Source organism: Streptomyces sp. 63XJN7_1_ISO-PGPR-S23-121 (assembly GCF_056173025.1).
On sequence record NZ_CM149653.1, the window covers coordinates 1,014,339 to 1,070,536 of the forward strand.

Annotated in this window: 51 protein-coding genes and 3 pseudogenes (2 of these 54 cut by a window edge); 26 read left to right on the top strand and 28 right to left on the bottom strand. The window is 70.7% G+C overall.

Annotation, left to right across the window (positions count from 1 at the left end; genetic code table 11):
* Positions 1–454: the 3' portion of an OmpA family protein gene (locus AC0VYN_RS04770; RefSeq protein ID WP_475534916.1), read on the top strand. Its footprint begins 173 nt before the window's first position; the window shows 454 of its 627 coding nt (coding positions 174–627); the start codon falls outside the window, past its left edge; the stop codon is at positions 452–454.
* Between the two features lie 55 nt (positions 455–509).
* On the opposite strand, the gene AC0VYN_RS04775 is transcribed toward AC0VYN_RS04770, so the two are convergent.
* The gene (locus AC0VYN_RS04775; RefSeq protein WP_475534917.1) at positions 510–899 is read right to left on the bottom strand and encodes a DUF192 domain-containing protein; all 390 of its coding nucleotides are present in this window, start codon (positions 897–899) and stop codon (positions 510–512) included.
* A gap of 91 nt (positions 900–990) precedes the next feature.
* Here AC0VYN_RS04775 and AC0VYN_RS04780 point away from each other — a divergent pair, with 91 nt between their 5' ends.
* The 5 genes from AC0VYN_RS04780 (at position 991) to AC0VYN_RS04800 (ending at position 7,820) form a co-directional block, all read left to right on the top strand.
* Entirely contained in the window at positions 991–1,863 is an 873-nt protein-coding gene (locus tag AC0VYN_RS04780) for an LLM class flavin-dependent oxidoreductase (protein ID WP_475534918.1), read from the top strand.
* Positions 1,864–1,921: 58 nt separating this feature from the next.
* Positions 1,922–2,713 carry a class I SAM-dependent methyltransferase gene (locus AC0VYN_RS04785; RefSeq protein ID WP_475534919.1) on the top strand — a complete coding sequence of 264 codons (792 nt, stop codon included), beginning with the start codon at positions 1,922–1,924 and terminating at the stop codon, positions 2,711–2,713.
* A 1,130-nt stretch (positions 2,714–3,843) separates the two neighbouring features.
* The gene (locus tag AC0VYN_RS04790) at positions 3,844–5,169 is read left to right on the top strand and encodes a PhoH family protein (protein ID WP_385471857.1); all 1,326 of its coding nucleotides are present in this window, start codon (positions 3,844–3,846) and stop codon (positions 5,167–5,169) included.
* A gap of 419 nt (positions 5,170–5,588) precedes the next feature.
* Positions 5,589–6,284 carry an aggregation-promoting factor C-terminal-like domain-containing protein gene (locus tag AC0VYN_RS04795; RefSeq protein ID WP_475534920.1) on the top strand — a complete coding sequence of 232 codons (696 nt, stop codon included), beginning with the start codon at positions 5,589–5,591 and terminating at the stop codon, positions 6,282–6,284.
* Positions 6,285–6,428: 144 nt separating this feature from the next.
* Positions 6,429–7,820: an AI-2E family transporter gene (locus AC0VYN_RS04800; protein WP_475534921.1), complete on the top strand. Its 1,392-nt coding sequence runs from the start codon at positions 6,429–6,431 to the stop codon at positions 7,818–7,820.
* Positions 7,821–7,886: 66 nt separating this feature from the next.
* On the opposite strand, the gene AC0VYN_RS04805 is transcribed toward AC0VYN_RS04800, so the two are convergent.
* Both AC0VYN_RS04805 and AC0VYN_RS04810 read right to left on the bottom strand, forming a co-directional pair.
* Positions 7,887–8,420, bottom strand: coding sequence for an alkyl hydroperoxide reductase (locus AC0VYN_RS04805; RefSeq protein ID WP_385473160.1), 534 nt, complete (start codon positions 8,418–8,420; stop codon positions 7,887–7,889).
* Between the two features lie 5 nt (positions 8,421–8,425).
* Entirely contained in the window at positions 8,426–8,980 is a 555-nt protein-coding gene (locus AC0VYN_RS04810; protein WP_385473157.1) for a peroxiredoxin, read from the bottom strand.
* Between the two features lie 137 nt (positions 8,981–9,117).
* On the opposite strand from AC0VYN_RS04810, the gene AC0VYN_RS04815 reads away from it, so the two are divergent.
* Entirely contained in the window at positions 9,118–10,056 is a 939-nt protein-coding gene (locus AC0VYN_RS04815) for a LysR substrate-binding domain-containing protein (protein ID WP_475534922.1), read from the top strand.
* A gap of 96 nt (positions 10,057–10,152) precedes the next feature.
* On the opposite strand, the gene AC0VYN_RS04820 is transcribed toward AC0VYN_RS04815, so the two are convergent.
* From AC0VYN_RS04820 to AC0VYN_RS04840, 5 genes are all read right to left on the bottom strand, one after another.
* On the bottom strand, positions 10,153–12,498 hold the full coding sequence (locus AC0VYN_RS04820) for an ABC transporter permease (protein ID WP_475534923.1): 2,346 nt from the start codon (positions 12,496–12,498) through the stop codon (positions 10,153–10,155).
* A complete protein-coding gene (locus AC0VYN_RS04825) occupies positions 12,495–13,184 on the bottom strand; it encodes an ABC transporter ATP-binding protein (protein WP_475534924.1) in 690 nt (229 codons plus the stop codon). Before AC0VYN_RS04825 ends, AC0VYN_RS04820 begins: the two co-directional genes overlap by 4 nt.
* On the bottom strand, positions 13,181–13,705 hold the full coding sequence (locus AC0VYN_RS04830; protein ID WP_385473146.1) for a PadR family transcriptional regulator: 525 nt from the start codon (positions 13,703–13,705) through the stop codon (positions 13,181–13,183). The genes AC0VYN_RS04825 and AC0VYN_RS04830 overlap by 4 nt, the downstream gene beginning before the upstream one ends.
* A 161-nt stretch (positions 13,706–13,866) precedes the next feature.
* Positions 13,867–14,124 carry a type II toxin-antitoxin system antitoxin gene (locus tag AC0VYN_RS04835; RefSeq protein WP_475534925.1) on the bottom strand — a complete coding sequence of 86 codons (258 nt, stop codon included), beginning with the start codon at positions 14,122–14,124 and terminating at the stop codon, positions 13,867–13,869.
* A complete protein-coding gene (locus AC0VYN_RS04840; RefSeq protein ID WP_475534926.1) occupies positions 14,121–15,059 on the bottom strand; it encodes an SPFH domain-containing protein in 939 nt (312 codons plus the stop codon). The genes AC0VYN_RS04835 and AC0VYN_RS04840 overlap by 4 nt, the downstream gene beginning before the upstream one ends.
* A 270-nt stretch (positions 15,060–15,329) precedes the next feature.
* On the opposite strand from AC0VYN_RS04840, the gene AC0VYN_RS04845 reads away from it, so the two are divergent.
* Positions 15,330–17,627 (top strand): transglycosylase domain-containing protein, encoded by a 2,298-nt coding sequence (locus AC0VYN_RS04845; RefSeq protein WP_475534927.1) that lies wholly within the window; start codon positions 15,330–15,332, stop codon positions 17,625–17,627.
* A 77-nt stretch (positions 17,628–17,704) separates the two neighbouring features.
* Here AC0VYN_RS04845 and AC0VYN_RS04850 read toward each other — a convergent pair whose 3' ends face one another.
* From AC0VYN_RS04850 to AC0VYN_RS04860, 3 genes are all read right to left on the bottom strand, one after another.
* Entirely contained in the window at positions 17,705–19,771 is a 2,067-nt protein-coding gene (locus AC0VYN_RS04850) for a SpoIIE family protein phosphatase (RefSeq protein WP_475534928.1), read from the bottom strand.
* A 279-nt stretch (positions 19,772–20,050) separates the two neighbouring features.
* Positions 20,051–20,755, bottom strand: coding sequence for a cytidylyl-2-hydroxypropylphosphonate hydrolase (fomD, locus tag AC0VYN_RS04855; protein ID WP_475534929.1), 705 nt, complete (start codon positions 20,753–20,755; stop codon positions 20,051–20,053).
* A gap of 77 nt (positions 20,756–20,832) precedes the next feature.
* Positions 20,833–22,236 (bottom strand): class II fumarate hydratase, encoded by a 1,404-nt coding sequence (locus AC0VYN_RS04860; protein WP_475534930.1) that lies wholly within the window; start codon positions 22,234–22,236, stop codon positions 20,833–20,835.
* On the opposite strand from AC0VYN_RS04860, the pseudogene AC0VYN_RS04865 reads away from it, so the two are divergent.
* Both AC0VYN_RS04865 and AC0VYN_RS04870 read left to right on the top strand, forming a co-directional pair.
* Positions 22,187–23,488: pseudogene (locus AC0VYN_RS04865) on the top strand (recombinase family protein); the annotation flags it as partial. The gene AC0VYN_RS04860 and the pseudogene AC0VYN_RS04865 overlap by 50 nt on opposite strands.
* Before the next feature lie 771 nt (positions 23,489–24,259).
* A complete protein-coding gene (locus AC0VYN_RS04870; protein WP_475534931.1) occupies positions 24,260–24,697 on the top strand; it encodes a hypothetical protein in 438 nt (145 codons plus the stop codon).
* A 317-nt stretch (positions 24,698–25,014) separates the two neighbouring features.
* On the opposite strand, the gene AC0VYN_RS04875 is transcribed toward AC0VYN_RS04870, so the two are convergent.
* Positions 25,015–26,685 carry a fumarate hydratase gene (locus tag AC0VYN_RS04875; protein ID WP_475534932.1) on the bottom strand — a complete coding sequence of 557 codons (1,671 nt, stop codon included), beginning with the start codon at positions 26,683–26,685 and terminating at the stop codon, positions 25,015–25,017.
* A gap of 193 nt (positions 26,686–26,878) precedes the next feature.
* On the opposite strand from AC0VYN_RS04875, the gene AC0VYN_RS04880 reads away from it, so the two are divergent.
* Positions 26,879–27,574, top strand: a complete 696-nt coding sequence (locus AC0VYN_RS04880) for a DUF1707 SHOCT-like domain-containing protein (RefSeq protein WP_475534933.1) — start codon at positions 26,879–26,881, stop codon at positions 27,572–27,574.
* Between the two features lie 104 nt (positions 27,575–27,678).
* Positions 27,679–28,059, top strand: a complete 381-nt coding sequence (locus AC0VYN_RS04885) for a WhiB family transcriptional regulator (RefSeq protein ID WP_475534934.1) — start codon at positions 27,679–27,681, stop codon at positions 28,057–28,059.
* Between the two features lie 192 nt (positions 28,060–28,251).
* Here the strand turns inward: AC0VYN_RS04885 and glpX are convergent, their stop codons facing one another.
* Positions 28,252–29,286: a class II fructose-bisphosphatase gene (gene glpX / locus AC0VYN_RS04890; RefSeq protein WP_385469343.1), complete on the bottom strand. Its 1,035-nt coding sequence runs from the start codon at positions 29,284–29,286 to the stop codon at positions 28,252–28,254.
* Positions 29,287–29,411: 125 nt separating this feature from the next.
* Between glpX and AC0VYN_RS04895 the strand changes: the two genes are divergently transcribed.
* A complete protein-coding gene (locus tag AC0VYN_RS04895) occupies positions 29,412–29,945 on the top strand; it encodes a DUF4245 domain-containing protein (protein WP_451693671.1) in 534 nt (177 codons plus the stop codon).
* Between the two features lie 90 nt (positions 29,946–30,035).
* On the opposite strand, the gene AC0VYN_RS04900 is transcribed toward AC0VYN_RS04895, so the two are convergent.
* Positions 30,036–30,626 carry a malonic semialdehyde reductase gene (locus tag AC0VYN_RS04900; protein WP_475534935.1) on the bottom strand — a complete coding sequence of 197 codons (591 nt, stop codon included), beginning with the start codon at positions 30,624–30,626 and terminating at the stop codon, positions 30,036–30,038.
* 228 nt (positions 30,627–30,854) lie between these two features.
* Here AC0VYN_RS04900 and AC0VYN_RS04905 point away from each other — a divergent pair, with 228 nt between their 5' ends.
* The 5 genes from AC0VYN_RS04905 to AC0VYN_RS04925 all read left to right on the top strand — a co-directional run bounded on the left by AC0VYN_RS04905 (position 30,855) and on the right by AC0VYN_RS04925 (position 34,345).
* On the top strand, positions 30,855–31,067 hold the full coding sequence (locus AC0VYN_RS04905; protein ID WP_475534936.1) for a DUF4287 domain-containing protein: 213 nt from the start codon (positions 30,855–30,857) through the stop codon (positions 31,065–31,067).
* A gap of 414 nt (positions 31,068–31,481) precedes the next feature.
* Positions 31,482–31,685, top strand: a complete 204-nt coding sequence (locus tag AC0VYN_RS04910; RefSeq protein WP_023586105.1) for a cold-shock protein — start codon at positions 31,482–31,484, stop codon at positions 31,683–31,685.
* A 351-nt stretch (positions 31,686–32,036) separates the two neighbouring features.
* On the top strand, positions 32,037–33,533 hold the full coding sequence (locus tag AC0VYN_RS04915) for a DEAD/DEAH box helicase (RefSeq protein WP_475534937.1): 1,497 nt from the start codon (positions 32,037–32,039) through the stop codon (positions 33,531–33,533).
* A 46-nt stretch (positions 33,534–33,579) separates the two neighbouring features.
* The gene (locus AC0VYN_RS04920; RefSeq protein WP_475534938.1) at positions 33,580–33,984 is read left to right on the top strand and encodes a CBS domain-containing protein; all 405 of its coding nucleotides are present in this window, start codon (positions 33,580–33,582) and stop codon (positions 33,982–33,984) included.
* 52 nt (positions 33,985–34,036) lie between these two features.
* On the top strand, positions 34,037–34,345 hold the full coding sequence (locus tag AC0VYN_RS04925) for an SCO5918 family protein (protein WP_475534939.1): 309 nt from the start codon (positions 34,037–34,039) through the stop codon (positions 34,343–34,345).
* A 149-nt stretch (positions 34,346–34,494) separates the two neighbouring features.
* On the opposite strand, the gene trhA is transcribed toward AC0VYN_RS04925, so the two are convergent.
* From trhA to AC0VYN_RS04950, 5 genes and pseudogenes are all read right to left on the bottom strand, one after another.
* Positions 34,495–35,277 (bottom strand): PAQR family membrane homeostasis protein TrhA, encoded by a 783-nt coding sequence (trhA, locus tag AC0VYN_RS04930; RefSeq protein WP_475534940.1) that lies wholly within the window; start codon positions 35,275–35,277, stop codon positions 34,495–34,497.
* 421 nt (positions 35,278–35,698) lie between these two features.
* On the bottom strand, positions 35,699–35,854 hold the full coding sequence (locus AC0VYN_RS04935) for a hypothetical protein (RefSeq protein ID WP_171987478.1): 156 nt from the start codon (positions 35,852–35,854) through the stop codon (positions 35,699–35,701).
* 710 nt (positions 35,855–36,564) lie between these two features.
* Positions 36,565–36,903: a MerR family transcriptional regulator gene (locus tag AC0VYN_RS04940; RefSeq protein ID WP_475534941.1), complete on the bottom strand. Its 339-nt coding sequence runs from the start codon at positions 36,901–36,903 to the stop codon at positions 36,565–36,567.
* A gap of 749 nt (positions 36,904–37,652) precedes the next feature.
* Positions 37,653–37,929, bottom strand: a pseudogene (locus tag AC0VYN_RS04945) (hypothetical protein); the annotation flags it as partial.
* Positions 37,930–38,130: 201 nt separating this feature from the next.
* Positions 38,131–38,313, bottom strand: a pseudogene (locus AC0VYN_RS04950) (transposase); the annotation flags it as partial.
* A 110-nt stretch (positions 38,314–38,423) separates the two neighbouring features.
* Here AC0VYN_RS04950 and AC0VYN_RS04955 point away from each other — a divergent pair.
* Positions 38,424–40,004, top strand: a complete 1,581-nt coding sequence (locus tag AC0VYN_RS04955; protein ID WP_475536814.1) for an IS1182 family transposase — start codon at positions 38,424–38,426, stop codon at positions 40,002–40,004.
* A 59-nt stretch (positions 40,005–40,063) separates the two neighbouring features.
* Here AC0VYN_RS04955 and AC0VYN_RS04960 read toward each other — a convergent pair whose 3' ends face one another.
* The 3 genes from AC0VYN_RS04960 to AC0VYN_RS04970 all read right to left on the bottom strand — a co-directional run bounded on the left by AC0VYN_RS04960 (position 40,064) and on the right by AC0VYN_RS04970 (position 43,006).
* Complete coding sequence (locus AC0VYN_RS04960; protein WP_475534942.1) at positions 40,064–40,327, bottom strand: exodeoxyribonuclease VII small subunit; 264 nt, start codon at positions 40,325–40,327, stop codon at positions 40,064–40,066.
* Between the two features lie 9 nt (positions 40,328–40,336).
* Complete coding sequence (gene xseA / locus AC0VYN_RS04965) at positions 40,337–41,545, bottom strand: exodeoxyribonuclease VII large subunit (RefSeq protein WP_385469325.1); 1,209 nt, start codon at positions 41,543–41,545, stop codon at positions 40,337–40,339.
* Positions 41,546–41,632: 87 nt separating this feature from the next.
* Positions 41,633–43,006 carry an APC family permease gene (locus tag AC0VYN_RS04970; RefSeq protein ID WP_475534943.1) on the bottom strand — a complete coding sequence of 458 codons (1,374 nt, stop codon included), beginning with the start codon at positions 43,004–43,006 and terminating at the stop codon, positions 41,633–41,635.
* A 104-nt stretch (positions 43,007–43,110) separates the two neighbouring features.
* Here AC0VYN_RS04970 and AC0VYN_RS04975 point away from each other — a divergent pair, with 104 nt between their 5' ends.
* Together AC0VYN_RS04975 and ppgK are read left to right on the top strand one after the other, a co-directional pair.
* Positions 43,111–44,124 (top strand): 4-hydroxy-3-methylbut-2-enyl diphosphate reductase, encoded by a 1,014-nt coding sequence (locus tag AC0VYN_RS04975; protein ID WP_475534944.1) that lies wholly within the window; start codon positions 43,111–43,113, stop codon positions 44,122–44,124.
* 52 nt (positions 44,125–44,176) lie between these two features.
* The gene (gene ppgK / locus AC0VYN_RS04980) at positions 44,177–44,917 is read left to right on the top strand and encodes a polyphosphate--glucose phosphotransferase (RefSeq protein ID WP_475534945.1); all 741 of its coding nucleotides are present in this window, start codon (positions 44,177–44,179) and stop codon (positions 44,915–44,917) included.
* 219 nt (positions 44,918–45,136) lie between these two features.
* On the opposite strand, the gene AC0VYN_RS04985 is transcribed toward ppgK, so the two are convergent.
* Positions 45,137–45,757: a DUF6542 domain-containing protein gene (locus AC0VYN_RS04985; RefSeq protein ID WP_475534946.1), complete on the bottom strand. Its 621-nt coding sequence runs from the start codon at positions 45,755–45,757 to the stop codon at positions 45,137–45,139.
* 175 nt (positions 45,758–45,932) lie between these two features.
* Between AC0VYN_RS04985 and ychF the strand changes: the two genes are divergently transcribed.
* A complete protein-coding gene (ychF, locus tag AC0VYN_RS04990) occupies positions 45,933–47,021 on the top strand; it encodes a redox-regulated ATPase YchF (protein WP_385471284.1) in 1,089 nt (362 codons plus the stop codon).
* Positions 47,022–47,228: 207 nt separating this feature from the next.
* Here the strand turns inward: ychF and AC0VYN_RS04995 are convergent, their stop codons facing one another.
* The 5 genes from AC0VYN_RS04995 to AC0VYN_RS05015 form a co-directional block, all read right to left on the bottom strand.
* Positions 47,229–47,621 carry a type II toxin-antitoxin system VapC family toxin gene (locus AC0VYN_RS04995; RefSeq protein WP_475534947.1) on the bottom strand — a complete coding sequence of 131 codons (393 nt, stop codon included), beginning with the start codon at positions 47,619–47,621 and terminating at the stop codon, positions 47,229–47,231.
* Positions 47,618–47,893 carry a hypothetical protein gene (locus tag AC0VYN_RS05000; RefSeq protein WP_475534948.1) on the bottom strand — a complete coding sequence of 92 codons (276 nt, stop codon included), beginning with the start codon at positions 47,891–47,893 and terminating at the stop codon, positions 47,618–47,620. Before AC0VYN_RS05000 ends, AC0VYN_RS04995 begins: the two co-directional genes overlap by 4 nt.
* A gap of 68 nt (positions 47,894–47,961) precedes the next feature.
* Positions 47,962–48,831: a carbohydrate ABC transporter permease gene (locus tag AC0VYN_RS05005; protein WP_475534949.1), complete on the bottom strand. Its 870-nt coding sequence runs from the start codon at positions 48,829–48,831 to the stop codon at positions 47,962–47,964.
* Entirely contained in the window at positions 48,828–49,802 is a 975-nt protein-coding gene (locus tag AC0VYN_RS05010; protein WP_475534950.1) for a carbohydrate ABC transporter permease, read from the bottom strand. The genes AC0VYN_RS05005 and AC0VYN_RS05010 overlap by 4 nt, the downstream gene beginning before the upstream one ends.
* A gap of 107 nt (positions 49,803–49,909) precedes the next feature.
* Positions 49,910–51,232 (bottom strand): ABC transporter substrate-binding protein, encoded by a 1,323-nt coding sequence (locus AC0VYN_RS05015; RefSeq protein ID WP_475534951.1) that lies wholly within the window; start codon positions 51,230–51,232, stop codon positions 49,910–49,912.
* 272 nt (positions 51,233–51,504) lie between these two features.
* Between AC0VYN_RS05015 and AC0VYN_RS05020 the strand changes: the two genes are divergently transcribed.
* The 4 genes from AC0VYN_RS05020 to AC0VYN_RS05035 form a co-directional block, all read left to right on the top strand.
* Positions 51,505–53,961: a glycoside hydrolase family 2 protein gene (locus AC0VYN_RS05020; RefSeq protein WP_475534952.1), complete on the top strand. Its 2,457-nt coding sequence runs from the start codon at positions 51,505–51,507 to the stop codon at positions 53,959–53,961.
* Positions 53,958–54,986, top strand: a complete 1,029-nt coding sequence (locus tag AC0VYN_RS05025; protein ID WP_475534953.1) for a LacI family DNA-binding transcriptional regulator — start codon at positions 53,958–53,960, stop codon at positions 54,984–54,986. Before AC0VYN_RS05020 ends, AC0VYN_RS05025 begins: the two co-directional genes overlap by 4 nt.
* Positions 54,987–55,117: 131 nt before the next feature.
* Positions 55,118–55,591 carry a MarR family winged helix-turn-helix transcriptional regulator gene (locus AC0VYN_RS05030; RefSeq protein ID WP_475534954.1) on the top strand — a complete coding sequence of 158 codons (474 nt, stop codon included), beginning with the start codon at positions 55,118–55,120 and terminating at the stop codon, positions 55,589–55,591.
* Positions 55,592–55,818: 227 nt separating this feature from the next.
* On the top strand, positions 55,819–56,198 hold the 5' portion of the coding sequence (locus AC0VYN_RS05035) for an MFS transporter (protein ID WP_475534955.1). It continues 1,243 nt past the right edge of the window; the window shows 380 of its 1,623 coding nt (coding positions 1–380); the start codon lies at positions 55,819–55,821; its stop codon lies off the right edge, out of view.

Below are 56,198 nucleotides of genomic sequence, written 5' to 3' on the forward strand. Positions count from 1 at the left end.
GCTCCCCGACGGGGCCACGCTCGCGCAGGCCAAGGTGCTGGACATCAAGTCGGTCGTCGAGGACCAGAGCGGTGACGAGCGACGCGAGGACACCAACACCGACGTGACCTTCGCGCTCCAGGCCGAGGTGCTGTTCGGCAAGGACAGCGCGAAACTCGGCGGCGAGGCCAGGTCCCGGGTCGCGGGCATCGCCGAGGAGATCAGGAACCAGAAGGCGAACAAGATCCGCGTCTTCGGCTTCACCGACAACCTCGGCTCCGACGCCCACGGCGACGTCCTGTCCAAGCAGCGCGCCAACGCCGTGCAGGACCTCCTCGCCCAGACCCTGAGCGACGCCGGCATCACCTACGAGGTCCGCGGCTACGGCGAGGACTACCCCATCGCCGACAACTCGACGGAGGCGGGCCGCAAGAAGAACCGCAGGGTCGAGGTCTCCTTCCCGCGCACCTCGTGACGCTCCGGCAGCCGACCACCGGCCGGCGTCGCCCCCGCGACGCCGCCCGCCGTCCCTACTCCTCCTCCGCCCCCGGGGTCCGCACCGCCTCCACCCGCACCCCGGCCCGCACACCCCACCCGGCCATCGCCCCCGCCTCGGCCTCCAGCACGTGCCGGGCACGCGGCCGCGGCAGCCCCAGCCGGCCCGGGCGCATGGTGCGCACCGCGATGACGGTGAGGCGCCGGTCCAGATAGGCCACGTCGATGGGGAACCGCATCCGGAAGGTGTGCACGCTGTTGGCAGGCGTCAGCAGCAGCGCCCCGTCGACCGAGTCCCGCCCCAGCAGCCCCCGCGTACGGGCCCGGTAGGACGCGGCGATCTCCAGCGGCACGGTGACCGCCCTCCCGTCCGGTCCGCCTGCCACGACCAGGCGCCCCCGCCCGTCCCGCCAGCGCCGCCCCATGCCGACTCCCTCCCCGCGCCGCGCCCCGGCGCCCCGCCCGGACCGCGAAATGCCGTTGTCCCGCGGTCCGGGCCAAGTGTAGGAAGGGCCCATGACCGCACTCGGCGTCGTGTTCCGTCCCCAGCTCGCCCCCGAACGGCTGCGTGCCGTGGCCCGCGTCGCGGAGGACTCCGGACTGGAGGAGCTGTGGCTGTGGGAGGACTGCTTCCTCGAAGGAGGCATCGCCACGGCCGCCGCCGCCCTCGCATGGACCGAACGGCTCCGGGTCGGCGTCGGGCTGCTCCCCGTGCCGTTGCGGAACGTGGCCGTCACCGCCATGGAGGCCGCCACCCTGCACCGGATGTTCCCCGGCCGCGCGGTCCTCGCCGTCGGGCACGGCGTGCAGGACTGGATGGGCCAGGTCGGGGCGCGGGCGGAGTCGCCCATGACCCTGCTGCGGGAGTACCTCCTCGCCCTGCGGGCCCTGCTGCGCGGGGAGCGGGTGACGACCGAGGGCCGGTACGTCCGGCTCGACGACGTCGCCCTCGACTGGCCGCCCGCCCAGCGGGCCGAGGTGCTCGCCGGGGTCACCGGGCCCCGTTCCCTGCGGCTCGCCGGGGAGGCCGCCGACGGCACCGTCCTCACCGCGGCCAACCCGCCCGACGCCGTGCGGCGGGCCCGCCGGCTCGTCGACGAGGGCCGGACGGCCGCCGGGCGGACGGAGCCGCACCAGGTGGTCGTGTACCTCCTCGCGGCCACCGGACCCGGCGCCGCCGAACGGCTGCGGGCCGAGCAGCGGGCGGAGGGTCTCGCGGCGGTGCCGGACCTGGGTGTCGCCGGGGACGCCGACGCCGTCGCCAAGGCCGTCCGGCGGCTCGCCGAGGCCGGCGCCGACACCGTCGTCCTCCAGCCGACGGGGGACGAGCCCGACCCCGAGGGCTTCGTACGGTTCGCCGCCCAGCAGGTCCGGCCCCTCCTGGACTAGCACCGCCGACCGCCGACCGTACCGACCGGCACGACACACAGATCGGATCCAGCGCCCCATGACCCCCGCCGCCGCCCGCTCCTTCGACGAACTCGTGGCCGAGGGCGCTGCCGTCCCCACCGAAGGGTGGGACTTCACCTGGTTCGAGGGGCGGGCCACCGAGGAACGGCCGTCCTGGGGATACGCGCGGTCCATGGCCGGGCGGCTGGCCGGGGCCGGCGCCGTGCTGGACGTACAGACCGGCGGCGGCGAGGTCCTGGAGCTCGCCCTCGGCCTCGCCGCCCCCGACCGGCCCCTGCTCGTCGTCGCCACCGAGGGGTGGGCGCCGAACGTCGCCAAGGCCACCGGACTGCTCCGCCCGCGCGGCGTCGCCGTGGTCGCCGCGCCCGACGACGCGCCGCTCCCCTTCGCGGACGGCGGCTTCGACCTCGTCGTCAGCCGGCACCCCGTCCGGCCGCACTGGACGGAGATCGCCCGCGTGCTCCGGCCCGGCGGTACGTACTTCGCCCAGCACGTCGGGCCCGCCAGCGTCTTCGAGCTCGTCGAGTTTTTCCTCGGCCCCCTGCCCGAGGAGAACCGCACCGCCCGCCACCCCGACCTGGAGCGTGCCGACGCGGAGGCCGCCGGGCTGGAGGTCGTCGGCGTGCGGGCGGAGCGGCTGCGGATGGAGTTCCACGACATCGGCGCCGTCGTCCACTTCCTGCGCAAGGTCGTGTGGATGGTCCCCGGGTTCACCGTCGAGGAGTACCGGCCCCGCCTTCGCGAGCTGCACGACCGCATCGAGGCCGATGGGGCCTTCGTGGCCCACAGCGCGCGCCAGCTCTTCGAGGCCCGCAAGCCGGACGCGTAGGCCCCGGCCGCCCGCAGGTGCCCGTGCGGGCGGACATGGCCAGGAACTGCCGTTCGATCCGCCGCGCGCCCCGCCGCCGTTCGAGTGATTCTCGCGGTTCTCGTCATGAGGGAACGTCAGGGCCGACGCGGGCCGGCGGCCGTCCTCGAAGACGGAGAAGTGTGCCCGGCCGAGTGGATCATTCCGGGTGTTCGTGACATACCTTCGCAAATATCCGCGCTCCGGAGGAGGTGTGCGGAATCACCCCGCGATCCTCACAGGATTTCCACATCGTTATCCACCCCTGACCCGCACGGGTCGGAACCGCCCACCGTGATCACGTACATTCGAGGCAGGTAATTCGCGTCAGCAAAGCTGCGCGTGTGGCACCGCGCAGTGGAGGGGGCTGCGCGGTGCCGGGTCAAGCGGGCGTTCGCCGGCGGCGTCACCCGGTGGTGGGACGCGGAGGCGTTCCGTCGTGCGAGGCCCGGCGCGGAGGTGAAGCCCAGCGTGGCCACTCCTGTCACCCGCCTGTCACCCGTTTCCCGTGGAATTCCAAGGGAATGGCCGCGTTCTGGCCATGATTCAGGGCGGAATGGGCTATTCCATGGCCACCCGGGCGTCGCCGGGTGATTCCGGAGAGTAGTTGTGGCACGCCGATGCGCGCGACTTCACTTACGAAGGGTTATGGTGGAAACCCCCCCTCGGGCCGGTCCGTCTCCCCCCCCACGGACCGGCCCGTTTTTTCTGCCCTCGGTGACGCCCCGCCCGCCCGGCTCCCGGTACACCGCCGCCGGGCCCGCCCGCACCCCGACCCGCCCGGGTGCCCCGAGGGGCGCCTGTCATGAGGAGTTCACCGGTGCGTCGTCCTGTGCCGTTGCATGGCGAAGCCCGTTCCCGGGCATAAGGCAAGCAGGTCGACGCCCGAACCACGGGCATCGGATCTCAGCGGACGGCACGTAGCCCGTCCGCCCGGGAGGCCCTTTGCACCAGCCCTACCGTGCGGTCACGGCGCGGAAGAAGTGGCGGAGGGCCGGTTCGCGGCCCGCGCCCGTGCAGGGCGGCCGACGACCGGCCGGCTCTTTCCCGCCCTCCCGGCCCAGCGTCCACTTCGTCGCTCCCCGACCTCTTCCGAGGGGGTACGTCCTTCCGTGGTGACCAGCACAAAGCGCCACAAGCCAGATCGGCGCACCTACGTTCTCGACACCAGCGTCCTGCTGGCCGACCCAGGCGCCCTGAACCGCTTCGACGAGCACGAGGTCGTGCTCCCGATCGTCGTGGTCACGGAGCTGGAGGCCAAGCGGCACCATCCCGAACTCGGCTACTTCGCCAGGCAGGCCCTGCGCCTGCTCGACGAGTTCCGCGTGCGGCACGGCCGCCTGGACGCCCCCATCCCCATCGGGGATCTCGGCGGGACCGTGCGTGTCGAGCTCAACCACTCGGACCCCAGCGTGCTGCCCACCGGCTACCGCCTGGGGGACAACGACTCCCGCATCCTCGCGGTCGCCCGCAACCTGCAGGCCGAGGGGTTCGACGTCACCGTCGTGTCGAAGGACCTCCCGCTCAGGATCAAGGCGTCCTCCGTCGGCCTGCTCGCCGAGGAGTACCGCGCCGAGCTCGCCATCACGGACGCCTCCGGCTGGACCGGCATGTCCGAACTCACCCTGCCGGGTGAACAGGTGGACGTGCTCTTCGAGGAGGGCCGGGTCCACGTCCCCGAGGCCGCCGAGCTGCCCGTGCACACGGGTCTGACCATCCAGTCGGAGCGCGGCAAGGCGCTCGGCCGCGTCACGCCCGACGGGAACGTCAGGCTGGTGCGCGGCGACCGGGAGGCGTTCGGCATCAAGGGCCGCAGCGCCGAGCAGCGCATCGCACTCGACCTGCTCCTGGACCCGGACGTCGGCATCGTGTCGATGGGCGGCCGGGCCGGCACCGGCAAGTCGGCGCTGGCGCTGTGCGCGGGACTGGAGGCCGTGCTGGAACGCCGGCAGCACCAGAAGGTGATGGTCTTCCGCCCGCTGTACGCGGTCGGCGGGCAGGAGCTCGGCTACCTGCCCGGCTCCGAGGCGGAGAAGATGAGCCCCTGGGCCCAGGCGGTCTTCGACACGCTGTCGGCGGTCACCAGCCGCGAGGTCATCGAGGAGGTCACCGCCCGCGGCATGCTGGAGGTCCTGCCGCTCACCCACATCCGCGGCCGCTCGCTGCACGACGCGTTCGTGATCGTGGACGAGGCCCAGTCGCTGGAGCGGAACGTCCTGCTGACCGTCCTGTCCCGCATCGGCGCCAACTCGAGGGTCGTCCTGACCCACGACGTGGCGCAGCGGGACAACCTGCGGGTGGGGCGGTACGACGGAGTCGTCGCCGTCGTCGAGAAACTGAAGGGCCATCCGCTCTTCGCCCACGTCACGCTGACGAGGTCCGAGAGGTCGCAGATCGCGGCACTTGTCACCGAAATGCTGGAGGACGGGCACATCTGAGAACTCCGACCCGACACGGGTCGGTTGTCCCGACGGTCGACGCCGTCCGGAAAGGCGAAGAGCCTAGCCGGGCGGCGTCTTCGCGCGGGGAGGTTTCTCGAAATCCCCAGGGCCAAACGGGATGTGAGCTTTCACACGCAGCACAGAATTGCCTCACCCCGGCGGGTTACGGCAGAGTCTCATTCCTGTCAGGCCCCGCATACGACACATCTGTACCCCCAGCGGTACGGCACCACAGAAGCACCAGATCCAACTCCATAGCAGCGTCGTATGCCGCCCGAGCACCACGCGGCGCTCCCGTCGAGGGAGTTGTCCACCGGGCCCGCGCCTTCCGTGACCCGTAGTTGGGGAGGCCAGTGCCAGGGGCACGATTGCGTCCGCGAGGGTCACCGAAGCGGGCGATGCTGGAAGGAAACCGTGTGAGCCGGATCTCGGTCCGGGGATTCGCAGTGGCCTCGGCCACGGCGGTCACCGCAGTCGGAAGCGTCGTCGGCGTTGCCTCGGGCAGCACCGCGCAGAACCACGACGCGGAGGCGACGGCAGCAGGCACGACGCTGCTCGCGGACATCCCCATGGGCGAGCAGGCGCAGGTGCAGACCGCGTCCCTGACGCAGCAGGCCGACGTACAGGCCATCGCCGCGGACGTGAGCGCCAAGAAGGACGCCGAGGAAGCGGCCCGCAAGGCAGCCGCCGAGACCGCCGTCGCCAAGCAGGAGAAGGCGAAGAAGGCGGCCGAGGAGGCCAAGGAGCGCAAGGCGGAGCAGGAAGCCGCCAGCCGCGACGCCGAGCGCGAGTCCGTCAGCTTCGCCGTCCAGAGCTCCTACAGCGTCGGCCAGATCCAGGCGATGGCGCGTCAGATGGTCCCCAGCGGCCAGTTCCAGTGCTTCAGCAACATCGTGGACCACGAGTCCAGCTGGAACTACCGGGCCGTCAACGCGTCCTCCGGCGCCTACGGCCTCTTCCAGGCCCTGCCCGGGTCCAAGATGTCCTCGGTCGGCTCCGACTGGCAGACCAACCCGGCCACCCAGATCAAGTGGGGCCTCAACTACATGGACAGCCGCTACGGCAGCCCGTGCGACGCCTGGGCCTTCTGGCAGAACAACCACTGGTACTGAGCCGGCCCGGCACGGTCCGCCGCTCAACCTCGCGCAGCCCCTCACCGTCCTACGGTGAGGGGCTTTCGCGCTCCCGCCATGTACGGTCGGACCGGAACGACTCCTGGGGGAGTGGTGGGGACGGACGGGGGAAGAGGACGGATCATGTCGCGAGTGCCAGGGTGGCTCGGCCGGCTCGGCGCCGGACTGACCCGGATGAGCAGCCAGTTGGACCAGCGTCGCGCCGAGGCGGAGCGCGAGGACCCCGAGACCGACGGTGTCGTACCGGGGCACGTCTTGGTGCAGGTGTCCGCGCCGGACACGGACCACGCGTCCGCCGGGCACGGGCACAGGCTCGTGGACCACACGCCCGTCGCCCGGGACCGGCCCGACCCCGCCCAGGCGGTGCCGTGGGGCATGCGGGTCGCGGCCGAGGCCGGGTGGCGGCTGCTGGTCCTCGCGGGCACCCTCTGGGTGCTGATGAAGGTGATCAGCGCCGTGCAGCTGGTGGTGCTGGCGTTCGTCGCCGCACTGCTGATCACGGCCCTGCTCCAGCCGGCCGTGGGCTGGCTGCGGCGGCACGGGGTGCCCCGCGGACCGGCCACGGCCCTCACCGCCATCCTCGGATTCGTGGTGATGGGCCTGATCGGCTGGTTCGTCACCTGGCAGGTCATGGAGAACATCGACAACCTCTCCGACCAGGTCCAGGACGGCATCGACGAGCTGCGCATCTGGCTGCTGAACAGTCCCTTCCACGTCACCGACAAGCAGATCAACGAGATCGCCAAGAACCTGCGCGACGCGGTCGGCGCCAACACCGACCAGATAACCTCCGCGGGACTCGAGGGCGTCACGGTCGTCGTCGAGGCGCTCACCGGCATCCTGCTGGCCGCCTTCTCCACGCTGTTCCTGCTCTACGACGGCCGGCGCATCTGGCAGTGGACGCTCAAGCTGGTGCCCGCCGCGGCCCGGCCGGGCGTCGCGGGTGCCGGCCCGCGCGCCTGGCGGACGCTCACCGCGTACGTGCGCGGCACGGTCGTGGTGGCACTGATCGACGCCATCTTCATCGGCCTCGGCATCTACTTCCTCGACGTGCCGATGGCCGTGCCGCTGGCCGTGTTCATCTTCCTGTTCGCCTTCATCCCGCTCGTCGGCGCGGTGGTCTCGGGCGCCCTCGCGGTCGTCGTGGCGCTGGTGACGCAGGGCATGTTCGCGGCGGTCATGACGCTCGTCGTCGTGCTGGTGGTCCAGCAGATCGAGGGCCACATCCTCCAGCCGTTCATCCTCGGGCGCGCGGTGCGGGTCCACCCGCTCGCGGTGGTGCTGTCGGTGGCCGCCGGCGGCATGGTGGCCGGCATCGGCGGCGCGGTGGTCGCCGTACCGCTGGTGGCGGTGACCAACACCGTCGTGGGCTATCTGCGGGCCTACTCCCGCGAGACCGCCGTCCGGCAGACGCCCAGGCCACGCGGCGCGGCCCCGACCGACGCGTCCCCCGCGGCGGAACAGCGGCCCGGTCCCGACGGGGCCGAGCCGGCGCCCGAGACGCCCCCGGCCTAGCGACGCGAAAGGGGCCCCGCTCACCAGGACGGTGAGCGGGGCCCCTTTCCGCCGGGTCCGGCGGTACTACTGGGCGAGGACCGCCTCGGCGTCCAGCGTGGCGCCGACGGCCTCGACCACAGCGGCGATCTTGAAGGCCTCCTGGATGACCTCGCGGTCGATCCCGGCCTTGCGCAGCACCTGCTCGTGCGAGTCCAGGCACATGCCGCAGCCGTTGATGGCGGACACCGCGAAGGACCACAGCTCGAAGTCGACCTTGTCGACGCCCGGGTTGCCGATGACGTTCATCCGCAGACCGGCGCGCAGGGTGCCGTACTCGTGGTCCGACAGCAGGTGCCGGGTGCGGTAGAAGACGTTGTTCATCGCCATGATGGCGGCGGCCGACTTGGCGGCCGTGTACGCCTCGGGCGAGAGGTTCGCCTTCGCCTCCGGCTCCAGCTCGCGCAGCACGATCGGGGAGCGCGAGGCGATGGCGGTCGCCAGCACGGTGCCCCACAGCTGCTGCGCCGGGAGGTCGGAGTTGCCGATGACCGAGCCCAGGTTGAGCTTCAGGTCCTTGGCGTAGTCCGGTATGGCGGACTTCAGGGAGTCGAGGGACATGTCGGTCACTCCCCGGCCAGCAGCGCGACCGGGTCGAGGGTCTCGTCGCCCTTGCTCCAGTTGCACGGGCAGAGCTCGTCGGTCTGCAGGGCGTCGAGGACCCGCAGGACCTCCTTGGGGTTACGGCCGACCGAGCCGGCGGTCACCATGGAGAACTGGATCTCGTTGTTCTGGTCCACGATGAACACGGCGCGCTTCGCGAAGCCGTCCTCGCCCTCGATGCCGAGGTCGCGCATCAGCTCGTGCTTGGAGTCCGCCATCATCGGGAACGGCAGGTCGGTCAGGTCCGGGTGGTCCTTGCGCCAGGCGTGGTGCACGAACTCGGAGTCGCCGGAGAAGCCGAGGACCTGGGCGTCACGGTCGGCGAACTCGTCGTTCAGCTTGCCGAAGGCGGCGATCTCGGTCGGGCACACGAAGGTGAAGTCCTTGGGCCACGCGAAGACGACCTTCCACTGACCCTCGTAGGTCTTGTGGTTGATCTGCTCGAACTCCTTGCCCTTCTCCAGCGAGACGCAGGCGGTCAGATCGAACTCGGGGAACTTGTCACCGACAGTGAGCACGTGCTCTCCAAAAGTGCAGCGAAGAAACACCCAGTTTGCAAGTGTTTCCCATGGGTTGGACGTTAGTGATGTTGGCACAGAGTGCATTGATTAGTGAAATAGCTACACTCGGTCGAGTTGATCGGAGGTGGCTATTAGTGACAGGGAAGAAGAGGCAGCCCAGCCTCGCCCAGCTGCGGGCTTTCGCCGCGGTCGCCGAGCATCTGCACTTCCGCGATGCCGCCGCCGCGATAGGCATGAGCCAGCCGGCGCTCTCCGGCGCCGTCTCCACGCTGGAGGAGACACTCGGTGTCACCCTCCTGGAGCGTACGACGCGCAAGGTGCTGCTCTCTCCGGCGGGGGAGCGGCTCGCCGTGCGGGCGAAGGCGGTGCTGGCGGAGGTCGGGGCGCTGCTGGAGGAGGCGGAGGCCGTGCGCGCGCCGTTCACCGGGGCGCTCCGGCTCGGCGTCATCCCGACCGTGGCGCCGTACCTGCTCCCGACGGTCCTGCGGCTGGTCCACGACCGCTATCCCGACCTCGATCTCCAGGTCCACGAGGAGCAGACGGCGAGCCTGCTCGACGGTCTCGCGTCGGGCCGCCTCGACCTGTTGCTGCTGGCGGTCCCGCTCGGTGTCCCCGGCATCACCGAACTGCCGCTGTTCGACGAGGACTTCGTGCTCGTCACCCCGCTCGACCACCGGCTCGGCGGCCGGGAGGGCATCGGACGGGGCGTGCTGCGCGAGCTGAACCTGCTGCTGCTCGACGAGGGCCACTGCCTGCGCGACCAGGCCCTCGACATCTGCCGGGAGGCCGGCCGCGCGGACGTCCCGGCGACCACGACGGCGGCGGGCCTGTCGACGCTGGTGCAACTGGTGGCGGGCGGCCTCGGCGTGACGCTGCTGCCGCGCACGGCGGTCCGCGTGGAGACGTCCCGCTCCAGCCAGCTCCTCACCGGTTCCTTCGCCGACCCGGCACCCAGCCGCCGCGTCGCCCTCGCCATGCGCACGGGCGCGGCCCGCTCCGCCGAGTACGAGGAGCTGGCGGTGGCGCTCCGGGAGGCCATGGAGGAACTCCCGGTGCGCACGGTCCGCGGCTGACGGGCGCCGCGCCGGGACCGCCGGCGCCTCCGGGCGCGCGGAGGCCCGGACGGGCACGGGAAGCGTGCCGCGTCCGGGCCCGGGCAGGCCGGGGGGCTACTCCGTCCGCAGGCCCTCGGGCCGCATCAGGCGCAGCAGCGGCGGCAGGCTGGCCAGGGTCACCACCAGGACGACCGAGGCGCCGATGCCGGTCATCGACAGGACGCCGGCCCAGTCGACGGCGACCGGGGTGGCCGTCATCTTCAGCAGCACCGTGCCCAGCGTCAGGCCGACCACCGTGGCCAGCACCAGTCCCAGCGCGATCGGTATCGCGGTCTGCCACAGCACCGACAGGCTCAGCGTGCGGCGCCGGGTGCCGAAGGCGACCAGGGACGACAGCAGCTTCCTGCGCTCGCGCAACTGCTCCAGCTGCGAGACCAGCAGACTCGCGCCGATCAGCGCCAGCACGCACGCGGCGCCGACGAACAGACCGGTGCGGATGGCGTCGAACCGGCCGGTGCGCTCCGTGGCCGACCAGACCATCGGGTACGCCAGCGGATCCAGGGCCGCCGCGGTGTTGCGCACCCGGTCGTACACGTCCGGCACGGACTCGTCGAGCCTGAGGTAGGCGTGCCCGGTCAGCGCCGGGGCGAGCGACTCGGGCAGCGCCTTCGGCGTGATCAGGAATCCGCCCCGGTCGATCCCGGCGAGCAGGCCCCGGCGCGGCGCCGCCTCGTGGACACCCGACGGCACCTTCCAGGGGAGCACCAGGCTCCTCTTCGGGTTGCCCTCGTACGTCGGGTCGAGGTACATCGTCCGGCCGGGCTTCGCCAGCGCCATCACGTCGAGACCGGTGTCCCACTCGGCCCCGCGCACGGCGAAGACGTCACCGTCGCGGCAGGAGGTCAGCGTCGCGATCTCGCGCAGCGCGACGCAGTCGCCCACGGTGACCGTCGTCGTGTTCTGCGGGTCGCTGCGCCGGTCGCCGACGTAGCCCTCGGAGTAGGAGAAGACCTCGTCGACACCCCGGGTGGCCCGGAACCTGCCCGCGGCCGCGGCCACCGGTGCCTCGCTCGGCAGGGCCACCTCCATCTGCGCCTGCGTGAGGTCCTTCCCGGTGCTCCGGGTGTAGTCGTCGTCCACGCCCGCGAACAGCATCTGCAGGGCGATCGCCCCGGCGACGGCCACGGCGATGCCGTTGACCATGCGGGCCGCCGTGCCGCTGCTCAGTTGCAGCCGGCGCACGGCCAGCTGCCAGGACACGGCGCCCGGGCCGAGCCGGGCGACGACCGTCTCCACGATCCACGGCAGCAGCGCGGTGACGCCGACGAGCAGCAGGACGACGCCGCCGCTCACCAGGTACTGATTGAAGTCCCCGTTGTCGCGGCCCTGGCCGACCATCGGGTACAGCATCGCCAGGCCGGCCACCGGCAGCAGCAGCCGCCACCACAGGCGCCGGCGTGCGGGCCTGGCCGTGCGCACCACGCCGAGCGGCTCGATGACCACACCGCGCAGCGCGAGCAGCGTCACCATGACGGCCGCCGCCGGCACCGCCACCGCGACCAGTAGTGCCAGCAGCGGGGACGGGTTGAGGTAGCTGGGGAACACGCTGATGCGGAACACCTCGGCCGTACCCGCGAGCTGGCGCCCGATCAGGAAGAACCCGGCACCGAAGAGCAGACCGAGCACCGCGCCCGCCAGCGCCTCGCCGGCCGCGATGCGCCGGGTCATGCGGCTGTCGGAGCCGACCAGCCGCAGCGCCGCGAGCCGCCGGTCGCGCCGCTCGCCGCCGAAGCGCACGGCGGCGGCGATGAACACCGCCACCGGCATCAGCAGCACCACGAAGACGACGAGGACGAGCAGGAGGAGCACGGGGTCGGCCTGCTCGGTCCCCGGGTCGGGGTCGCCGAAGTGGTCGATGCGGACGATCCGGCCGCTGTCGAGGTACGGCTCGAGGCCGTCGGCGCCCCGGTAGAAGGCGAGTTCGTGCGAGCCGATCAGCCCGATCTCCCCGATCGTGCCGCTGATCCGCTCCGGCAGCCGCTCCCGCAGCAGTGCGCCGGAGTCCGACTCCAGCAGCTCCTTCAGGGCGGGGGAGACGACCATCTCGCCCACGGCGGGGAACTTCGCCACCCCCGGCGGCAGCGGTGCCTTCGCCCCCTCGACGTCCAGCGCGCGGCCCCGGACGGTGTCGTCCCGGAAGTCGGTGTCGACGTCGGCGACGATCAGGGTGTCGTCGGCCTTGGCGGGCCGGTCGTCGGTGAAGGTGATGTCGGTGCGCGCGGCCTCCCGCTCGTGGCGGACGGCGAGGGCGTTCGGCAGGGCCGTCGTGAGCAGCAGCAGTGCCACGCCCAGCCCGACGCCGACGGCCGTCAGTACCGCCCGGGTCCAGCCCTCGCGCCCGCCGGTGACGGTGAAGCGCACGCCCAGGGCCAGGTCGCGGGCCCACTGGCCGACGTTCATACGGCGCGCTCCATGTCCCGCGACCTGCCGTCCCGTACGACGACCTCGCGGTCGGAGTACGCCGCCACCCGCGCCTCGTGCGTGACCAGCACGACGGCGGCGTTGGTGGACCGGGCGGCGTCCGTGAGCAGCTCCATGACCCGCTCGCCGTTGAGGGAGTCCAGGGCACCGGTCGGCTCGTCGGCGAACAGCACGCGGGGGTTGGTGACGAGCGAGCGTGCCACGGCGACGCGCTGCCCCTGACCGCCGGAGACCTCGCCGGGCCGCTTCTTTCGCAGGTCGTCGACCTCCAGCCGCTCCATCCAGGTCAGCGCGGCCCGCTCGGCCTCCTTGCGGGAGGTGCCGTTCAGGCGCAGCGGCAGGGCGACGTTCTCGACGCAGGTCAGCTCGGGCACGAGCTGCCCGAACTGGAACACGAAGCCGAACTCCGAGCGGCGCAGCGCGCTGCGCTGGGCGTCGGACATGGCGGACAGCTCCCGCCCGTCGTACGTGATCGTGCCCGAGTCGGGGGGCACGATGCCGGCGAGGCAGTGCAGCAGCGTCGACTTGCCGGACCCGGAGGGGCCCATCACGGCGACGACCTCGCCCGGGTGGATGGAGAACTCGGCGCCGTCGAGGGCGAGGGTCGGACCGTAGGCCTTGGTCAGCTTCTCGGCCGAGAGCAGGGAACCCGCGGGAGCGGTCATCGGGCCACCGCCTCACGGAGCTTGTCGAGGCGCGCGGCGGTGAGCTCCAGCCAGCGCAGGTCGGCCTCGAGGTGGAACAGGGCGTGGTCGCAGATGAGCTGATCGGCGAGATCGCCCCTGCGCTTGCGGTCGGTGAGGATGCGCATGCTGCGCAGGTGCTCCGAGCGCTGGGTGTCGAGGACGTCGGCCGCGTCGCGGTGGGTGAGCAGCGCGAGGACGACCTTGGTGTAGAGCGTGGACTGCAGGTACGGCTCGGGCTTCTCGGGCGTGGCGAGCCAGTGCTGGACGTCGGTGATCCCGGCGTCGGTGATCGCGTACCGCTTGCGCTCGGGACCGCCGCCCGTCTCGATGCCGTCGACGACGACGAGGCCGTTCTTCAGCAGACGGGACATCGTCGAGTAGACCTGGCCGTAGTGCAGCGGCCGGTCGTGACCGAACTTCTCGTCGAAGGCACGCTTCAGGTCGTAACCGTGGCGCGGCCCGGACTCCAGGAGTCCCAGGAGGGTGTGACCGATGGACATGGGCAGCACTCTACGCACGGTGTATACGCACCATGTATACGCCGAGTGGAGAGACCGTGGCGCGGGGTGCCGGTCCGCAGGTCGGAAGCGTTTGTCACGGTTCCGCTACGACGGAGGCCGCGCCGTCGCGAGGTGCGACGGCGCGGCCGGTCCGAGGGCGGTCACGGCGGGGGCGTCCCGTCCGGGCCGCCCCTCGGGGGACGCCCCCGGCGGGGCAGCTGCCCGGTGTCCCCGGGCAGGCGGCCCGCCTCCGCGAGCGCCCTGCGCAGCAGGAACTCGATCTGGGCGTTGGCCGAGCGCAGCTCGTCGCCCGCCCAGCGGGCCAGTGCCTCGTACACCTGCGGGTCCAGCCGCAGCAGCACCTGCTTGCGCTGCTGCGGCCGGCGCTTGGGGGCCGGGCCCTCGGACGGGGTCGTCACTGGTAGAGCGTTCCCGTGTTCAGGACCGGCTGGGCGGCGCGGTCGCCGCACAGCACGACCATCAGGTTGGACACCATCGCCGCCTTGCGCTCGTCGTCCAGCTCCACGATGCCCTGCTCGCTGATGCGGGCCAGCGCCGCCTCGACCATCCCGACCGCGCCGTCCACGATCTGCCGCCGTGCCGCGACCACCGCGCCGGCCTGCTGCCGCTGGAGCATCGCCGAGGCGATCTCCGGCGCGTACGCGAGGTGCGTGAAGCGGGACTCGATGATCTGCACGCCGGCCGCCTCCACGCGCGCGTGCAGCTCGACGGCGAGCTTCTCGGTGATCTCCTCGGCGTTGCCGCGCAGGGAGAGGCCGTCCTCCTCGTGGGCGTCGTAGGGGTACTCGATGGCGATGTGCCGCACGGCGGCCTCGGTCTGGGTGGAGACGAACTCTATGTAGTCGTCCACCTCGAAGGTGGCCTGCGCGGTGTCCTCCACCCGCCACACCACGACCGCGGCCAGCTCGATCGGGTTGCCGTACGCGTCGTTCACCTTCAGGACGGCCGTCTCGTGGTTGCGCACCCGCGTGGAGATCTTGGTGCGCGAGGTGAAGGGGTTCACCCAGCGCAGCCCGTCCTGCCGGATAGTCCCCCGGTACCGGCCGAAGAGCTGCACCACCCGCGCCTCGCCCGGCGCCACCATGTTCAGCCCGCACATCGCCAGGAACGCCGCCAGGGCGATCACGATGCCTCCGACGATCAGCCCGGCCTTCGCGCCGGTCGCCGACACCGCCGTGGCGGCGACGACCATCCCGACGCCGGCCAGCAGCCCGACCAGCCCCAGCAGCAGCGCGAGCCCGCCGCCGATGCTGGGCGCCTGGGTCTCCCGCACCCGCGGGGCCGGCATCTCGGGCACGTCGGCCCCGACCTGCGGCTTCTCCTGTACGGACATGAATGGTCCCCCCGTTCCCGCGGGGTGCGCTCGCACGCACCCGGTGATGGCCTCGATCTAGCTAAGTGATATCACTTTACACGAGCATGGCAACCATGAACCCCGTTCGCACGTCGGTTCCCTAGGAGCGGGTGCTGATTCTCACGTCCGTACGAGACGGGATCCGCGGCCGTATGCCACACCTCCCGGTGTTAGCTTTCTGAGCTGACCTGAGCGGCGAACCTGTGCGACGGGTGAGCACACACGACCGAAGCGGAGCGGATCGGACCCATGGGACGAGCGGAAGAGAGAAGAGCGCGTCAGCGCGGTGGCCGCCGCGCGGCGCCGAGCCGACGCCGCTCGTCGCCGAAGGACGACCGGAGCCTCATACGCCGGCTGTTCACCTGGAAGAAGATCCTCGGCACGTTCTTCGGCGTGATCCTGCTCGGCATGGGCGCCTTCATCGTGCTGTACATGGTGATCGACATACCCGAGGGGAACCCCGACGCCCAGCGGCAGGGCAACGTCTACAAGTACAGCGACGGCTCGATCATGGCCCGCAAGGGCTACAACCGAGAGATCGTCGACCTGGCCAAGGTCCCCAAGGACGTCCAGCACACCTTCGTCGCCGCCGAGAACAAGACCTTCTACAAGGACTCCGGCGTCGACCTCAAGGGCACCGCGCGCGGTGTGCTCAACACGCTCTCCGGCAAGGGCGCGCAGGGCGGCTCGACGATCACCCAGCAGTACGTCAAGAACTACTACCTGACCCAGGACCAGACCGTCTCCCGCAAGCTCAAGGAGCTGGTCATCTCCCTGAAGCTGGACCGGGAGAAGCCCAAGGACTACATCCTCGCCGGGTACATCAACACCAGCTTCTACGGCCGCGGCGCCTACGGCATCCAGGCCGCCGCCCAGGCCTACTACCGCGTCGACGCCGAGGACCTCACGGTCGAGCAGGGCGCGTACCTCGCCGCGCTGCTCCAGGCGCCCAACCAGTACGACTGGGCCATCGCCAGCGACACCGGCAAGCGGCTCGTCCAGGAGCGCTGGAACTACGTCCTGGACAACATGGTCGAGCAGAAGTGGCTGAGCGCCACCGACCGCCAGGCCATGAAGTTCCCGGTCCCCATGGAGCCCAAGCCCGCACCCGGGATGGAGGGCCAGACCGGCTACCTGGTCGAGGCGGCCAACACCGCGCTCAAGAAGCAGCTCGTCGCCGGCGGCAGCGCCGAGGACATGAAGCAGGCCGACGCGCTGGTCGAGGCCGGCGGCTGGACCCTCACGCTCAACGTCGACAAGAAGAAGCAGGCGGCGCTCGAGAAGTCCGTCAAGGAGCAGCTGACCAGCAAGCTGGACCCGCAGAAGCACGAGGTGGACGCCGACATCCAGGCCGGCGCCGTGTCCGTGGACCCGAAGACGGGCGCGGTCGTGGCGATGTACGGCGGTGTGGACTACGTCAAGCACTTCCGCAACAACGCCACCCGTGACGACTACCAGCCCGCCTCCACCTTCAAGCCGGTCATCCTGGCCGCCGCGGTGGACGAGGACGCCGAGACGCAGGACGGCGTGCCGATCACGACGAACACCATGTACGACGGCACGAGCGAGCGCCCCGTGGTGGACGGTGGCCGGAAGGTCGGCTTCGCCCCCGAGAACGAGGACCACCACGACTACGGTGACATCGACGTCCAGGAGGCGATGAACCAGTCGGTCAACTCGGTCTTCGCGCAGATGGGCGTCGACGTCGGCATGTCCGAGGTCGTGAAGGTCGCCGGCAAGCTCGGCATGGAGACCGAGGGCATGGACCCCGTCCCCGCGCAGACCCTGGGCAGCATGGGCGCGAGCCCGCTGGAGATGGCCGGCGTCTACGCCACCCTCGACAACCACGGCAAGAAGGTCACCCCGGCCGTCGTGAAGTCGGTGGAGCACAACTCCCGCGAGGTCGAGTTCCCCGACCCGATCGGTGACCAGGTCATCAGCCGCGAGGCCGCCGACACGGTGACGTCCGTGCTGACCGGTGTGGTCGACGACGGCACGGCCAGGAAGTCGGTGCGCGAGAACCCGATGCGCAAGGGCCAGGAGGTGGCAGGCAAGACGGGTACGTCCGACTACAACCGGTCGGCCTGGTTCACCGGGTTCACCCCCGGGCTGGTCACCTCCGTCGGCATGTTCGGCGAGGACTCCAAGACCTCCGCCCAGGTGCCGATGTACAAGGCGCTCGGCGAGCCCCGGATCAACGGCGGTGGCTTCCCGGCGCAGATCTGGGCCGCGTACACCTTCGGCGTGATGGACAAGGTCACGGAGTTCGACCTGGAGGCCAAGGAGGACGTCGAGGTGGAGCCCAGCACCTCGCCCACGGTCACCGAGTCGCCGTCCGAGTCGCCCTCGGAGGAGGAGACGGCCGAGGAGACGCCGACCGAGGAGCCGACGACCGAGGAGCCGACGGAGGAGCCCACGACCGAGGAGCCGGAGGAGTCGCCGTCGATGTCCCCGTCGAACAGCCCCTCGACCGAACCGCCGACGGGCGGGGCGTCCACGGACCCGGAGGACCCGCTGTTCCCGGGCAACGGCCGGCGCGAGCAGTAGCCGGCGGACCGCCGGCAGGTACATGAAAGGGCGCCCGGTGCTCACCGGGCGCCCTTCCGTGTTCCTCTCGGTTCCCCTCAGCCCCGGTTCAGCTCGAACCAGACCACCTTGCCGGTGCTCAGCCGGGTCGCGCCCCAGCGCCGGGCCAGCCGGTTCACCAGGTACAGCCCGCGCCCGCCCTCGTCCGTGGCGCGCGCCTGCCGCAGCCGCGGCAGCTGCGGTACCTCGTCGCCGACCTCGCAGCGCAGCACGTCGGTGCGCAGCAGCCGCAGGGAGACCGGCTTGGTCGCGTACCGCACCGCGTTGGTCACGACCTCGCTCACCAGCAGCTCCACCGAGTCCGTGAGCTCCTCCATGCCCCAGCGGGCCAGGGCGCGCCGGGCCAGCCGGCGGGCCCGGCCGGGTGCCGCGTCCTCCGCCTCCAGGATCCAGTACGCCACGTCACTGGGCGCGATGCCGTCGAAGCGGGCGGCGAGCAGTGCGATGTCGTCGTCCCGGTCGCCCGGCCCGAGCATGTCCAGCACCTCGTCGCACAGGGCCTCCAGGGGCGGCGGGTGGTCGGGGCCGGTGAGCTGCGCGGTCGCCGCGAGGCGCTCCCGCAGCTGCTCTATGCCGGTCCACACGTCCCGCAGGCGGGACTCGACGAGGCCGTCCGTGTAGAGCAGCAGGGTGGCGCCGGCCGGGGCCTCCAGCTCCACGGCCTCGAAGTCCACGCCGCCGACGCCGATCGGGGCGCCCGCGGGCACCCGCAGCACCTCGGCCCGCCCGCCCAGGTGCAGCAGGACGGGCGGCGGGTGGCCGGCGTTGGCGACGGTGATGCGGTGCGCGACCGGGTCGTACACGGCGTACAGGCAGGTCGCCATGCGGTCGGTGCCGAGGCGTTGCGCCTGTTCGTCCAGGTGGTGCAGCACCTCCTGCGGGGGCAGGTCGAGGCCGGCCAGGGTCTGCGCGGTGGTCCGCAGCTGGCCCATGATGGCCGCCGACGTCATCGAGTGGCCCATGACGTCCCCGACGACCAGCGCGACCCGGCTGCCGGGCAGCGGGATCGCGTCGTACCAGTCGCCGCCGACCCGTGCCGTCTCGGCGGCCGGCAGATAGCGGGAGGCCAGCCGTACGCCGGTGCAGCGCGGCAGGTTCTCCGGGAGCATCGTGCGCTGGAGCTCGTCGGCGATGTACGCCTCGCGCCCGTAGAGCACCGCCTTGTCGATGCCGAGCGCGCTGTGCGTCGCGAGCTGGGCGGCGACCAGCAGGTCGTCGCCCTCGAAGGCGATGCGCTCCGGGCCGCGCAGGAACAGGGCCGCCCCGATCACCCGGCGCCGGCCGCGCAGCGGCGCGAGGATCGCGCGCCGGCCGCCGGGCACGGCGAACTCGCCGCCGTCGCCGAGCAGGTCGGGCAGGGCGGCGCGGGCCGCGGCGGTGTCCGTGAAGACCGGGCGCACCCCGCGCAGCACCTCGGCGAGCGCGCTGCCGGGCCGCACCTCGCACAGCTCGGAGCCGACGGCCTCCAGTTCGGAGGGCTCGGACTGCGCGAGCGGGAAGCCGCCCTCGGTGGTCCGCTCGGCCGGTATCCGGTCGGTCCGGCGCAGCCGCAGCACCAGCGGGCCGGTGGGCCGCTCGTCGCCGACCGGCAGCGGTTCGCGCAGGTAGACGAGGATGGCGTCCGCGAAGGTCGGCACGGTGGCCCGGCACAGCCCCATCACGATCTCGTCCAGGTCCATGCCCCGGGCGATCCGCCGGGTCGCGGCGCCGACGAACCGCAGCCGGTCCCCGTCCCGCCGCATGGGCGTGGGCCGTCCGGGCGCGGTGGGCTGCCCGGTACGCCGGTCCGGCACCGGGTCACGGCCGTCCTGCCCCGCCGGCGCGCCCGTCCCGTCCGGCTGGACCGGGACGCCCTCGGCCGCGGGCCGCGGACGGTGGGTGCCGGGCTCGGCGGCGTGCTCGGCACCCGGCTGGGAGTGCTCGAAGGCGGCCGCGCCGGGCACGGGCGGCGTCTCCCCGCCGCGCCCTTGCGCCGGTAAGGCGGCCTCGGGTGCCCGCGGCGGCACGGAGGAACGCAGGAACGCCCCGCGGGAGTCCGTGGGGTCGTCGCCCGTCGGGGGGCGTTCGAAGGAGGTCGGGTGCTCCGTCACGCGTGTCGAATCCATCCGTCCGGGACTGCGCGCGGCGCGTGCAGTTCGTCCCACAGAAATCCCGATACCCGGAAGACGTGCCCCAGGAACGGAATTCCCACGTGGTCAGAGGCTGTTCCTGTGCCACCGGCGGGCCGTTCGCGGCCCGTGCCGGCCTTGCCCTCGTACCCCTCGCTCACGTCCTGCCGCCCCTCGGTGACGATCGGTCAAGCACAGTGCACGCTCCGCCGGTTGCCGCTGCGACCCTTGCGGAGGACGATCCTACGTTTCCTGCCCGGGGGCGCATCAAGGGTCTCATGGGGACACGTGCGCGGAGGTACGATCCCAGTCGCCGGGCAGCGACGGTACCGTCCAGGACGGATCGGGCCGCCACTGCTCCCAGCCGTCCGAGAACGGCGGCCCCCAGTCCCGGATCACCCCCACCGCCGCGCGTCCCGCCCCGCGCACCCGCTCGGCCAGTGCGGCGCTCACCAGCCGGTCCCGCTGGGCCTGGGCGAACTCGTCCTCGTCCCGCCAGTGCCAGCTGCGGTCCGGCTGCACGGTGATGTCCAGGAAGTGGTCCTCGGAGTCGACGCCGCCCTCCCAACGGGCGAGCGGCTCCTCCAGGTTCACGTACCAGTTCTTGAATTGCCAGCCCGGATCCCAGAACAGCCACACCGACCAGGGGTCGCCGGGCCGGGCCAGCTTCAGCACCCCGGTGCCGAACCAGTGGTCGCGCTGCACGGTGCGCGGCTTGGTGTAGCGGGTCGCCAGCGGCTCCAGGTGCACGGGGGTGCCGTCGGCGAGCACCGGCTTCACGCACTCGGTGCCGGGCGCCATCCACACGGCGAGCAGGTCGGCGTCGTCGCGTACGACGGTCACGGGGCGGGCGATGTGGAAGTGCCGGCCGCCGTTCTCCCGGTACCGCCACAGGATGTGACTGCCGGGTGCCCAGAACCCCGCCGGGGCGGCCGGACCGCCCGCCTGTGCCGCCGCGCTCACCGCTTCACCGTCTGCCATGGACAGATATTAGGTGCCCCGGCCATCCGACGCGGCGGTGATCGCGAGGAGCGCCCGTGCCCGCGACGGACGTCCGGTCACGGGTGGGTCATCCGCAGCACGTCCAGCGCCTCGTCGAGCTGCTCGTTCGTGAGGTCGCCGCGCTCGACGTACCCGCCCTCCACCACCACCTGACGGATCGTCTTCCGTTCGGCCAGCGCCTTCTTGGCGACCCTGGCGGCCTCCTCGTACCCGATGTACTTGTTCAGCGGCGTGACCACGGAGGGCGAGGACTCGGCGTACTCGCGGGCCCGGTCGCGGTGGGCGACGATGCCGTCGACGGTCCGGTCGGCCAGCAGCCGCGAGACGTTGGCGAGCAGCCGCACCGACTCCAGCACGTTCTTGGCGATGACCGGCAGCATGACGTTGAGCTCGAAGTTGCCGGCCGCCCCGGCCGCGGCGACGGTGGCGTCGTTGCCGGTGACCTGGGCGGCGACCATGAGCACGGCCTCCGGGACGACCGGGTTCACCTTGCCCGGCATGATGGACGAACCGGGCTGGAGGTCGGGCAGCGAGATCTCCGCGAGGCCGGTCCGCGGGCCGGAGGACATCCACCGCAGGTCGTTGGCGATCTTCGTCAGCCCGACGGCGATGGTCCGCAGCTGCCCGCTCGTCTCGACGATGCCGTCCCGTGCGCCCTGCGCCTCGAAGTGGTCGCGCGCCTCGGTCAGCGGCAGCCCGGTCGTGCGGGCGACCTCCTCGATGACGGCGGCGGCGAAGCCGGGCGGGGTGTTGATGCCGGTGCCGACCGCGGTGCCGCCCAGCGGCAGCTCGGCGAGCCGGGGGAGCGACGCGTTCAGCCGCTCGATGCCGTACCGCACCTGGGCCGCGTACCCGCCGAACTCCTGGCCCAGGGTGACGGGCGTGGCGTCCATGAGGTGCGTGCGCCCGGACTTCACGACGTCGGCGAACTCCTCGGCCTTGCGCTCCAGGGCGGCGGCGAGGTGGTCCAGCGCGGGGACGAGGTCCCGGCTCACGGCGGCGGTGGCGGCGATGTGGATCGACGAGGGGAAGACGTCGTTGGACGACTGGGAGGCGTTGACGTGGTCGTTGGGGTGCACGTCCCGGCCGAGCCGCTCACTGGCCAGGGTGGCGACCACCTCGTTGGTGTTCATGTTGGACGAGGTCCCCGAACCCGTCTGGAACACGTCCACGGGGAAGTGCTCGTCCCACTTCCCCTCGGCGACCTCGTCGGCCGCCTCCCGGATCGCGTCGGCGGTCTCCCGGTCCAGGACGCCCAGCCGGGCGTTGACCTCGGCCGCCGCGCTCTTGATCCGGGCCAGCGCCTCGATGTGCGCGCGTTCGATGCGCTGTCCGGAGACGGGGAAGTTCTCCACCGCCCGCTGGGTCTGCGCCCGCCACTTGGCGTGGGCGGGCACCCGCACCTCGCCCATGGAGTCGTGCTCGGTGCGGTACTCGGTCCTGTCCTGCTCGTCGGCCATCGACGATCACCTCCACGTGTCACAGCGTCCCCGACGCGACCACTGTTCCCCGTGGAGGCAAGCCGTCACCGGCCGGGCTCAGGCGAGCCCGGGACCCCGCACGGGGATCGTCGTGGCGCAGGCGCCGGGTTGTGTAAGAAGTCGCTCGACTCATTCAGTTCGCAGGAACTACCCGTACCATGTGGGCGTGGTCAAGCACCCGAGGGTTCTAGGAACCGTTCGCCTCTCCATCCTCAAGGACGACTCCACCAGTCCCGAGAAGCAGAAGCACGCGGTCGAGCACTGGACCACGGGGCCGGCTGTAGACGGCCGCATAGTCGGCTTCGCCGAGGACCTGGACGTGTCCGGCGCCATGCACCCTTTCAAGCGGCCCGGCCTCGGTGCGTGGTTCTCGGAGCGGGCAGACGACTGGGATGTGCTGGCCGTGTGGAAGCTTGACCGGCTGAGCCGTAAAGCCGGTCACTTCGCCGAGGTCTTCGAGTGGTGCCAGGAGCACGGGAAGACGATCGTGTCGGTGACTGAGGGCATCGACATGAGCACTCCCATGGGGAAGATGTTCGCTCAGATCATCGCGGCCTTCGCCGAGGGTGAGCTGGACACCATCCGGGCCCGCGCGCTCTCAGGCTCGCAGGCTCGCAAGGCAAAGGGTGTATGGGTCGGGGGAGTTGAGCCGTTCGGGTATCGCTTCGAGCGGCAGGACGGCGGCGGGAAGAAGCTCGTTCAAGACCCCGCCTATGCGGCTCTGTTCCAAGAGATCATCGAACGCCTGAAGGGCGATTGGTCGAGCTACAAGATCGCGGTGGAACTGAACAAGAGAGGTGTGCCCACCTGGAGGGATCACCTGCGCGTCATGAAGGGCGAAGAGCCGCGGGGCATCGACTGGACGAGCAACGCTGTGCGGGTCGTCGTCATGAACCCAACGGTGGCCGGTATCTACACGTACAAAGGCAAGTACGTCGAGGATGAGAACGGCGAGTACGTCCGTATCACGGAACAGCCGCTCATGGAGTACGCCGAGTGGTCCGAACTGGTCGCATCCCTCAAGAGTGACCGGCCCGTCCGGCGGGCCACGCCGTCACGCTCGATGCTTGGCGGTGTGGCCGTGTGTCTAGGGTGCGGCTCTCGGATGTCGTCCAACAAGAAGACGAAGCCGACCGGCCGAGTGCATCACTACTACGGATGCAACGCGGTCAACACGGGCACCTGCCCGGACCCTGGCCGCATCCGTAGGGACGACCTTGACCAGGCGGTGAGTACTTTCGTGAAGACCGTGCTGGGTCCGTTGCCCGTCATGGAACGTACGGGGAACGCGATCTCCCAGACGAAGGTAGAACTCACCGACGCCGAAGCGGCCCTTGACCGCTTGGAGGCCGACTACCTCGCCGGCCGCTTCAAGACTGATGTTCAGGTTGAGAGGTACTGGGGGCAGCATGGGTTCCAGTCTGCGAAGGTCGAGAGGCTGCGGGCGGAGATCAAAGCGGCCGAGGAAGCTCCCGCATGGACGGCCATGGGGCGTACCTACGCCGAGGAGTGGGCTGCAAAGGATGACGAGCAGAAGCGGGTGTTCCTACAGCGGCACGGGATCACCGTTCACGTCGGCACCGCGGAGGACGGCAACCGCCGCGCGGTCGTGAAGATGCCGGAACTGGCGGAGATCGCCGAGGAGACCGGCCTTCACGTCCCCGAGGGGCACCTATGGGTGGAGCCGGAGGCGGAATATATTTTGCCTCGCCGGATGGCTTACAAGCGGAAGTAGCGGCTCCCTGAAATGGCCCCCGTGGCGCGTGTAAACGCTGTGGGGGCCTTCTCGTACCCGGACGGTAAACGGTCCTGCTCGCTTCGCCGCATGCTCAGCCTTGAATCCGCCAGGGGTTGACCGTGAACATGCGCTGAGTGCGGATCACTGGCGAGAGCGGCCCCGTGGCCGTCTCGAAGCACATAACCGAAGACTGACTCACTCCATCCTTGAAGCCCCGGCCGTAGTCGGGGCTTCTCTGTTGCCTGCACCGAATGGAACTGGTCAATGCCTTTCCTCGACCAGGACGCGGACGCTATCGACGTGCGCAGCGTGAAGCTTCGTAAGCGGGGGTTTGCCCTGGCGGCCGAAGCGGTGCCCCCGACCAGACAGGCCGGCCGATGGTATGCCGACGCGATCCAGTGCGTTCCGCGAAGCGGCCAGGCTGTGGCCCGTCAGATAGCTCGACTGTGCGGCGAAGACTTCGAGGTGGCCGTTCCATGGCGTTCGCTCGCCGATGCTGTCGGCATCCGTGACCGGGCCGGCAACCTTCGCCGCTACACGGAACGTGGCGTGAGAACCCTGGTTGACGCTGGTTGGCCGGAGGTCGAGACGGTGGGAAGCAAGCGCGGAGCGAAGACGACGTTCCGTCTACTCCCTGGCGACCGCTCCGCGGAATGCCTCGGACGGATCGATGCGGAGGACTGGTTCACTGAAGCAGCCTGAAGGACGCAGAGAACTTATGGCCTTACAACGGCTAACGAAATGGGCGTGGGGCCTGTGCTTACAGGTATTCTGGATCGCCGTCGGCGTTCAACCCTGTCAGGGAACGCTCCAGCAGCTCCAGAAACTGTCGAGGTTAATACGCTGTACCTGCATCGAAGACTTTCCTCTTCGGTGTCGGATCCCCATACGTTGACGCGTCGCGGGGATCGCTGCTGTGAGCACTCGGTGGCCAGGGCGGGCCGATGCCGAGTGACAGTACGACAACGCCCCCGCCGGTCGGACCGGCGGGGGCGTGAGAAGCGTCTACAGGCGCAGGCTCACGCCTGACGCACCGGGATGCTCGTGAACGTCGGCTGAGAGAGTTCCTGCGGGCTGAAGAAGTCGTTGCCCTTGTCGTCCACCACGACGAACGCCGGGAAGTCCTCGACCTCGATCTTCCAGACCGCCTCCATGCCGAGCTCCTCGTACTCGACGACCTCGACCTTCTTGATGCAGTCCTGCGCGAGCCGCGCCGCCGGTCCGCCGATGGACCCGAGGTAGAAGCCGCCGTGCGCCGCGCACGCGTCGGTGACCTGCTTGCTCCGGTTGCCCTTGGCCAGCATCACCCTGGAGCCGCCCGCCGCCTGGAACTGCTCCACGTAGGAGTCCATCCGCCCGGCCGTGGTCGGCCCGAAGGACCCGGACGCGTAGCCCTCGGGCGTCTTCGCCGGACCCGCGTAGTACACCGGGTGGTCCTTCAGGTACTGCGGCATCTCCTCGCCCGCGTCCAGCCGCTCCTTGATCTTGGCGTGCGCGATGTCGCGCGCCACGACCAGCGGGCCGGTCAGCGACAGCCGGGTCTTGACCGGGTACTTGGTCAGCTCGGCGAGGATCGTCTCCATCGGCTGGTTCAGGTCGATCCGGACGACGTCACCGCTCTCGTCGAGCTGCTCGTCCGTCGTCTCCGGCAGGAACCGCGCCGGGTCGGTCTCCAGCTGCTCCAGGAAGACGCCCTCGGCGGTGATCTTCGCGACGGCCTGCCGGTCCGCCGAGCAGGACACGGCGATGGCGACCGGGCAGGACGCCCCGTGCCGGGGGAGCCGCACCACGCGCACGTCGTGGCAGAAGTACTTGCCGCCGAACTGCGCGCCGATGCCGATCTTCTGCGTCAGCTCGAAGACCTTCTCCTCCAGCTCCTTGTCCCGGAAGCCGTGCCCGAGCTCCGAACCCTCGGAGGGAATCTCGTCCAGGTAGTGCGCGGAGGCGTACTTGGCGGTCTTCAGCGCGTACTCGGCCGACGTGCCGCCGACCACGATCGCCAGGTGGTACGGCGGGCAGGCGGCCGTGCCCAGCGAGCGGATCTTCTCCTCCAGGAACTTCATCATGGAGGCCTCGTTCAGCACGGCCTTCGTCTCCTGGTACAGGAACGACTTGTTCGCCGAGCCGCCGCCCTTGGCCATGAACAGGAACTTGTAGGCGCCGCCGTCGGTCGCGTACAGCTCGATCTGGGCCGGGAGGTTGGAGCCGGTGTTCTTCTCCTCCCACATGGTGAGCGGGGCCATCTGCGAGTAGCGCAGGTTCAGGTTCCTGTAGGCGTCGTAGATGCCCCGGCTCAGGGCCTCCTCGTCGCCGCCCGCCGTCAGGACGTTCTGGCCGCGCTTGCCCATGACGATCGCCGTACCGGTGTCCTGGCACATGGGCAGGACGCCCGCCGCGGCGATGTTCGCGTTCTTCAGCAGGTCCAGCGCCACGAACTTGTCGTTGCCCGACGCCTCGGGGTCGTCGATGATGCGGCGCAGCTGCGCGAGGTGCGCCGGGCGCAGGTAGTGCTGGATGTCGTGGACGGCCTCCTCGGCCAGCTTGCGCAGCGCCTCCGGCTCCACCTTGAGGAAGGTCCGCCCGTCGGCCTCGAAGGTGGAGACGCCCTCGGCGGTCACCAGCCGGTACGGAGTGGTGTCCTCGCCCTGGGGGAGCAGATCGGTGTACGCGAACTCAGGCATCTCGCCCATTCCTCACTCGACATCACGCGCGGCTGGATTCCTCAGCAACGACGGCTGGCCTCCATTGGCAGCGTCCACCAGCGTAAAACCTGCCGTCGGCGACGAGCTTGTGAGGTAAGGCTCAGTGGACCGCGGGACAAAGGTGTGACAAGGCCGTCCACACCCCTGGTCGCGATCTATCGCGTTTCGGTACGCTGCTGCCGTGGACCTTCACAAGCACGACCGACAGCCGCACGAGGGCCCGGCGCCGCACGTCGCGGAGCTGCGCGCCTCGGACGCCGACCGCGACCGCATCGCCGACATGCTGCGCGACGCCCTGGCCGAGGGGCGTCTGACCGCCGAGGAGCACGCCGAGCGCGTGGAGGGCGTGCTGGCCGCCAGGACGGTCGCCGAGCTGGACGTGTTCGTGCGCGACCTGCCCGCCGGGCACGCCGGACGGGCGGCCGCGGCCCCGGCCCCCGACCGTCCCACCCTCGGCGCGATCCCGGCGGACCCCGAGGAGAACGTGGTGGCGGTGCTCAGCAGCGCCGTCCGCCGGGGCCGCCGGCGCGCGAGCCGTCGTATCCACGCGTACGCGATCCTCGGGAGCGTCGAGATCGACCTCAGCGAGGCGCTCTTCGAGCACCAGCAGGTCGTGATCAAGGCGTTCGCGGTCCTGGGCAGCGTCGAGGTCCGCGTCCCGGAGAACGTGTCGCTGCGCGGCGCGGGCGGCGGCGTGCTCGGCACCTTCGACGTGGACTCCCTCGACTCGGCCGAGGCAGACGCCCCCGTCATCTACGTGGAGGGCTGGGCCGTGCTGGGCAGCGTCGAGGCGCGCCCCAAGCGGGGCCGGCTGGTCGCCGACATCCTCGACCGGGTCCAGCGCAAGGTCGACAGGGGTTTGCGCAAGCACGCGTAGCGCGGCGCCCGCCGCGGTGGGAAACCCAGTGCATAGGCGCGCGCACAGCGGGTAAGCCTGACGCATCGTCTCTCGCTCGCGAAGCCGTCGTCAGGAGTAGACCCGTGCTGCAACCGCCGCATTCGTCCCTGCAGGTAGCCGCCGTACCGGCACAGCGGGCACCCGTGCGGGACAGGGACCAAGACGCTCCGTGGCATACCGAGGCGGTGTGCCGGCGCGACGAGGCCGGACTGTTCTTCGCACCCTCCAAGGAGCCCACCGCCGCCCGGCTCTCCCGCGAGGAGGCGGCCAAGCGCGTGTGCGCCCGCTGTCCGGTCATGGTCGAGTGCCGCGAGCACGCGCTCCTCCAGCCCGAGCCGTACGGCGTCTGGGGCGGCCTCACCGCCGCCGAGCGCCGCGTGGTCCTGGCCCGGCGCCGCCGCCGCGACGTCGAACTGAAGAAGGCGGCCCGCACCACGACGGGCCGCATAGCCGCGGCCGGCTGACCTCGGACACGGCAAGGGCGCCCCCCTCCGCACAGGGGAGCGCCCTTCGTCACGCCGCCGGGGACCCGCTGAACGCCGGGCAGTGGAACCGGCCCAGGGGCGCGGGGAACCGCGCGACCAGCCGCCGTGAACCCGCACTCGCCGACGGACGGGCACCCCCGCTTCCATGGGCGCCCCGCGGCTCCGACGGAGTCACTTCGCCCGGTCGAAGTCGATCGCGCTGTAGGCCCGCAGCTTGCTCAGCCGGTGCTCGGAGTCGATCCGCCGCACCGTGCCCGACTTCGACCGCATCACGATCGAGTCGGTCGTGGCCGTCTCGGACCGGTACCGCACCCCGCGCAGCAGCTCGCCGTCGGTGATGCCGGTCGCGACGAAGAAGACGTTGTCGCCGGAGACCAGGTCGTCGGTGGTCAGCACCCGGTCCAGGTCGTGCCCGGCGTCGATCGCGCGCTGCCGCTCCTCGTCGTCCTTGGGCCACAGCTTGCCCTGGATGGTGCCGCCCAGGCACTTCACGGCGCAGGCCGAGATGATGCCCTCCGGCGTGCCGCCGATGCCCAGCAGCAGGTCGATGCCGGTGCCCTCGCGCAGCGCGAGGATGGAGCCGGCCACGTCGCCGTCGGAGATCAGCTTGATCCGGGCGCCGGTCTCCCGGACCTCCTTGATCAGGCCGTCGTGGCGGGGCCGGTCGAGGATGACGACCGTGACGTCCTCGGGGGTGCGCCGCTTGGCCTTGGCGACCCGCCGGATGTTCACGGACACGGGCGCGTTGATGTCGACGAAGTCGGCGGCCTCCGGGCCGGTGACCAGCTTGTCCATGTAGAACACGGCCGACGGGTCGAACATGGAGCCGCGCTCGGCGGCGGCCAGCACGGCGATCGCGTTGGTCATGCCCTTGGCGGTCAGCGTGGTCCCGTCGATCGGGTCGACGGCGATGTCGACCTCGGCCCCGGTCCCGTCCCCGACCCGCTCTCCGTTGAAGAGCATCGGGGCCTCGTCCTTCTCGCCCTCGCCGATGACGACGACGCCGTTCATCGAGACGGTGGAGACGAGGGTGCGCATGGCGCGCACCGCGGCACCGTCGGCGCCGTTCTTGTCACCGCGCCCGACCCAGCGGCCGGCGGCCATCGCCGCGGCCTCGGTGACCCGGACGAGTTCCAGGGCGAGGTTGCGGTCGGGAGCCTCTGAGGGGACGTCCAGCTCGGACGGCAGATGATGATTCTCGGTCATCGGAGCGCACCTTTCTGATACGACGACGGCCGGATGAGGGTATGACTCGCACTCTATCGTCAGTCCGACAAAATGAGCAGGGGACCCCACGGATGAGCGGATCGGGGACCTGCGACGATAGGGGCGTGGCAGGGACGAATCGCAAGCAGAAGACGGCCCGGGACATGATCCTCTCCCTGGGGGTCATCGTGCTCGTGGGGCTGGGGATGTGGCTCTTCATCCCGCACAACGAGGGGGAGCCGGACATCAGGCGGGTCGACTACCGGGTCGAGCTGCTCACCGCGCGCCGCGCCGCGTCCTACCCGGTCGCGGCGCCCGAGGGGCTCTCCCGGGACTGGAAGCCGACCTCCGTACGGTTCCGCGGCGACGACTTCGACGCCTGGCACCTGGGCTTCCGCGCCCCCGACGGCGAGTACGTGGCGGTCGAGCAGTCCGCGGAGAAGCCGGTCACCTTCATCGAGGAGGCCAGCCAGGGCGGGCGGCGGACCGACGCCACCGAGCAGATCGCCGGCCGCACGTGGGTCCGGTACGAGGGCGGCCGGTACGACGCCCTGGTGCTCGAGAACACGGACGGCGCCGGGGGTGCGACGACCGTCGTGGCGGGCACCGGGTCGTTCGAGCAGTTGGCCGACATGGCGGCGGCCCTGAGGACGGGCTGAGCGCCGGTCCCGACCGTACGGCGAAGGCCCCCGGCGTCATGCCGGGGGCCTTCGTGCGGTGGGTGGGCGCACCGCGTCGCGGGCGTCGCCTCAGACGGTGGTGACGACCTGCTCGTACGACAGGCGCGGGGAGCGCGGGAACCAGGCGTCCGGGCCCGGGCGGCCGATGTTGACGACCATCAGCGGGGTGTGGTCGTCGTCCAGGAACTCCTTGCGGACGCCCTCGAAGTCGAGGCCGGTCATCGGGCCGGCGGCCAGACCGGCGGCGCGGACGCCGACGATGAAGTAGGCGGCCTGGAGCGCGGCGTTCAGCGTGGCGGCACCCTCACGCACGGGGCGCTCGCTGAAGAAGGCGTCCTTCGCCGCGGGGAAGTGCGGGAAGAGCTGCGGCAGCTCCTCGTGGAACTCGTTGTCGGCGGACAGGATCGCGACCAGCGGGGCGGAGGCGGTCTTGGGCCGGTTGCCCTCGGCCATGTGCTGGACCAGACGCTCGCGGGCCTCGGAAGAGCGGACCAGCGTGATGCGCAGCGGCGACTGGTTGAAGGCGGTGGGGCCGTACTTGACCAGGTCGTAGATCGCCTGGACCTGCTCGTCGGTCACCGGCTCGTCGGTGAAGGTGTTGGCGGTGCGGGCCTCACGGAACAGCAGGTCCTGGGCGGCGGGGTCAAGAACGAGAGACATGCGTGAACTTTCTGGCGATGTGCGTCGGCCCCGCGGTTCGCACGGGAGCCGTTGACGGGGACGACGCTACGGCAAGGAAGTTCAATGTTCAACCAAAGGAGGAGCGCAGTGATCCGCTTCACGCGAACAAGGAGTGACGCGGATCACGCTTGGCCGCCGATCACTTCGCGCGCCGGCCGCGGTCCTACCCGGCACAGACCGCCACTCGCACGGATGGGACCGCCCGACATGACCAGCACCGTCAAGGGACCCGCCTCCTACTTCCCCTCGATCGAGAAGAGGTACGGGCGGCCGATCGCGGAGTGGAAGGACCTGATCCGCTCCTCGCCGCTCACCCGGCACATGGAACTCGTCGCCTGGCTCAAGACCGAGCACGGCCTGGGCCACGGACACGCCAACGCGCTCGTCGCCCACACGCGCGCCGAGGACGAGGGCAAGTAGGGAGAGCGGAGGGGGCCAGAACCCCAAGAAACCGACCTGGGATCGACGCCGGCATGGGCAGCTTCGAGGGCGTGGTGCGGGGGCCGGATCATGCAAGCGCGGCACGCAAAATATGGCGTCGCGCGGGTGGGTCAATATCTGTGCCCGGGGGCTGAGATTTCAACGGAGCATGCGGATAGATTCTCTGCCGAAATAAGTAGGGTGGCGTTCTTCACCGCACAGTGGCTGCTGTGGCGTGCTACTGTCGGTGTCAGTTGCAGTTGTGGTTCCCGAAACTTCAAGTGCTCCGGTCGGCCCTGTGCCTCTGGAAGCGCTTTTGTATCTCCGGTCTTTTTCCGGGCGGGGTGATCATCGCGGCGACACGAGGTTCGCACGGTGCGGATCCCGTATGCACTGCCCCAAAGGAGAAATGACATGGCTGCTGGTACCGTGAAGTGGTTCAACGCGGAAAAGGGCTTCGGCTTCATCGAGCAGGACGGTGGCGGCGCTGACGTGTTCGCCCACTACTCGAACATCGCCGCCCAGGGCTTCCGCGAGCTGCTGGAGGGCCAGAAGGTGAGCTTCGACATCGCGCAGGGCCAGAAGGGCCCGACGGCCGAGAACATCGTTCCCGCCTGACGCTGACTGTCACATACTTGTAGCTGGGGCCCGCATCCTTCGGGGTGCGGGCCCCAGCTGCATGCGTTTCCCCGCAGTGATTCCGCCTGGGGGCAACAACCCGGACATCGTTGGCTCACCGCACACGTTTTGCCCTTCGGGGATGCAGACGCATCCTCTCACAGCTACCGCGCAGTGGACGCTCCGAATATCGAGCCCACAGCGCACCCAATCATTCCAGCGCCTGCGCCCGCATAATTTATCTGTTGGCCAGATTCGCTTTCAAGGCCCACCGGTCCATTCTTGCGATTCTCCGTGCTGCTCATTGCTTCGGGAATTCTTTGATATGTGCCGCATCGAGGAAGGCCCCGCATGAACCGCACACGCACGAACGACCGCTACGCCCGCACCCGTAATGGCAGTGCCGACTCCGGAAAGGGCGGCAGCCGCTTCGGTTCGCCGACGCCGCGCCGGTCGGCCGGACCGAGCCGCTCCGGCGGTTACGGCCGCCGGCCCGCCGCCGTCCAGGGGGAGTTCGCGCTGCCCAGGACGATCACTCCCGCGCTTCCCGCCGTGGAGGGCTTCGCCGATCTCGACATGCCCCGTGAGCTGCTGGCGGCACTGGGCGGGCAGGGGGTGACCGTGCCGTTCCCGATCCAGGCCGCGACCCTGCCGAACTCCCTCGCCGGCCGTGACGTCCTCGGCCGGGGCCGTACCGGTTCCGGAAAGACCCTCGCCTTCGGGCTGGCCCTGCTGGCCCGTACGGCTGGACAGCGGGCCGAGCCCCGGCAGCCGCTGGGACTGATCCTCGTCCCGACACGTGAGCTGGCGCAGCAGGTCACCGACGCGCTCACCCCCTACGCCCGCTCCGTGAAACTGCGGCTGGCCACCGTCGTGGGCGGAATGTCGATCGGCAGGCAGGTGAGCGCGCTGCGCGGTGGCGCCGAGGTCGTCGTTGCCACGCCGGGGCGCCTCAAGGATCTCATCGACCGCGGCGACTGCCGGCTGGACCAGGTGTGCATCACCGTCCTCGACGAGGCCGACCAGATGGCCGACATGGGCTTCATGCCGCAGGTCACCGCCCTTCTCGACCAGGTCCGCCCCGAGGGCCAGCGCATGCTGTTCTCCGCGACCCTGGACCGCAACGTCGACCTGCTCGTACGCCGCTACCTGACCGATCCCGTCGTGCACTCCGTCGACCCCTCAGCGGGCGCCGTCACGACGATGGAGCACCATGTACTGCACGTCCACGGTGCCGACAAGCACGCAGCCACCACCGAGATCGCCGCCCGGGACGGCCGCGTGATCATGTTCCTGGACACCAAGCACGCCGTCGACAGGCTGACGCAGGACCTGCTCAACAGCGGGGTACGGGCCGCCGCGCTGCACGGCGGCAAGTCGCAGCCGCAGCGCACCCGCACCCTGGCGCAGTTCAAGGCCGGACACGTCACCGTGCTGGTGGCGACCAACGTCGCGGCGCGCGGCATCCACGTCGACAACCTCGACCTCGTCGTCAACGTCGATCCGCCGACCGACCACAAGGACTACCTCCACCGTGGCGGGCGCACGGCCCGCGCCGGTGAGTCCGGCAGCGTCGTCACGCTCGTCACGCCGAGCCAGCGCCGCGGCATGGTCCGCCTCATGTCGGACGCCGGGATCCGGCCGCAGACCACGCAGGTCCGCTCGGGCGACGAGGCCCTCAGCCGGATCACCGGAGCCCAGGCTCCGACCGGCATCCCGGTCGTCATCGCCGCCCCGGTGGCGGAGCGCCCCAAGAAGCGCGGTGCCACCTCTCGCGGCCGACGCCGCCCCGCCTCGGCGACCCGGCGTGCCCCCGCACTCCAGTCCACGGCCGGTGCGGCCGCCTAGAACCGTCCTGATCAGGAACCCCGCCCGTCTGCGCAGGAGGCACCCTTTGACGCTGGGACAGTTGCAGGATCGCTCCGTAAGCGCTCGCCCATTGCACGGCACGGTGGTCGACGTCATGGACGCGGCCGGCCCGCAGGTCTGGTACGACATGACCGTCGAGGTGGCGCTGTCCGTGATGGCCGCCGCACGTGCGCAGCACCTGGTCGTTTGCGACGAGGATGCCCGGTGCGTGGGCCTGGTCACCCAGGCCCGGCTCACCGCCGTCCGGGACAGCTCCCGATACACCGACCGGCTCCGCCTGGGTGACATCACCGACGGCAGCGAGCCCTTCGTCTCACCGTTGGCCACGAGGGAAGAAGCCGAGGACGCGGTGCCTTTCGGGCGGCTCGGGCCGGTGCCCGTGGTCGACGACCACGGCAGCGCCCTGGGCGTCCTCGCTCTCTCCCGCTGAACCGCTGCTGCACGGCGGCCGGCCCCGTTTCCTCTTCTGCCTGTGAGGCATCATGCGCTGTGTCATTGCCCGCTTCCCGTTCGACCTGACCAAGAGCGGCGTGCTGGAGTCGATGAAGGGCGTCAAGCCCGAACCGGTCACTGGCGAGTCCGTGATCATCGGACGGCGTCGCTACCCCGCCAAGCAGGTCGGCCAGGTCATCACCCGCCAGGACCGCCGCGACTTCAGCACCGGCGAAGTCCTGCGGGCCATGGCCCATCTCGGCTTCACCTGCCGCACCGTGCCCGAGACCGCCGCCGCGAGCATCGAAGGTCCGTTGCAGCGGGCTTCCGCGATGCTCGGCGCCCCCCTGTCCGTCTGACCGACGCGACAGGTGCGCGCTGACACCAGAACAGCAGTGAGGGGCCCGACCGACGCGCCGGTGGGGCCCTCACTGCATGCCGCACGCTCCGGTCGGTGCGCGAGTGGGGCGACGGCCCCGTGACGCAGGGGCGGTCCCTGCTGCCGGGGTCAGTGGACGGCGAGGGAGATGGCTATGTAGTGCACGGTGAAGGCTGCCACGGTCAGAGCGTGGAAAACCTCGTGGAAGCCGAACCAGCGGGGCAAGGGGTTGGGGCGCTGGACGGCGTAGACCACCGCTCCCGCGCTGTAGAGGAGACCTCCGGTCACGATCAGGGTGACTACGGCCGCTCCGCCGGTGTGCAGGAAGTCGGGCAGGTAACGCACCGGTGCCCACCCCAGGGCCAGGTAGCAAGGGGTGTACAGCCAGCGGGGAGCACTGACCCACAGGACCCGGAAGGCGATGCCGGCCAGTGCCCCGGTCCATACGATCCACAGAAGCAGGGCCTGCCGGTCAGCGGGGAGGAGCACGGCCAGAGGCGTGCAGGTTCCCGCGATGATCAGAAAGATGTTGGCGTGGTCGAGACGCCGCAGAACGGCCTTGCCCAGCGGTGACCAGGTGCCAAGGTGGTAGACGGCGCTCGTTCCGAACAGCAGCCAGGCAGTCACGGCGTACACGGCGCAGGCCCAGGTCGCCGGCGTCCGGGCCAGGCAGATCAGGACGATGCCGGCACTCAATGAGGTCGGGACCATCGCGGTGTGGAGCCAGCCACGCAGCCTCGGCTTGACCGGCTCGACCAGGTCCGCCGCCCACCCGGCCAGGTCGGCCAGGTCGGCCACAGGATGAGAGTTCTCTTCGGCATCGCCACGGTGTGCTCCGCCGGGGAGACCGGCTACAGCCCCCTCCACAACTCCCCGGGCCGTCCTGGTCCTATGGGCATCATCGAAAACCATCCGATCATGCTAGAAACATGCCCGAAACAGCCCTGCGGAAGGTCAAGCTCCCACCGCCGGACCGGGATCGCCAGGCGGGGTGAGTGCTGCCATTGAGAAAGCGGCGGCGCCTGCGACCTGCCACCGCTGGGTCAGTGAGAGCCGCGGCAAGTCGGGCTGGCCGATGAGGTCTCCTCGGCCGCCTTCGGCGAGCCTCTCCTGGACAGCCAGCAGGCGCACCATGCTGCGGAACGCGGCGCGGCGTCTCTCACCCCGAGTGGCCTCGACCTCGTCGCAGAGACCGCCACCGCGCCTCCTCCCCAGGCAATCGACGCGATGGCGCCATGCACCGGTGCGGGCTCCGCACGGCTGGTTCCGGTTCATGGCCGACGGCTCAGCAAATGCGTGAGAGGACAGTACGGCTGACCTGCCTTCATGCAGGTCAGCCTTCCGGCATCTCGGCCCACACCCGGGCGGCCATTGCCTCGGCCTCGTCCTGCGGTGTCCCCGCCCGCACCAAGATGATCCCGCGAGACTGGTCCGGGAACGTGACCTCCCGCATTGCCGTACCCAACGGGCCCGTCGGATCGTCCGACATGACGCCTCCCTTCGGCGGCTGCCGCCCACGCTAAAGGGCTGCCGCCCAGAAGACGAGGACCCTCGCCCAGACGGCGGACAGCCCTGGGTCGCAGACAGCGGTTCCGGCAAGGACGTCCCACTGGCCCCGGCAGCCTTCGGGACCCCTCATACCGAAGTGCACCCATGCGGGTGAGCCTGCTCAGGGTGCGGTGGGGCAGGCGCCTTCGATGGGATTCCTCGGAACAAGCGAACGCCTCGTGGAGCAGTGCCCAACGAGTATGTGGCCTGCATGCTGCCGGCCAGGCAAGAGCAGGGCGAAGCGAAGCGTTGACCACGCTTCTACGGCAGTGTGACGACAACATCCTGATCGTCGGCCGACGACGCGTCGTGGCACCCAACGACTTCGGTCATCGAACTGCTCCCGGAGACCCACCGGCTGATCGCGGCCAGCCCTCGGCCCGTGGCACCGGCCCTCGCCGGCCAGGTGCGCCGCCACGCCGCCGAACAGGGATACACCTTCGCCGGCCCGTCGCCATCGACCTGCGCCCCGCGCCCGACGACACGACCGTCCGGTTCCGCGTCCACAGCCGCATCGCTCCGGCAAGACGACGGGAGTCCTAGCCAGGACCGGGCCCAGCACATCGGTGCGGACAGCTGCCTCTTCGGTTACGGCAAGGGCTTCCCGCCTTGACAGCCGGGCCCTCATAGGACCATCTGGCAGATACGGCCTCAGGCGTCGGCCTTGTCCACCAGGCCGGCGGGGTGCGTCTGCAGTTCCTCGTTGATACGCCGCGCTTCTTCGAGCTGGTCTTCCAGGATGATGATGCGGCAGGCAGCCCCGACGGGGGTGCCCTGGTCGACGAGTTCGCGGGCGCGGGCTGCGATGCGCAACTGGTAGCGGGAGTAGCGGCGGTGGCCGCCCTCCGAGCGGAGCGGCGTGACTAGTCGGGCTTCCCCGATGGCCCGCAGGAAGGCGGGGGTCGTGCCGAGCATCTCGGCCGCCCGCCCCATGGTGTAGGCGGGGTAATCGTCGTCGTCGAGACGGCCGTACGAATCGTCTGCTGTCATCTGCACCTCTCCGCGGAACGCGTGGAGGGGCCCTGGCGCCATACGGCTCCAGGGCCCCGAAGGAACTCCTACACCATCTGCCGGCCCTGATACTGCGCCGGCCTTCTGTGTCCGCGGACCCGACCTGCCTGCTGACGGGGGCGCGGGGATCGCGGTTTCTTGACCGGAGACCACCTCACTATCGATGTCCTGCGGTACCCGGGCCCAAAACTCCGCCCGGGCGATCCTGATGGCGCTTCGTTCCTCCGTTCTTTCCTCTAGTACTGCTCTACTGCTGGTGATACGAACCTCTCAGTGACCTGTGACAGCGCCACTCTTCGGCAGCCAGCCCCGTTGCCCGTCCTGCGTCTGCTCTGGCCTGGAACCCCACTGCCGAACCTCCCGGTGCGCGCGTCCGCAGCCGACGCCTTCACCGAGGTACCGCTCACTGACTTCACTGCTGGGTACTGCCACTACGGTGGCGGCCCCTGATCACTGCGGGCCGCCCGGTCCGGTCGTCAGTCCCGTCGCCGTCCTGCAACATCCTGGCTTCGACACTCCACCACCGCACCGTCCTGCAACTGCTGGTACTGCTGCCCGGCGGTTCGTCTCTGCCGGGCCCTGCGGTCCTTCCGGGTTACAGGAGAAACGTAACCACACCACTGCCCAATGTCTACTCCAGTCGACACAGATTTTCGCGTGGTCGGCAGAGAGGTAATCACTCTCGAACAGTGATGGGCGCCGGGGTGAGCCGGGATGACGGGCCGCAGCGGGCGGCCCGGGCGGTGGTAGATGTGGGTGGCTTCGTCGCGGCGGTGGAAGGTTCCGTGGTGCACGAAGCTGAGTGCCACCGCGTCGATCTCGCCGCGTGCCGGGTGGGCGACTGCGACACGCAGCCCGCCGTAGGTGTCCGCGTGGATGGCGCGGGTGAAGTCGATCCGCAGCCGCAGCGGTGTGCCGGGGACGGGAGTGGCGCAGTGCGTGTTGCCCACGACGGCGTGGTCGTGGCAGGGGAGGCACGAAGAACTCGGGGGCCTGCAGAGACACGAGGGGTAGGTCTCCGGACGGGGTTGGGCTGGGGCCAGCGGCGTTGGCCGGGCAGGGCGGGTCGGCTTGTGGTGCTCCACCGCGGCACGCTGGCCGCGGGCAGCGTCGCTGGGCCGCGGGAGGCTGCGGCCCGCCGGACGTCGAGCGGGGTGGGCGGCGTCGGACTCGGCGGGAGGATCGGGGAGAGCTGGGCGTGGTCCCGGTCTGGAACGAGCCGAGCTCGTCGGGCAGTTCCCGCCAGGGCGAGTTGGTGCGGTACTTCCACGCGATGGCCTCAAGGATGCGGCGGTGGCCGGCCCACCGCCGCCCCCGGACCGGATCGGCCGGCATCAGCGGCTCGAGCCGGTCCCCCATCGCATCAGTGATCACTAATTGGACGGACACATCCGATCAACTGACCAACCCATCAAAGAGACAAGCTCTAGAAGGCTCATGAAGATCTTGGGGTTCTGGCCCCGCCGCGTGAGCGGCGGGGCCAGACTCGTTTCGTGGTGATGGGGGAATGGGCCGGGGAGACGGTCGGGCCGGATGTGTGGGAGACCTGCCGGGAGTTGATCCCGGCCGGGAGTGTGTTCGCGTTCCTGGCCGAGCACCGTGGTGCGCTGTTCCCGGCGGAGATGTTCGCGGACATGTACCCCTCGGCGAACGGGCGGCCGAGTATGCCGCCGCAGATCCTCGCCTCGGCGATCACACTGCAGGCCCTGCACGGGCTGTCGGACTTCGAGACGGTCCAGGAGCTGCGGTGTGACCTGCGGTGGAAGGCCGCTTGCGGGCTCGGTCTGCATGACATGGCGTTCGACCCCTCGCTGCTGGCCTACTTCCGGCGCCGCCTTTCCCGCTCCGCCCGGCCCGACCGCGTCTTCGAGGCGGTGCGGGAGGTGGTCAAGGCCACCGGGGTCCTCAAGGGCAAGCACCGGCGGGCTCTGGACTCCACCGTGCTGGACGACGCGGTCGCCACCCAGGACACCGTCACCCAGCTGATCGCCGCCGTCCGCGCGGTGATCCGCGAAGTCCCCGGCGCCGACCGGGTCGCGGCCGTGCAGTGCACCGCCCATGACTACACCGATCCCGGCAAACCCCGCATCGCCTGGAATGACGAACAGGCCCGCGCCGCTCTCGTCGACGCCCTCGTCGGCGACGCGCTCAGGCTGCTGGGCCACCTTCCCGAGCAGGAACTGGGCGAGAGGGCCGCGAACGCGGTCGGCCTGCTGGCCCTGGTCGCCGGGCAGGACGTGGAGCCGGCCGAGGACTCCGACGGCCGCGACGGCCGCTGGCGCATCACCCGCGGCACCGCCTACGACCGGACCGTCTCCACCGTCGATCCTCAGTCCCGGCACGTCCACAAGAGCCGCACCCGCCGGCAGGACGGATATAAAGCCCACCTCGCGATCGAGCCGGAGACGGGGTTATACACCGCCGTCGCCCTCACACCCGGGGCCGGGCCCGAGCACCACGAGGCCAAGGTGGGCCTGGACCTGCTCGCCGACGAGGACACTGCCCTCGATCTCTTCGGCGACACCGCCTACTCCACCAGCGACGTCCGCCACACCCTTCAGCAGCAAGGTCACCGGCTGTTCCTCAAACCGGCCCCGCTGCGGCCGGCCGTCCCCGGCGGCTTCACCCCCGACGACTTCGCTATCGACACCACCGCCGCCACCGTGACCTGCCCGGCCGGACACACCGTTCCCCTCTCCGAGTCCGGAGGACAGCACCAGCAGCGCAAGGCCGCTTTCAAGGACCTGTGCTCCGGATGTCCCCTGCGCGAGCGGTGCACCAAGGCCAAGGCCGGACGCATCCTGACCATCCGCCCGCACCACGACCTCCAGGCAGCCGCCCGCGACCAGGCCGCCACCGACCCCGACTGGCAAGCCCACTACAGGCGCTGGAGACCCCCGGTCGAACGCGCCGTCGCCTGGCTCGTCCAGCACGGTAACCGCCGCCTGCGCTATCGCGGCACCATCGCCAACAACACCTGGCTACACACCCGAGCAGCAGCCCTCAACCTCCGCCGACTGATCAACCTCGGACTCACCCGAACAGGCAGCACCTGGACGATCAACCCAGCAACCGCATAGACCAAGGGGCCGCCCGGCCTACGGCCGGACAGCCCCTCACCAAGATCTTCATGAGTCTTCTAGGCGTCCCCGTCCCCGTCCCCGTCCCCGTCCTCGGGCCCGGTCTCCTCGGCCAGCGCCGCGTCCAGGCGGGCCCTGGCGCCCTCCAGCCACCGCCGGCACACCTTCGCCAGCTCCTCGCCCCGCTCCCACAGGGCCAGGGACTCCTCCAGAGTCGTACCGCCGGCCTCCAGCCGCCGTACGACCTCGATCAGCTCGTCCCGCGCCTGCTCGTACCCGAGCGCCTCGGACACGGCCGCCGGCTGTTCCACCTCGCTGGTCATCCACTCACCCTATGCGTCGACTCGTACGGAGAAATCACCTTCGAAGACGCGGGCGCGCAGCGTCTCGCCCGGCTCCACCTCGCCCGGGCCGCGCACCGCCTGGCCGTCGGCCCGCTGCAGCACGGCGTACCCGCGCTCCAGGGTCGCGGCGGGGGAGAGGGCCACCACGCGCGCGTGCGTGTGCGTCAGCTCGGACTCGGCCCGGTCGAGCTGGTGCCGCAGCGAGCGGCGACCCCGCTCCAGCAGGGCCGTCACCTGCTCGGCCCGCTCGTCGATCATCCGGTGCGGGTCCTGTATCGACGGCCGGGCCAGCGCGTGGGCCAGCCCCCGCTCCTCGCGGTCGACGAACGCCGCGACGCACCGCCGCGCCCGGTCCCGCAGCTGCCGCACCCGCTCGTACTCCTCGCCCACGTCCGGCACGACCTTCTTCGCCGCGTCGGTCGGCGTGGAGGCGCGCAGGTCGGCGACGAGGTCCAGCAGGGGACTGTCCGGCTCGTGCCCGATCGCCGAGACGACCGGCGTACGGCAGGCGGCGACCGCCCGGACGAGCTGCTCGTCGGAGAACGGCAGCAGGTCCTCCACGCTGCCGCCGCCGCGCGCGACGACGATCACGTCCACGGCGTCCATCGCGTCGAGCTCCTTCACCGCCTGCACCACCTGCGGCACCGCGTGCACGCCCTGCACCGGGACGTTGCGCACCTCGAAGCGGACGGCGGGCCAGCGGTGCCGGGCATTCTCCAGCACGTCCCGCTCGGCCGCGGAGGCCCGCCCGCAGACCAGGCCGATCAGCTGCGGCAGGAAGGGCAGTGCCTTCTTCCGCTCCGCCGCGAACAGCCCCTCGCGCGCCAGGGACTTCTTCAGCTGCTCCAGCCGCGCGAGCAGCTCCCCGACCCCCACCGGCTTGATCTCGGCCGCCCGCAGCGAAAGCTGCCCGCGCGGCGCGTACCACTCCGGCTTGGCGTGCACGACCACGCGGGCACCCTCGCCGACCACGTCCGCCACCGCGTCGAACACCTGGCGGTAGCAGGTCACGCTCACGGAGATGTCGTACGACGGGTCGCGCAGGGTCAGGAACACGACCCCGGCGCCCGGCCGCCGCGACAGCTGCGTGATCTGCCCCTCGACCCACACCGCGCCGAGCCGGTCGATCCAGCCCCCGATCAGCCGTGACACCTCGCCGACGGGCAGGGGAGCTTCGGGGGACGTGTTCGCAGCCATGCGGTCGAGCGTAACGGCCACGTACGACAACGCTCCCCGCCCTGACACGCCGACCGTGCTCGCCCGACCGCCCCCGCGCCGGCGGCCTCACGCCCCCGCTGGGCCCCTCCGGCGGGACTGCGCCACCAGGACCACCAGTCCGACCGCCAGCCAGATCGCCCCGACCACCTGCGCGGTCCCCGAGGCCTCCACGATCACCGCGATCGTGATGGCCGCGCCGAGCACCGGCAGCAGCACATGGCGCCACCAGCTCACCCGGCCCCCGCGGCGCCGCACCGTGAACCAGCCCACCACGCTGGCGTGCAGCAGCGTGAACGCGGTCAGCGCGCCGACGTCGACCACCGACACCAGCTGGTCGAGGCCGTCGTCCCGCCGTGCCGCCCACACCGCCGCCACCATCGTGATCACGGCCGCGACCAGCAGTGCCACCCGCGGCACCCCGGCGTCCGTGCGCGCCAGCGCCCCCGGCAGCCGCCGGTCGCGGCCCATCGCGAACAGCAGCCGCCCGGCCGCCGCCTGCCCGGCCAGCGCGGCGAACGCCGCACCGATCGCCTTGCTCACCGCCACCAGGTCGTGCAGCCACGTCCCCACGGACGAGTCCACCGCGTCGTAGAACGCCGACCCCTGCCGCGCCGGATCCGCCGCCAGCTCCGCCGACGACACCGGCTCCAGCAGCGCCACCAGATACGTCTGCGCCACGAACAGCACACCCGCCAGCGCCAGGCAGAACAACAGCGCCCGCGCCACCTTCGCCGAACCCCCCGTGACCTCCTCCGCGAACGTCGCGATCGCGTCGAAGCCCAGGTACGACAGCACCGCCACGGACACCGCGCCGACCACCGCCGACAGCGCGAACGCGCCCTGCGTGCCGTCCCCGGACAGCGGCGACAACCAGTCCCGCTCGGCGCCGTCGCGCGCGAGGACCACGATCGCCGACGCCACGAACACCAGCAGCACCGCGATCTCCAGGGCGAGGACCAGGAAGCCCACCCGGGCCGCCGCCCGCACCCCCCACAGGTTCAGCGCCGTCGTCACGACCACCGCCAGCGCCGTCCACACCCACCGGGACACCTCCGGGACCAGCGCCTCCATGGCGATACCGGAGAACAGGTAGGCCACCGCCGGGATGAGGACGTAGTCCAGCATCGCCATCCACCCGGCGACGAAACCGGCCCTGTCGCCGAGCCCCACGCGCGCGTAGGCGAACACCGACCCCGCCTGGGGGACCACCCGCACCATCTGGGCGTAGCTGAAGGCGGTGAACGCCATCGCGACCGTGGCGACGACGTAGACGAGTGCCACCGCGCCGTGCGACTTGGCGTCCAGCGTGCCGAAGACGCCGACCGGTGCCATGGGCGCGATGAACAGCAGTCCGTAGACCACCAGGTCCCTGAAGCCCAGGGTGCGCCTCAGCTCGTGTTCCGCACCGGCCCCGGGGGCCGTGGTACCGGACTCGGACATCGTGCCTCCGCCAGCGCATCGGGGTGTGGCTCGGAACGTCCCCGTCAGTGTCCCCGGCGGGGCCGCGTCCACGCGATCCCTGACCCGCCGAACGCGGCCTTACGATGGGTCCCATGACCGCTTCGCCTGGCCGCCGTGTCCTGCTCGCCGCCCCCCGTGGTTACTGCGCGGGTGTGGACCGCGCCGTGATCGCCGTCGAGAAGGCCCTGGAGCAGTACGGGGCCCCCGTCTACGTCCGGCACGAGATCGTCCACAACAAGTACGTCGTGCAGACCCTCGAGAAGAAGGGCGCGATCTTCGTCGAGCGGACGGAGGAGGTCCCGCCGGGGAACATCGTCATGTTCTCCGCGCACGGCGTGGCCCCCGTCGTCCACGAGGAGGCCGAACGCGGCCGGCTCGCCACCATCGACGCCACCTGCCCGCTCGTCACCAAGGTGCACAAGGAAGCCGTCCGCTTCGCGAACGACGACTACGACATCCTCCTGATCGGCCACGAGGGCCACGAGGAGGTCATCGGCACCTCGGGCGAGGCCCCCGACCACATCCAGCTCGTCGACGGCCCCGAGGACGTGGCGAAGGTCGAGGTCCGCGACCCGTCGAAGGTGGTGTGGCTGTCGCAGACCACCCTCTCCGTCGACGAGACCATGGAGACCGTCGACGCGCTCAAGGACAAGTTCCCGCAACTCCTCTCGCCGCCGAGCGACGACATCTGCTACGCCACGCAGAACCGCCAGCTCGCGGTGAAGCAGATGGGCGCCGAGGCCGACCTGGTGATCGTCGTCGGCTCGCGCAACTCCTCCAACTCCAAGCGGCTGGTCGAGGTCGCCAAGCAGGCCGGCGCGCGGGACGCCTACCTGGTGGACTTCGCCGACGAGATCGACGAGGCCTGGCTGGAGGGCGTGACCACGGTCGGCGTCACCTCCGGCGCGTCCGTCCCCGACGTCCTGGTCGAGCAGGTCCTGGAGTGGCTGGCGCCGCGCGGCTTCGAGGACGTGGAGATCGTCAAGGCCGCCGAGGAGTCGATCACCTTCTCGCTGCCCAAGGAACTCCGCCGCGACCTGCGCGAGGAGGCCGCCGCACTGGTGGCCGGACGGGGCGGTTCCGGTACGGGGGTCTGACCGTTCCCGCACCGCCCGCGTGACGGTCGGTGGCCCGTCGTAACGTGGAGCCATGGAGATCTTCGGCGTGGACATCGGCGGATCCGGGATCAAGGGCGCCCCTGTGGACCTCGACAAGGGCGACCTGGCCCAGGAGCGCCACAAGGTGCTCACCCCGCACCCGGCGACCCCCGACGGGGTGGCCGACGGGGTGAAGCAGGTCGTCGACCACTTCGGCTGGACCGGCCCGGTCGGACTGACCTTCCCCGGCGTCGTCACCGGCGGCGCCACGGTCCGTACGGCGGCCAACGTCGACAAGAGCTGGGTCGACACGGACGCGCGTGCCCTCTTCAGCGAGCGGCTCGGCGGACTGGACGTCACGGTCGTCAACGACGCGGACGCGGCGGGCGTCGCCGAGATGCACTTCGGTGCCGGCCGCGGCCGGAAGGGGACGGTCGTCCTGCTCACCTTCGGCACGGGCATCGGCAGCGCCGTCTTCACCGACGGCGTCCTCGTGCCCAACAGCGAGCTGGGCCACCTCGAGCTGGACGGCCACGACGCGGAGAAGCGGGCCTCCAGCAAGGTCAAGGACGACCGCGATCTGTCGTGGGAGCAGTGGGCCGACCGGGTCCGGAAGTACCTCGCCCACGTCGAGATGCTGTTCTCGCCCGAGCTGTTCATCCTCGGCGGCGGGGTCAGCCGCAAGTCCCACAAGTTCCTGCACTACCTCGAGGGCATCCAGGCGGAGATCGTCCCGGCGCAGCTGCAGAACAACGCGGGCATCGTGGGAGCGGCGATGCGCGCGGCCGGCTGACCGGCAGGCACGGGGCGCGGCCCGGCCGCTCGCCGGTGTTCCGGTCCGGCCGCCATGGCGCGCCGGTCACCTCCCCGCCCTCGTGCCGAGGCCGTGCCCTGCGGTCCTCCCGCGGCCCCGGCCGTCCGTGCGCGGGGCCGCACGCCGCCCCGCGGCCCGGCCCGGCGCATGGTCCGGCTGTCGCACCGACCGAGGGTCACGGCGCCCCGGCCCGGAGCGTCACGCCGGCGGGCGGGTCCGCGCGGTGGCGGCGCGGCGGCGCACCAGTCTGATCCGCCGGACGAGCACGATGGACCCGGCGAGCAGCGTGCCGCCGTAGAGCCAGCCGGCCTCGGTGGCCAGCGCGGTCACGAGCCCCATCAGCCGCCCGCCGATCCCGTCCCCGCGCTCGGCGACCGTCACCAGGCCCGAGGCGAACGCGATCGGCAGCACGACGGGCGCGGTCAGCAGGTCGCCCCTGCGCACCCAGAACGCCGTCAGCACGCACACCGGCAGGAACAGCACGCCGTAGACGGTGGGGGACCCGCCGAGCAGCAGCCGGTCGAGGAACCCGAGCGCGACCATCACCGCCGCGCAGAACAGGCCGCTGCCCAGCCCGGTGAGCCGGGGGTTGGGCGTCGCGCGCACCCGCCGCAGGACCCGCAGCACGGGCGGCACCGGCGCCCCGGGCCGGGGCCCGGCCACCGCCGCCGGACGGCGCGGGCCACCTCCCCCGCCCGGACCGGCGGACCCGGCCGGCGGTCTCACCGCCCCGCCCCCGGCACCCCGCCCCTGCGGGGGCAACGGCGTCCGGCCTCGTCGCGGTCCGTACTGCGCAGGTCGCGTCCTGTGTTGCTCCACTGGACCAACTTAGGTCGGTTAATGTGCCGAATAGCCCGACAGACACGCCGTGGGGCGAGGCCCGGCCAGGCGTTCGACGCCCGGCGTGGCCATTACCGGACACCCCGTAGACTGGTGGATCGGCCCAGTCTGGCCTGCCCCGCCCTCCGCATCCTCACGTACGGGAAGTCGCAACGTGTCGCTCACGATCGGAATCGTCGGTCTGCCGAATGTCGGCAAGTCGACCCTGTTCAACGCCCTGACCAAGAACGACGTGCTCGCGGCCAACTACCCGTTCGCCACGATCGAGCCCAACGTCGGCGTCGTGGGCGTCCCCGACCCCCGCCTGGCGAAACTGGCCGAGATCTTCTCCTCCGAGAAGGTCCTCCCGGCGACGGTCGACTTCGTGGACATCGCGGGCATCGTGCGCGGCGCGAGCGAGGGCGAGGGCCTGGGCAACAAGTTCCTGGCCAACATTCGCGAGTCCGACGCGATCTGCCAGGTCATCCGTGCCTTCAAGGACGAGAACGTCGTCCACGTCGACGGCAAGGTCTCGCCGAAGGACGACATCGAGACGATCAACACCGAGCTGATCCTCGCCGACCTCCAGACCATCGAGAAGGTCCTGCCCCGCCTCCAGAAGGAGTCGCGGATCAAGAAGGACGTGGCGCCCAAGGTCAAGGCGGTCGAGGAGGCCAAGGAGATCCTGGAGAAGGGCGACACGCTCTTCGCCCACGGCATCGTCCAGGGCACCGAGCGCAACGAGCTCCTGCACGACCTGCACCTCCTCACCACCAAGCCCTTCCTCTACGTCTTCAACGTCGACGAGGACGAGCTCACCGACGAGGACTTCAAGAACGAGCAGCGCGCCCTGGTCGCCCCCGCGGAGGCGATCTTCCTCAACGCCAAGCTGGAGGCGGACCTCGCCGAGCTGGAGGAGGACGAGGCCCTGGAGCTCCTCCAGTCCGTCGGCCAGGACGAGCCCGGCCTCGCCACCCTCGCCCACGTCGGCTTCCGCACCCTCGGCCTGCAGACCTACCTGACGGCCGGCCCCAAGGAGTCCCGCGCCTGGACCATCAAGAAGGGCGCCACCGCCCCCGAGGCCGCCGGTGTCATCCACACCGACTTCCAGAAGGGCTTCATCAAGGCGGAGGTCATCTCCTTCGACGACCTGGTCGAGACGGGCTCGGTGCCGGAGGCCCGCGCCAAGGGCAAGGCGCGCATGGAGGGCAAGGACTACGTCATGCAGGACGGCGACGTGGTGGAGTTCCGCTTCAACGTGTAGCAGCCGCCATAGCTCGGTCTCGGTCGGGTTGGTAAGTCTGCGGGGCAGCGGAGCCGGTCCAGTTCTGGGCTGACCCCGTTAGCGCTCCCAGTGCTGCACAACGGCCGGCCGGCCCGCCGACCGGCCAGCCGTGGTCTGCACTGAATGTCGTGCTTGCCCTTACGGTGTTGTCCAGCAAGTGCACACCTTGGGCGACTCCGTTCACTCTCAGATCTTGATGACGGTGATCTCCGCGCTGCAGAGCATCAGGAGGTCCTCCGGGTCGGAGGTGAGGACGGTCGTGGGGCGGGGCGAGGCGAGTGCCGTGGCGGCGACGATTGCGTCCAGCGCGTACTTGTGGCCGTGCAGGCCGGTCTCGGCGAGCAGTTTGCTCGCCTGTCTGGCGATGGCCTCGCTGGGCGGGATGATGTTGACGCCTGAGACGGCGTAGTCGAACTGGGCCTGGTGGACCCGCGGATCCCGTGCTTCGACCAGGGTGACCGAGCTGGTCACGACCCGGATGTCCTCGGCGTCGGCTGCCGCGAGCCATTCGGTCAGCTCAGGGTGGCGGCGTACGAGCTTGGAGAGGCCCTCGCAGTCCAGGACGAGGGTGCCGCTCACGCGGCGTCCGCCGAGTTCGCCGCGTCGCCGCGCAGGATCGCGCGTTTGGCGTCGACCGCCTCCTGGTCCACTGGGCCGTGTTCGGCTTCCGCGGTGGCGATCAACTCACGCAAACGTTCCCGTTCCAGTTCACGCTGGATGAGGCCCTCGACGTATGCCGACATGCCGCGCCGGCCTGTGCGCTGCTTCAGGGCGGCGATGGTGCCCTCGTGCAGGGACACGGAAACCGGGCGGACGGGCCCTTCTCCAGGGGTGGGTGTCATGTCAGCCATGCCGACTACTTTAACAAACGAGTTGTTATTTCGTGCATCGGTTGCCGGTTTCACGACGGCGGAAATCGCTACTTCGTGGCCCCCTGGGCGAAGCCGTTGTAGATGTAGCGCTGGAGGAACAGGAAGATCACGAGGGTCGGCACGATGACGAGGACGGCCCCGGCGGAGATGTTCTCCCAGTGCGCCCCGAACGGCCCCTTGAAGCGGAACAGGGCCGTCGACATGGTCCCGAGTTCCTCGGAGGGCATGTAGAGGAAGGGGATGTAGAAGTCGTTGTACGTGGTGATGCCCTTGATGATGACCACGGTCGCGATGGCCGGCTTCAGCAGCGGGAAGATGATCCTCCGGTAGATGGTGAAGGAGTTGGCGCCGTCGAGCCGCGCGGCCTCGTCGAGTGACCGGGGGATGCCGCGGATGAACTGCAGGAAGATGTAGATGGCCACGATGTCGGTGCCCATGTACAGCAGGATCGGTGCCCAGCGGGTGTTGAACAGCCCGAAGCTGTTGACGACCTGGAAGGTGGCGACCTGCGTCGTCACGGCCGGCACCAGCGTGGCGATCAGGAACAGGGCCATGACGAGCTTCTTGAAGCGGAAGTCGAAGCGGTCGATGGCGTATGCGGTCATCGAGCCGATGATCACGGTTCCGGTGATGGAGAACAGCAGGATGAAGGCCGTGTTGCCGAAGGCCGTCAGCAGATGGCCGTCGGTGAAGGCTGTGGCGTAGTTGGAGAAGTTGAGCCAGTCGTCCGGGAGCGCCAGGGCGCCCTGGCCGTCGGAGATCTCCCCGTAGGACTTCAGCGAGGTCAGGAAGATTACGGCGAGCGGCAGCAGCACCACGACGGAGGCGACGACCAGCGACAGGTACGTCAGGGCGGTACCGGCGCGCGGGCGACGGCGTGCTCGTTCCCGCGGGCGGGCGGGGGCGGAGAGGGTCATACGAGATCCACCTTCTCGTCGGGCACGAGGCGGCGCTGGAGCCAGGTGATCACCAGGATGATCGCCAGCAGCACCACGGCACAGGCCGAGGCCAGGCCGGTCTTGTTGAACTGGAAGGCGAACTTCACCGTCTGGATGACGAACGTCGAGGTCTCCGTCGCGCCGCCGGTCATGATGTACGGGATCTCGAACACGGACAGGGAGCCGGAGATCGCCAGGATTACGCTCAGGCTCAGCACCGGCCGGATGCTCGGCGCGATGATGTGCCGGAACTGCTGCCGGCGGCTCGCGCCGTCCAGTTGTGCGGCCTCGTAGAGCTCGCCGGGGATCGACTGGATCGCGCCGAGGAACAGAACGAAGTTCAGGCCGGTGAAGCGCCACACGGACACGCCGGCCATGGACGTGTTGGCCGATTCCGGAGAGCCCAGCCAGGCGTGGTCGGTGCCGGCGCCGAACCAGGACAGGACCGAGTCGAGCGTTCCGCCGTCCTGGAAGAAGTACAGGAAGACGAAGCCGATCGCGACACCGTTGATCAGGTACGGGAAGAACAGGATGCCCTTGAACAGGTTCCTGAAGCGCAGGTCGAAGCTGAGGACGGTGGCGAAGTACAGGGCGACGGCGATCTGCGCGGCGGACGCCGCGAGGTAGTAGAAGCTCACCGCGAACACCCGCAGCAGCTCGGGCCGGGTGAAGATCTCGGTGTAGTTCTCCGTGCCGACGTAGGTGCGGTCGGGGCTGACTCCGTCCCAGTCGGTGAAGCTGTAATAGATCATGTTGCCCACCGGCACGTAGGTGAACGTGATCAGCAAGGCGAGCGGGGCCAGCAGGAACAGCCACGGAGTGATCCTGCTCAGCGGCCGGTCACGCCACGAGGTGCCGGTCCGCGCGCGGTGCCGGAAGCGCTGCCTGCCGATCGGGCCCGGCTCGGCCGCCGGGGTGGGTGGTGAAGCCGTGGAAGCGGTTCGGGTCATGGGGAGCCAGGGCCTTTCGTCGTCCGCCAAAGGCACCGGGCGCCGGGTCCCGCTCGCCGGGGTCGGGGCGGAAACCCGGCGGGTGCTGGGTTCGGGCGGGAGCCGGTTCAGGAGCCGACGGTCTGCCTGGCCTCGGACCAGCGCTTGTTCAGGTCGTCGAAGTAGTCCTCGAGCGAACCGTCCGTGGCGCCGCGGGCGATGTCGATGAGCTTCTTGCGGTAGTCGGGCTTGTTCAGCCCGATCTCGGCGGCGTTGTCGACGGCGTTGACGTCGGCCGTCCTGGCCTCGGAACGCTCGATCAGCCTGACATCGTTGTCAACATAGTCCTTGAGTGTCGACGGCATCCCCTCGGACTTCAGGGCGGAGACGGCGCCCTCCTCGGCCGCGTAGCCGGACTTCTCGGTGAACCAGTCGATCCACGCCCGGGCGGCTTCCTTGTGGCCGGAGTGGATGTTGACGGCCTGCTGGTAGTCGGAGACCAGGGTGGCGCAGAACGTGCCGTCCTTCTGGGAGGGGACCGGCATGAAGCCGATGTCGTCGGGGTTCCGCCCCGCCGCCTCGGCCGCGTCCCGCATCTGCTCGACCGCCCAGGACCCGAGCATCATGCTGCCGACCTTGCCCTTGGCCAGGAGGGTCTTGGAGCTCTCCCAGTTGGTGGTGGCCGGGTCCTTCTCCGACAGCTTCTCGTGGACGATGTCGTGGAGCAGGGTGTCGAGGGTGTTGAGGTCGTTGCCCTCGGCCCAGGGCTCGTCCGTCGCGGCGAGTTTGTCGGAGGCCCGGGTGTCGCAGCTGATGGAGCCGACACCGTTGGTCCAGGGGCTCTCGAGCGGCCAGCCGTCCTTGAAGTTGGTGTAGTACGGGGTCGCTCCGGTCCTGTCCTTGACGGTCTTGAGATCGTCGAGGAACCGCTGGGGCGTCGTCGGCCAGCCGGTGATCCCGGCCTGCTTCCACAGCGCCTTGTTGTAGACGAGTCCGTTGGCGGTCCCGAAGGTGGCGATGCCGTACGTCTTTCCGGCGACGTCCGTCTTGTCGGTGAAGCGGTAGGTGGGCTTCATCGACGAGGTGTCGCCGAGCGGCGCGAAGAACTTGGGGTAGTCGCCCTTGGCGACCGCCGACGGAATCAGCAGGACGTCGCCGTAGTCCTCCGTGTTCATGCGGATCCTCACCTCCCCCTCGTAGTCGGTGAGGCCCTCGAACCTGACCTTCACCCCGGGGTAGGTCCTGTTGAACTCGGCGGCGTACTTCTTCATCGTCCCGTCCTCGACCAGGTCGGTGCGATTGGTCAGCACGGTGATGTCCCCCGAGACGCCGTCCGGGTTCACCGGCGCGGCGGCGGTCTCGCCGGCGTTCGGGCTCCCTCCTCCACTGCACCCCGCGACGGTCAGCGTCGCGGTGGCGAGCAAAGCGACGCTCAGCGCTCTCTTCCCCATGCGCCCAGCTCCTTTCCAAGGATCACGGCTCGGGCTCCGGTGGTGGCTGACGGCGACTATGTCAGTCGGCAGTGAACCGGTAAAGCTAGCCGATCGCCCGTGATGCTCAATCGTTACCTGAGGTGAGGCGCGGGGCCGGAGTACCCATGTCCCCGTTGAGTCCGCGCGAGGGCTTGGGTCGCGCGAAGAGGGCTAGACCGGTTCACAAACAGGGGGTTAGGTTGAGCCGCGTTGCCCACGACACCGGGCCCGTCCCGCCGAAGGAGCCGTAAATGAAGGAAGTCGTCCCGCTCGCCGAGGACTGGAGCCTGCGCCACGGCGAGAGCCTGCTGCCCGCCCGCGTCCCCGGCTGCGTCCACACCGATCTGCTCACGGCCGGACTGATCCCGGACCCCTTCCTCGGCGTCAACGAGAAGGACGTGGCCTGGGTCGGACGGCGGGCCTGGACCTACGTCCGCGCCCTGCGGGCCACCGACACCGCCGGGGAGGAGCACGAGCGGACCGACCTGGTCTTCGACGGACTGGACACCGCGGCGACCGTCACCCTGGACGGGTGGGAACTGGGCCGCACCCGGAACATGCACCGGCGCTACCGCTTCGACGTCACGGGTCGGCACGGTCTCCTGGAGGTGGACTTCGCCTCCGCCTACGACGAGGCGGCCTCGGTGCGGGCGCTGACGGGGGAGCGCCCCAACGTCTATCCGGAGCCGTTCCAGTACATCCGCAAGATGGCGTGCGGCTTCGGCTGGGACTGGGGCCCGACCCTGGTGACCGCCGGTATGTGGCGCCCGGTCCGGCTGGAGCGCTGGTCGACGGCCCGGCTGGCCGACGTGCGCCCTCTGGTGACGGTCCACGGCGGCACCGGCCGCGTCGAGGTGCGTGTCGAGGTCGAGCGGACCGCGCGGGGGACGGCCCGCCCGCTCGCCGTGCGTGCCAGGGTCGGGGACGGCCTCGCGGAGACCCGCGGCGTCGTGGAGGGGACGCACGCCGTGCTGACACTGGAGGTGCCCGGCGTCTCCCTGTGGTGGCCCCGCGGCTACGGCGAACAGCCCCTCCATGAACTGGAGTTGACGCTCGTCGAGGACGGCGACGGTCCGGGTTCCGGGGAGCGTCCCCTCGACTCCTGGCGCCGGCGCATCGGCTTCCGGACCGTGGAACTGGACCGCTCGGCGGACGAGCACGGCACCGGGTTCACCCTCGTCGTCAACGGGGAACGGATCTTCGCGCGCGGGGTCAACTGGATCCCCGACGACGTCTTCCCGTCCCGGATCACGCCCGAGCGCTACCGCACCCGGCTCGGTCAGGCGGCCGACGCGGGCGTGGACCTGGTCAGGATCTGGGGCGGCGGCATCTACGAGGACGACGCCTTCTACGACGCCTGCGACGAACTGGGCCTCATGGTCTGGCAGGACTTTCTTTTCGCCTGCGCCGCCTACCCCGAGGAGCAGCCACTGCGCGGCGAGGTCGAAGCCGAGGCGCGCGACAACGTTGTCCGGTTGCTGCCGCACCCCTCGCTCGTGCTGTGGAACGGCAACAACGAGAACCTCTGGGGCTTCCGCGACTGGGACTGGGAGCCGGACCTCGACGGCGACTCCTGGGGCGGCGGGTACTACCTGGACCTGCTCCCGAGGATCGTCGCCGAACTCGACCCCACCCGCCCCTACACCGCGGGCAGCCCCTGGTCCGGCTCCTGGGACCACCACCCGAACGACCCGGCCCACGGCACCCATCACTCGTGGGAGGCCTGGAACCGCCGGGACTACGCCGAGTACCGCGACTCGGTGCCCCGCTTCGTGGCGGAGTTCGGCTGGCAGGCGCCGCCCGCGATGGCGACCCTGCGGCGCGCGCTGCCCGGCGAACGACTCGCGCCCGACTCTCCCGGCATGCTGCACCACCAGAAGGCGGAGGGCGGCAACGGCAAGCTGAACCGGGGCGTGGAGCGGCACTTCGTGCTGCCCGGGGACGACTTCGACCGCTGGCACTACCTCACCCAGGTCGTGCAGGCCCGCGCGGTCGCCACCGGAATCGAGCACTGGCGCTCGCACTGGCCCGTGTGCGCCGGCACCGTCGTCTGGCAGATCAACGACTGCTGGCCGGTCAGCTCGTGGGCGGCCATCGACGGCGACGGCCGGCTCAAGCCCCTCTACCACGAGCTGCGCCGGGTCTACGCGGACCGGCTCCTCACGCTCCAGCCGGGCGACGGCGGCGACGGCGGCGACGGCGTCGTACTCGCCGTCGTCAACCAGTCCGCCGAGCCCTGGCAGGCCCGCGTGGTCCTGCGCCGGCTGCGGGCGGACGGCACCGAAGTGGCCGGGCACGTGCTCGACGTGACCGTCGCCGCCCGTGCGGTGCACCGGCAGTCCGTGCCCCGGGGCCTGGTCCCCGACCGGCGTACCGCCGAGGAGTTCCTCGTCGCCGACGGTGCGGACCTGCGCAGCGTGTACGTGCCGGTCACGGACCGGGAGTTCGCCTACCCGGCCCCGGACTACGACCTGGTCGTGGAGACCCCGGTGGGTGAGGGGACGGGTAGTGTCGAGGTCGTGGTAACCGCACACACCCTCGTACGCGACCTCCTCCTGCAGGCCGACCGGCTGGGACCGGACGCGGTCTGCGACACCGGGCTGCGGACCCTGCTTCCCGGCGAGCGGCTCCGGCTGCGGGTCACGGGCGCGGCGGAGACCGGGGCCAACGCCGTGCGGGCGGCGCTGTTCTGCGTGGAACCGGCGTGAGAGCACCGTCCGTCCGCGTCACCATCAAGGACGTCGCCGCGGCCGCCGGCGTGTCCAAGGGCGCCGTGTCCCTGGCGTTCAACGGCAAACCGGGAGTCTCCGACGCCACCCGGGAGCGGATCTTCGCGGCGGCCCGGCAACTGGGCTGGGCCCCGAACTCCTCGGCCCGCAGCCTGTCGCGCCGGTCCGTCGACACCGTCGGGCTGGCGATCTGCCGGCCGGCCCGGCTGCTGGGCCTGGAGCCGTTCTACATGGAGTTCGTCTCCGGCATCGAGAGCGTGCTGGCCGAGCGTGACTGCTCGCTGCTGCTGCGGCTGGTCGGCTCGCTGGAGGAGGAGATCGGCCTTCAGGAGCGCTGGTGGCGGGAGCGGCAGGTGGGGGGCTCGATCCTGGTCGACTTCCATCACGAGGACCCGCGGATCGGCCCGCTGCGGCGGATCGGTCTCCCGGCGGTGGCGGTCGGCCACCCGTCCCTCACCGGCGGATTCCCGTCGGTGTGGACCGACGACGCCGCCGCCGTCGCCGAGGCGGTGCGCTACCTGGCGGTGCTGGGGCACCGGCGCATCGCCCACGTGGGCGGCCCCCGCGGGCTCGGGCACAGCGCCATCCGGACGACCGCGTTCGAGCGGACCCTGGCCGAACTCGGCCTCGAACGCGGCCCGCACGTCGAGACGGGTTTCTCGGGCGAGGACGGCGCGCGCGCCACCCGTTCCCTGCTGCTGTCCGCCGAGCGGCCTACGGCGATCCTCTACGACAACGACATCATGGCGGTCGCCGGACTCGGTGTCGCCGCCGAGATGGGCGTCTCCGTGCCGGACGACCTGTCGCTGCTGGCCTGGGACGACTCCCAGCTGTGCCGGCTGACGCATCCCACGCTGTCGGCGATGAGCCATGACGTGCACGGCTTCGGGGCGCAGGTCGCACGGGTGCTGTTCGAGGTGCTGGCGGGCCACGACGTGACGTCCCTGCCCGTCGCGACGCCGTCGCTAATGCCGAGGGCGTCGACCGCCTCGCCTCCCTCCTAGGCCCTGTCGTCGAACTCCCGTCTGCCTGGCGACGCCATGCAGGGGCGCGGCACGATGCCGCGCCCCTTCGCGTGCCGCTGGAGGGCTCCGCGGTTTTGACATAGGTATGAGGGCATACCTATAGTCTCCGTATGCCCGACAGCAGTGCCTCCGAGCAGCGCATCGACCACGTGGCCTCCGGGCTCGCGGCGTGCCTGCCCGCGCTGCACCGGGCCCTGGAGCGGCGCATCGCGAGTGAGTACCCGCACCCCAAGCCGCCCGAGGGGCAGCTCGCGCTGCTGCGGTTCGTCGCGCAGCACGAAGGCGCGACGGTGCGCGAGGCGGCCGCGGCACTGCTGATGAAGCCCAACAACGTCAGCGTCCTGGTGTCCCGGCTCACGGAGCAGGGGGAGCTGGAGCGCCGGCAGGACGGCGCCGACAGGCGGATCGCCCACCTCCACCTCACCGCGTCCTCCCGGCGGCGGATCGCCGAGGTGTCCGCCCTGGAACGGGAGCACCTCGGTCACGCGATGCTGTCGCTCACCGAGGGTGAGCTGGACGCACTCGGGTCCGCCCTCGGAGCGCTGAGCGCGTTGAGCCGCCACCTCCACCCCGCGGCCGGCTGACCGGCAGGGCCACCGGCTCGCGCACGCACGAGCGGTGAGGCGTCCGGCCTCCCGCCGCCCTTCCATGTCCCGAGGGACGCCCCTGGCGGCAGCCCTCGGTCCCGGCCCGCGCCCACGCGCCCACCCCGCCCCCCGGCGTCCGCCGGCGGGGCCGGCCCCGGGTGCCGCCGTGCGGCCGCTCGTCGCGCACTTCGTACATCCCCTTCAAGAGAGAAACGGCCAATTTCATGGCGTCCCCTTCTGTGGGCAACTCCGTCCCGCCCACGGCTGCTTCCGAGCGCCGGATGTCCGCGGACCGCCGGGGCAACCCCTGGCTCGCTCTGATCGCAGTCTCGTTCGGCCTGCTCATGGTGCAGCTCGACGGCTCCGTCGTCGCCATCGCCAACCCCGCGATCGGCAAGGACCTCGGGGCGAGCACCGCGGAGCTGCAATGGGTCACCAACTCCTACCTGCTCGCGCTCGCGGCCTCGATGATCCTCGGCGGCAGGCTCGGCGACCGGTTCGGCCGGCGCTTCCACTACCTCGCGGGCGTCGGCGGCTTCGTCGTCACCTCGGTCGCCATCGGCCTGGTGGGCAGCATCGAGGGCGTCATCGCCTTCCGCGCCCT

Coding starts and splice junctions, on each gene's coding strand:
- AC0VYN_RS04775 (WP_475534917.1), bottom strand. CDS start 899: ATGGGGCGGCGCTGGCGGGACGGGCGGGGGCGCCTGGTCGTGGCAGGC.
- AC0VYN_RS04780 (WP_475534918.1), top strand. CDS start 991: ATGACCGCACTCGGCGTCGTGTTCCGTCCCCAGCTCGCCCCCGAACGG.
- AC0VYN_RS04785 (WP_475534919.1), top strand. CDS start 1,922: ATGACCCCCGCCGCCGCCCGCTCCTTCGACGAACTCGTGGCCGAGGGC.
- AC0VYN_RS04800 (WP_475534921.1), top strand. CDS start 6,429: ATGTCGCGAGTGCCAGGGTGGCTCGGCCGGCTCGGCGCCGGACTGACC.
- AC0VYN_RS04805 (WP_385473160.1), bottom strand. CDS start 8,420: ATGTCCCTCGACTCCCTGAAGTCCGCCATACCGGACTACGCCAAGGAC.
- AC0VYN_RS04820 (WP_475534923.1), bottom strand. CDS start 12,498: ATGAACGTCGGCCAGTGGGCCCGCGACCTGGCCCTGGGCGTGCGCTTC.
- AC0VYN_RS04825 (WP_475534924.1), bottom strand. CDS start 13,184: ATGACCGCTCCCGCGGGTTCCCTGCTCTCGGCCGAGAAGCTGACCAAG.
- AC0VYN_RS04830 (WP_385473146.1), bottom strand. CDS start 13,705: ATGTCCATCGGTCACACCCTCCTGGGACTCCTGGAGTCCGGGCCGCGC.
- AC0VYN_RS04840 (WP_475534926.1), bottom strand. CDS start 15,059: ATGTCCGTACAGGAGAAGCCGCAGGTCGGGGCCGACGTGCCCGAGATG.
- AC0VYN_RS04845 (WP_475534927.1), top strand. CDS start 15,330: ATGGGACGAGCGGAAGAGAGAAGAGCGCGTCAGCGCGGTGGCCGCCGC.
- AC0VYN_RS04850 (WP_475534928.1), bottom strand. CDS start 19,771: ATGGATTCGACACGCGTGACGGAGCACCCGACCTCCTTCGAACGCCCC.
- fomD (WP_475534929.1), bottom strand. CDS start 20,755: ATGGCAGACGGTGAAGCGGTGAGCGCGGCGGCACAGGCGGGCGGTCCG.
- AC0VYN_RS04860 (WP_475534930.1), bottom strand. CDS start 22,236: ATGGCCGACGAGCAGGACAGGACCGAGTACCGCACCGAGCACGACTCC.
- AC0VYN_RS04870 (WP_475534931.1), top strand. CDS start 24,260: ATGCCTTTCCTCGACCAGGACGCGGACGCTATCGACGTGCGCAGCGTG.
- AC0VYN_RS04875 (WP_475534932.1), bottom strand. CDS start 26,685: ATGGGCGAGATGCCTGAGTTCGCGTACACCGATCTGCTCCCCCAGGGC.
- glpX (WP_385469343.1), bottom strand. CDS start 29,286: ATGACCGAGAATCATCATCTGCCGTCCGAGCTGGACGTCCCCTCAGAG.
- AC0VYN_RS04900 (WP_475534935.1), bottom strand. CDS start 30,626: ATGTCTCTCGTTCTTGACCCCGCCGCCCAGGACCTGCTGTTCCGTGAG.
- AC0VYN_RS04905 (WP_475534936.1), top strand. CDS start 30,855: ATGACCAGCACCGTCAAGGGACCCGCCTCCTACTTCCCCTCGATCGAG.
- AC0VYN_RS04910 (WP_023586105.1), top strand. CDS start 31,482: ATGGCTGCTGGTACCGTGAAGTGGTTCAACGCGGAAAAGGGCTTCGGC.
- AC0VYN_RS04915 (WP_475534937.1), top strand. CDS start 32,037: ATGAACCGCACACGCACGAACGACCGCTACGCCCGCACCCGTAATGGC.
- AC0VYN_RS04925 (WP_475534939.1), top strand. CDS start 34,037: ATGCGCTGTGTCATTGCCCGCTTCCCGTTCGACCTGACCAAGAGCGGC.
- trhA (WP_475534940.1), bottom strand. CDS start 35,277: ATGGTTTTCGATGATGCCCATAGGACCAGGACGGCCCGGGGAGTTGTG.
- AC0VYN_RS04935 (WP_171987478.1), bottom strand. CDS start 35,854: ATGTCGGACGATCCGACGGGCCCGTTGGGTACGGCAATGCGGGAGGTC.
- AC0VYN_RS04940 (WP_475534941.1), bottom strand. CDS start 36,903: ATGACAGCAGACGATTCGTACGGCCGTCTCGACGACGACGATTACCCC.
- AC0VYN_RS04955 (WP_475536814.1), top strand. CDS start 38,424: ATGGGGGAATGGGCCGGGGAGACGGTCGGGCCGGATGTGTGGGAGACC.
- AC0VYN_RS04960 (WP_475534942.1), bottom strand. CDS start 40,327: ATGACCAGCGAGGTGGAACAGCCGGCGGCCGTGTCCGAGGCGCTCGGG.
- xseA (WP_385469325.1), bottom strand. CDS start 41,545: ATGGCTGCGAACACGTCCCCCGAAGCTCCCCTGCCCGTCGGCGAGGTG.
- AC0VYN_RS04970 (WP_475534943.1), bottom strand. CDS start 43,006: ATGTCCGAGTCCGGTACCACGGCCCCCGGGGCCGGTGCGGAACACGAG.
- AC0VYN_RS04975 (WP_475534944.1), top strand. CDS start 43,111: ATGGGTCCCATGACCGCTTCGCCTGGCCGCCGTGTCCTGCTCGCCGCC.
- ppgK (WP_475534945.1), top strand. CDS start 44,177: ATGGAGATCTTCGGCGTGGACATCGGCGGATCCGGGATCAAGGGCGCC.
- AC0VYN_RS05000 (WP_475534948.1), bottom strand. CDS start 47,893: ATGGCTGACATGACACCCACCCCTGGAGAAGGGCCCGTCCGCCCGGTT.
- AC0VYN_RS05005 (WP_475534949.1), bottom strand. CDS start 48,831: ATGACCCTCTCCGCCCCCGCCCGCCCGCGGGAACGAGCACGCCGTCGC.
- AC0VYN_RS05010 (WP_475534950.1), bottom strand. CDS start 49,802: ATGACCCGAACCGCTTCCACGGCTTCACCACCCACCCCGGCGGCCGAG.
- AC0VYN_RS05015 (WP_475534951.1), bottom strand. CDS start 51,232: ATGGGGAAGAGAGCGCTGAGCGTCGCTTTGCTCGCCACCGCGACGCTG.
- AC0VYN_RS05020 (WP_475534952.1), top strand. CDS start 51,505: ATGAAGGAAGTCGTCCCGCTCGCCGAGGACTGGAGCCTGCGCCACGGC.
- AC0VYN_RS05030 (WP_475534954.1), top strand. CDS start 55,118: ATGCCCGACAGCAGTGCCTCCGAGCAGCGCATCGACCACGTGGCCTCC.